Source organism: Nocardia sp. NPDC060259, assembly GCF_042728775.1.
Lineage (GTDB): Bacteria > Actinomycetota > Actinomycetes > Mycobacteriales > Mycobacteriaceae > Nocardia.
The window spans coordinates 56474-111580 of sequence record NZ_JBHXAY010000007.1 but is presented as its reverse complement, the minus strand read 5'-3'; the positions used below and the strand labels follow the sequence as shown (position 1 = coordinate 111580).

61 protein-coding genes and 1 tRNA gene (2 of these 62 only partly in view) are annotated in these 55107 nt (G+C 68.5%); 34 read left to right on the top strand and 28 right to left on the bottom strand.

Annotated elements, in window-relative coordinates; genetic code table 11:
- The 4 genes from ACFWF2_RS05645 to ACFWF2_RS05630 form a co-directional block, all read left to right on the top strand.
- Positions 1 to 984, top strand: partial view of an ethanolamine ammonia-lyase subunit EutB gene (locus ACFWF2_RS05645; RefSeq protein ID WP_379304930.1) — the 3' portion only. Its footprint begins 429 nt before the window's first position; 984 of the gene's 1413 nt are visible here — the last part of the coding sequence; its start codon lies off the left edge, out of view; its stop codon occupies positions 982 to 984.
- A 65-nt stretch (positions 985 to 1049) separates the two neighbouring features.
- Entirely contained in the window at positions 1050 to 1862 is an 813-nt protein-coding gene (gene eutC, locus ACFWF2_RS05640; RefSeq protein WP_379304928.1) for an ethanolamine ammonia-lyase subunit EutC, read from the top strand.
- Between the two features lie 69 nt (positions 1863 to 1931).
- Entirely contained in the window at positions 1932 to 2336 is a 405-nt protein-coding gene (locus ACFWF2_RS05635) for an NUDIX domain-containing protein (RefSeq protein WP_379304926.1), read from the top strand.
- A gap of 88 nt (positions 2337 to 2424) precedes the next feature.
- Positions 2425 to 2631, top strand: a complete 207-nt coding sequence (locus ACFWF2_RS05630) for a hypothetical protein (RefSeq protein ID WP_379304924.1) — start codon at positions 2425 to 2427, stop codon at positions 2629 to 2631.
- On the opposite strand, the gene ACFWF2_RS05625 is transcribed toward ACFWF2_RS05630, so the two are convergent.
- Together ACFWF2_RS05625 and mca are read right to left on the bottom strand one after the other, a co-directional pair.
- Positions 2628 to 2888, bottom strand: a complete 261-nt coding sequence (locus ACFWF2_RS05625; protein WP_379304976.1) for a hypothetical protein — start codon at positions 2886 to 2888, stop codon at positions 2628 to 2630. The two genes, ACFWF2_RS05630 and ACFWF2_RS05625, sit on opposite strands and share 4 nt — an antisense overlap.
- Positions 2888 to 3748: a mycothiol conjugate amidase Mca gene (mca, locus tag ACFWF2_RS05620; protein WP_379304974.1), complete on the bottom strand. Its 861-nt coding sequence runs from the start codon at positions 3746 to 3748 to the stop codon at positions 2888 to 2890. Before mca ends, ACFWF2_RS05625 begins: the two co-directional genes overlap by 1 nt.
- Before the next feature lie 121 nt (positions 3749 to 3869).
- Between mca and ACFWF2_RS05615 the strand changes: the two genes are divergently transcribed.
- A complete protein-coding gene (locus ACFWF2_RS05615; RefSeq protein WP_379304922.1) occupies positions 3870 to 4328 on the top strand; it encodes a DUF4307 domain-containing protein in 459 nt (152 codons plus the stop codon).
- Between the two features lie 241 nt (positions 4329 to 4569).
- Positions 4570 to 5061, top strand: a complete 492-nt coding sequence (gene greA, locus ACFWF2_RS05610; protein WP_110036717.1) for a transcription elongation factor GreA — start codon at positions 4570 to 4572, stop codon at positions 5059 to 5061.
- 95 nt (positions 5062 to 5156) lie between these two features.
- Here greA and ACFWF2_RS05605 read toward each other — a convergent pair whose 3' ends face one another.
- Complete coding sequence (locus ACFWF2_RS05605) at positions 5157 to 6299, bottom strand: cystathionine gamma-synthase (protein ID WP_378856506.1); 1143 nt, start codon at positions 6297 to 6299, stop codon at positions 5157 to 5159.
- A gap of 99 nt (positions 6300 to 6398) precedes the next feature.
- Between ACFWF2_RS05605 and ACFWF2_RS05600 the strand changes: the two genes are divergently transcribed.
- A complete protein-coding gene (locus ACFWF2_RS05600; RefSeq protein WP_379304920.1) occupies positions 6399 to 7580 on the top strand; it encodes an acyl-CoA dehydrogenase family protein in 1182 nt (393 codons plus the stop codon).
- Between the two features lie 113 nt (positions 7581 to 7693).
- Positions 7694 to 8002, top strand: a complete 309-nt coding sequence (locus tag ACFWF2_RS05595) for a hypothetical protein (protein ID WP_379304918.1) — start codon at positions 7694 to 7696, stop codon at positions 8000 to 8002.
- Positions 8003 to 8009: 7 nt separating this feature from the next.
- Here ACFWF2_RS05595 and ACFWF2_RS05590 read toward each other — a convergent pair whose 3' ends face one another.
- Positions 8010 to 9296, bottom strand: coding sequence for an NtaA/DmoA family FMN-dependent monooxygenase (locus tag ACFWF2_RS05590; protein ID WP_379304972.1), 1287 nt, complete (start codon positions 9294 to 9296; stop codon positions 8010 to 8012).
- 173 nt (positions 9297 to 9469) lie between these two features.
- Between ACFWF2_RS05590 and ACFWF2_RS05585 the strand changes: the two genes are divergently transcribed.
- From ACFWF2_RS05585 to erm, 3 genes are all read left to right on the top strand, one after another.
- Positions 9470 to 10120, top strand: a complete 651-nt coding sequence (locus tag ACFWF2_RS05585) for a TetR/AcrR family transcriptional regulator (RefSeq protein ID WP_379304916.1) — start codon at positions 9470 to 9472, stop codon at positions 10118 to 10120.
- A complete protein-coding gene (locus ACFWF2_RS05580; RefSeq protein WP_379304914.1) occupies positions 10117 to 11301 on the top strand; it encodes an NAD(P)-binding protein in 1185 nt (394 codons plus the stop codon). Before ACFWF2_RS05585 ends, ACFWF2_RS05580 begins: the two co-directional genes overlap by 4 nt.
- 362 nt (positions 11302 to 11663) lie before the next feature.
- Complete coding sequence (gene erm / locus ACFWF2_RS05575) at positions 11664 to 12404, top strand: 23S ribosomal RNA methyltransferase Erm (RefSeq protein ID WP_379304970.1); 741 nt, start codon at positions 11664 to 11666, stop codon at positions 12402 to 12404.
- A gap of 42 nt (positions 12405 to 12446) precedes the next feature.
- Here the strand turns inward: erm and ACFWF2_RS05570 are convergent, their stop codons facing one another.
- A complete protein-coding gene (locus tag ACFWF2_RS05570) occupies positions 12447 to 13835 on the bottom strand; it encodes a cystathionine beta-synthase (RefSeq protein ID WP_379304912.1) in 1389 nt (462 codons plus the stop codon).
- Positions 13836 to 13972: 137 nt separating this feature from the next.
- Here ACFWF2_RS05570 and ACFWF2_RS05565 point away from each other — a divergent pair, with 137 nt between their 5' ends.
- Both ACFWF2_RS05565 and ACFWF2_RS05560 read left to right on the top strand, forming a co-directional pair.
- The gene (locus ACFWF2_RS05565; RefSeq protein WP_379304910.1) at positions 13973 to 14842 is read left to right on the top strand and encodes an SGNH/GDSL hydrolase family protein; all 870 of its coding nucleotides are present in this window, start codon (positions 13973 to 13975) and stop codon (positions 14840 to 14842) included.
- 60 nt (positions 14843 to 14902) lie between these two features.
- The gene (locus ACFWF2_RS05560; RefSeq protein WP_379028333.1) at positions 14903 to 16123 is read left to right on the top strand and encodes an acetyl-CoA C-acetyltransferase; all 1221 of its coding nucleotides are present in this window, start codon (positions 14903 to 14905) and stop codon (positions 16121 to 16123) included.
- A 58-nt stretch (positions 16124 to 16181) separates the two neighbouring features.
- On the opposite strand, the gene ACFWF2_RS05555 is transcribed toward ACFWF2_RS05560, so the two are convergent.
- Both ACFWF2_RS05555 and ACFWF2_RS05550 read right to left on the bottom strand, forming a co-directional pair.
- Positions 16182 to 17054, bottom strand: a complete 873-nt coding sequence (locus tag ACFWF2_RS05555; RefSeq protein ID WP_379304908.1) for a Bax inhibitor-1/YccA family protein — start codon at positions 17052 to 17054, stop codon at positions 16182 to 16184.
- 148 nt (positions 17055 to 17202) lie between these two features.
- Positions 17203 to 18351 (bottom strand): class I SAM-dependent methyltransferase, encoded by a 1149-nt coding sequence (locus tag ACFWF2_RS05550; protein ID WP_379304906.1) that lies wholly within the window; start codon positions 18349 to 18351, stop codon positions 17203 to 17205.
- A 402-nt stretch (positions 18352 to 18753) separates the two neighbouring features.
- On the opposite strand from ACFWF2_RS05550, the gene ACFWF2_RS05545 reads away from it, so the two are divergent.
- From ACFWF2_RS05545 to ACFWF2_RS05510, 8 genes are all read left to right on the top strand, one after another.
- Positions 18754 to 19332 carry a hypothetical protein gene (locus tag ACFWF2_RS05545; protein ID WP_379304904.1) on the top strand — a complete coding sequence of 193 codons (579 nt, stop codon included), beginning with the start codon at positions 18754 to 18756 and terminating at the stop codon, positions 19330 to 19332.
- Between the two features lie 60 nt (positions 19333 to 19392).
- Positions 19393 to 20058 carry a hypothetical protein gene (locus ACFWF2_RS05540; RefSeq protein ID WP_379304902.1) on the top strand — a complete coding sequence of 222 codons (666 nt, stop codon included), beginning with the start codon at positions 19393 to 19395 and terminating at the stop codon, positions 20056 to 20058.
- 77 nt (positions 20059 to 20135) lie between these two features.
- Positions 20136 to 20756 (top strand): DUF305 domain-containing protein, encoded by a 621-nt coding sequence (locus ACFWF2_RS05535; RefSeq protein ID WP_379304900.1) that lies wholly within the window; start codon positions 20136 to 20138, stop codon positions 20754 to 20756.
- 171 nt (positions 20757 to 20927) lie between these two features.
- A complete protein-coding gene (locus ACFWF2_RS05530) occupies positions 20928 to 21443 on the top strand; it encodes a hypothetical protein (RefSeq protein WP_379304898.1) in 516 nt (171 codons plus the stop codon).
- A gap of 64 nt (positions 21444 to 21507) precedes the next feature.
- Positions 21508 to 22839 carry a serine hydrolase domain-containing protein gene (locus ACFWF2_RS05525; RefSeq protein ID WP_379304896.1) on the top strand — a complete coding sequence of 444 codons (1332 nt, stop codon included), beginning with the start codon at positions 21508 to 21510 and terminating at the stop codon, positions 22837 to 22839.
- Positions 22840 to 23024: 185 nt separating this feature from the next.
- Positions 23025 to 23399: an SHOCT domain-containing protein gene (locus tag ACFWF2_RS05520; RefSeq protein ID WP_379304894.1), complete on the top strand. Its 375-nt coding sequence runs from the start codon at positions 23025 to 23027 to the stop codon at positions 23397 to 23399.
- A gap of 165 nt (positions 23400 to 23564) precedes the next feature.
- Positions 23565 to 24296, top strand: a complete 732-nt coding sequence (locus tag ACFWF2_RS05515; protein ID WP_379304892.1) for a GntR family transcriptional regulator — start codon at positions 23565 to 23567, stop codon at positions 24294 to 24296.
- Positions 24297 to 24359: 63 nt separating this feature from the next.
- A complete protein-coding gene (locus ACFWF2_RS05510) occupies positions 24360 to 24647 on the top strand; it encodes a hypothetical protein (RefSeq protein WP_379304890.1) in 288 nt (95 codons plus the stop codon).
- Positions 24648 to 24691: 44 nt separating this feature from the next.
- Here the strand turns inward: ACFWF2_RS05510 and ACFWF2_RS05505 are convergent, their stop codons facing one another.
- Genes ACFWF2_RS05505 through ACFWF2_RS05495 form a run of 3 tightly spaced genes read right to left on the bottom strand, consistent with a single transcriptional unit; the run spans position 24692 to position 28495 of the window.
- Positions 24692 to 26287, bottom strand: a complete 1596-nt coding sequence (locus ACFWF2_RS05505) for a GMC oxidoreductase (RefSeq protein ID WP_379304888.1) — start codon at positions 26285 to 26287, stop codon at positions 24692 to 24694.
- A 49-nt stretch (positions 26288 to 26336) separates the two neighbouring features.
- Entirely contained in the window at positions 26337 to 26966 is a 630-nt protein-coding gene (locus tag ACFWF2_RS05500) for a DUF305 domain-containing protein (RefSeq protein WP_379304886.1), read from the bottom strand.
- On the bottom strand, positions 26963 to 28495 hold the full coding sequence (locus ACFWF2_RS05495) for an LVIVD repeat-containing protein (protein ID WP_379304884.1): 1533 nt from the start codon (positions 28493 to 28495) through the stop codon (positions 26963 to 26965). The genes ACFWF2_RS05500 and ACFWF2_RS05495 overlap by 4 nt, the downstream gene beginning before the upstream one ends.
- Before the next feature lie 179 nt (positions 28496 to 28674).
- Here ACFWF2_RS05495 and ACFWF2_RS05490 point away from each other — a divergent pair, with 179 nt between their 5' ends.
- The 3 genes from ACFWF2_RS05490 (at position 28675) to ACFWF2_RS05480 (ending at position 29801) form a co-directional block, all read left to right on the top strand.
- On the top strand, positions 28675 to 29265 hold the full coding sequence (locus ACFWF2_RS05490) for a TetR family transcriptional regulator (RefSeq protein ID WP_379304882.1): 591 nt from the start codon (positions 28675 to 28677) through the stop codon (positions 29263 to 29265).
- Between the two features lie 139 nt (positions 29266 to 29404).
- Positions 29405 to 29560: a DUF6131 family protein gene (locus tag ACFWF2_RS05485; protein WP_378851436.1), complete on the top strand. Its 156-nt coding sequence runs from the start codon at positions 29405 to 29407 to the stop codon at positions 29558 to 29560.
- Positions 29561 to 29591: 31 nt separating this feature from the next.
- A complete protein-coding gene (locus ACFWF2_RS05480) occupies positions 29592 to 29801 on the top strand; it encodes a hypothetical protein (protein ID WP_379304880.1) in 210 nt (69 codons plus the stop codon).
- Between the two features lie 10 nt (positions 29802 to 29811).
- On the opposite strand, the gene ACFWF2_RS05475 is transcribed toward ACFWF2_RS05480, so the two are convergent.
- A complete protein-coding gene (locus ACFWF2_RS05475) occupies positions 29812 to 30468 on the bottom strand; it encodes an MHYT domain-containing protein (RefSeq protein ID WP_379304878.1) in 657 nt (218 codons plus the stop codon).
- Between ACFWF2_RS05475 and ACFWF2_RS05470 the strand changes: the two genes are divergently transcribed.
- Positions 30467 to 30649, top strand: a complete 183-nt coding sequence (locus tag ACFWF2_RS05470) for a hypothetical protein (RefSeq protein WP_379304876.1) — start codon at positions 30467 to 30469, stop codon at positions 30647 to 30649. The genes ACFWF2_RS05475 and ACFWF2_RS05470 overlap by 2 nt on opposite strands.
- A gap of 233 nt (positions 30650 to 30882) precedes the next feature.
- Here ACFWF2_RS05470 and ACFWF2_RS05465 read toward each other — a convergent pair whose 3' ends face one another.
- On the bottom strand, positions 30883 to 31329 hold the full coding sequence (locus tag ACFWF2_RS05465) for an SRPBCC family protein (protein WP_379304874.1): 447 nt from the start codon (positions 31327 to 31329) through the stop codon (positions 30883 to 30885).
- Between the two features lie 163 nt (positions 31330 to 31492).
- On the opposite strand from ACFWF2_RS05465, the gene ACFWF2_RS05460 reads away from it, so the two are divergent.
- The 3 genes from ACFWF2_RS05460 (at position 31493) to ACFWF2_RS05450 (ending at position 34730) form a co-directional block, all read left to right on the top strand.
- Positions 31493 to 32980 (top strand): peptide MFS transporter, encoded by a 1488-nt coding sequence (locus ACFWF2_RS05460; protein WP_379304872.1) that lies wholly within the window; start codon positions 31493 to 31495, stop codon positions 32978 to 32980.
- Between the two features lie 49 nt (positions 32981 to 33029).
- Positions 33030 to 34541: an amino acid permease gene (locus ACFWF2_RS05455; RefSeq protein WP_379304870.1), complete on the top strand. Its 1512-nt coding sequence runs from the start codon at positions 33030 to 33032 to the stop codon at positions 34539 to 34541.
- A 115-nt stretch (positions 34542 to 34656) separates the two neighbouring features.
- Positions 34657 to 34730, top strand: a tRNA-Leu gene (locus ACFWF2_RS05450).
- 102 nt (positions 34731 to 34832) lie between these two features.
- On the opposite strand, the gene ACFWF2_RS05445 is transcribed toward ACFWF2_RS05450, so the two are convergent.
- From ACFWF2_RS05445 to ACFWF2_RS05435, 3 genes are all read right to left on the bottom strand, one after another.
- Complete coding sequence (locus ACFWF2_RS05445; RefSeq protein ID WP_379304868.1) at positions 34833 to 35447, bottom strand: hypothetical protein; 615 nt, start codon at positions 35445 to 35447, stop codon at positions 34833 to 34835.
- A gap of 340 nt (positions 35448 to 35787) precedes the next feature.
- Positions 35788 to 36189, bottom strand: a complete 402-nt coding sequence (locus ACFWF2_RS05440) for a hypothetical protein (RefSeq protein ID WP_379304866.1) — start codon at positions 36187 to 36189, stop codon at positions 35788 to 35790.
- Positions 36176 to 36553 (bottom strand): hypothetical protein, encoded by a 378-nt coding sequence (locus ACFWF2_RS05435; RefSeq protein WP_379304864.1) that lies wholly within the window; start codon positions 36551 to 36553, stop codon positions 36176 to 36178. Before ACFWF2_RS05435 ends, ACFWF2_RS05440 begins: the two co-directional genes overlap by 14 nt.
- Before the next feature lie 79 nt (positions 36554 to 36632).
- On the opposite strand from ACFWF2_RS05435, the gene ACFWF2_RS05430 reads away from it, so the two are divergent.
- The 3 genes from ACFWF2_RS05430 (at position 36633) to ACFWF2_RS05420 (ending at position 39958) form a co-directional block, all read left to right on the top strand.
- Entirely contained in the window at positions 36633 to 37793 is a 1161-nt protein-coding gene (locus ACFWF2_RS05430; RefSeq protein ID WP_379304862.1) for a helix-turn-helix domain-containing protein, read from the top strand.
- A gap of 205 nt (positions 37794 to 37998) precedes the next feature.
- Positions 37999 to 38565: a choice-of-anchor K domain-containing protein gene (locus ACFWF2_RS05425; RefSeq protein WP_379304860.1), complete on the top strand. Its 567-nt coding sequence runs from the start codon at positions 37999 to 38001 to the stop codon at positions 38563 to 38565.
- 157 nt (positions 38566 to 38722) lie between these two features.
- Positions 38723 to 39958 carry a hypothetical protein gene (locus tag ACFWF2_RS05420; protein ID WP_379304968.1) on the top strand — a complete coding sequence of 412 codons (1236 nt, stop codon included), beginning with the start codon at positions 38723 to 38725 and terminating at the stop codon, positions 39956 to 39958.
- Between the two features lie 41 nt (positions 39959 to 39999).
- Here ACFWF2_RS05420 and ACFWF2_RS05415 read toward each other — a convergent pair whose 3' ends face one another.
- Positions 40000 to 40449: a cupin domain-containing protein gene (locus ACFWF2_RS05415; RefSeq protein ID WP_379304858.1), complete on the bottom strand. Its 450-nt coding sequence runs from the start codon at positions 40447 to 40449 to the stop codon at positions 40000 to 40002.
- A gap of 46 nt (positions 40450 to 40495) precedes the next feature.
- Positions 40496 to 41722 carry an acyl-CoA dehydrogenase family protein gene (locus ACFWF2_RS05410; protein ID WP_379304856.1) on the bottom strand — a complete coding sequence of 409 codons (1227 nt, stop codon included), beginning with the start codon at positions 41720 to 41722 and terminating at the stop codon, positions 40496 to 40498.
- A gap of 176 nt (positions 41723 to 41898) precedes the next feature.
- On the opposite strand from ACFWF2_RS05410, the gene ACFWF2_RS05405 reads away from it, so the two are divergent.
- Positions 41899 to 42486: a carboxymuconolactone decarboxylase family protein gene (locus ACFWF2_RS05405; RefSeq protein WP_379304854.1), complete on the top strand. Its 588-nt coding sequence runs from the start codon at positions 41899 to 41901 to the stop codon at positions 42484 to 42486.
- A gap of 15 nt (positions 42487 to 42501) precedes the next feature.
- On the opposite strand, the gene ACFWF2_RS05400 is transcribed toward ACFWF2_RS05405, so the two are convergent.
- The 4 genes from ACFWF2_RS05400 to ACFWF2_RS05385 all read right to left on the bottom strand — a co-directional run bounded on the left by ACFWF2_RS05400 (position 42502) and on the right by ACFWF2_RS05385 (position 46746).
- Positions 42502 to 43086: a TetR/AcrR family transcriptional regulator gene (locus tag ACFWF2_RS05400; RefSeq protein WP_379304852.1), complete on the bottom strand. Its 585-nt coding sequence runs from the start codon at positions 43084 to 43086 to the stop codon at positions 42502 to 42504.
- Positions 43083 to 44321, bottom strand: coding sequence for a cytochrome P450 (locus ACFWF2_RS05395; protein WP_379304850.1), 1239 nt, complete (start codon positions 44319 to 44321; stop codon positions 43083 to 43085). Before ACFWF2_RS05395 ends, ACFWF2_RS05400 begins: the two co-directional genes overlap by 4 nt.
- A 179-nt stretch (positions 44322 to 44500) precedes the next feature.
- Positions 44501 to 45118 (bottom strand): nucleotidyltransferase family protein, encoded by a 618-nt coding sequence (locus ACFWF2_RS05390; RefSeq protein ID WP_379304848.1) that lies wholly within the window; start codon positions 45116 to 45118, stop codon positions 44501 to 44503.
- A 38-nt stretch (positions 45119 to 45156) separates the two neighbouring features.
- Positions 45157 to 46746 carry an MFS transporter gene (locus tag ACFWF2_RS05385; RefSeq protein ID WP_379304846.1) on the bottom strand — a complete coding sequence of 530 codons (1590 nt, stop codon included), beginning with the start codon at positions 46744 to 46746 and terminating at the stop codon, positions 45157 to 45159.
- Positions 46747 to 47189: 443 nt separating this feature from the next.
- Between ACFWF2_RS05385 and ACFWF2_RS05380 the strand changes: the two genes are divergently transcribed.
- Entirely contained in the window at positions 47190 to 48083 is an 894-nt protein-coding gene (locus ACFWF2_RS05380; protein WP_379304844.1) for a TfoX/Sxy family DNA transformation protein, read from the top strand.
- 131 nt (positions 48084 to 48214) lie between these two features.
- Positions 48215 to 48865: a hypothetical protein gene (locus tag ACFWF2_RS05375; RefSeq protein ID WP_379304842.1), complete on the top strand. Its 651-nt coding sequence runs from the start codon at positions 48215 to 48217 to the stop codon at positions 48863 to 48865.
- Positions 48866 to 48976: 111 nt separating this feature from the next.
- Here ACFWF2_RS05375 and ACFWF2_RS05370 read toward each other — a convergent pair whose 3' ends face one another.
- The 7 genes from ACFWF2_RS05370 to ACFWF2_RS05340 all read right to left on the bottom strand — a co-directional run.
- Complete coding sequence (locus tag ACFWF2_RS05370) at positions 48977 to 49927, bottom strand: exopolyphosphatase (protein ID WP_379304840.1); 951 nt, start codon at positions 49925 to 49927, stop codon at positions 48977 to 48979.
- Positions 49928 to 49991: 64 nt separating this feature from the next.
- The gene (locus ACFWF2_RS05365; RefSeq protein WP_378854842.1) at positions 49992 to 50513 is read right to left on the bottom strand and encodes a DUF501 domain-containing protein; all 522 of its coding nucleotides are present in this window, start codon (positions 50511 to 50513) and stop codon (positions 49992 to 49994) included.
- The gene (locus ACFWF2_RS05360; RefSeq protein ID WP_379304838.1) at positions 50510 to 51103 is read right to left on the bottom strand and encodes a septum formation initiator family protein; all 594 of its coding nucleotides are present in this window, start codon (positions 51101 to 51103) and stop codon (positions 50510 to 50512) included. Before ACFWF2_RS05360 ends, ACFWF2_RS05365 begins: the two co-directional genes overlap by 4 nt.
- 46 nt (positions 51104 to 51149) lie before the next feature.
- On the bottom strand, positions 51150 to 52436 hold the full coding sequence (eno, locus tag ACFWF2_RS05355) for a phosphopyruvate hydratase (RefSeq protein ID WP_378854841.1): 1287 nt from the start codon (positions 52434 to 52436) through the stop codon (positions 51150 to 51152).
- A gap of 114 nt (positions 52437 to 52550) precedes the next feature.
- Positions 52551 to 53228, bottom strand: coding sequence for a lytic transglycosylase domain-containing protein (locus ACFWF2_RS05350; RefSeq protein ID WP_379304966.1), 678 nt, complete (start codon positions 53226 to 53228; stop codon positions 52551 to 52553).
- Positions 53229 to 53319: 91 nt separating this feature from the next.
- On the bottom strand, positions 53320 to 54432 hold the full coding sequence (locus ACFWF2_RS05345) for a hypothetical protein (protein WP_379304836.1): 1113 nt from the start codon (positions 54430 to 54432) through the stop codon (positions 53320 to 53322).
- 111 nt (positions 54433 to 54543) lie between these two features.
- A protein-coding gene (locus ACFWF2_RS05340) for an ATP-binding cassette domain-containing protein (RefSeq protein WP_379304834.1) crosses the window boundary here: on the bottom strand, positions 54544 to 55107 show its 3' portion. The gene runs 1890 nt beyond the window's last position; the window shows 564 of its 2454 coding nt (coding positions 1891-2454); the start codon falls outside the window, past its right edge; the stop codon is at positions 54544 to 54546.

The following is a 55107-nucleotide window of genomic DNA, read 5'->3' as shown; positions in this document are numbered from 1 at the left end:
GCGACCGTGGTGACAGCGGGGTTCCGCACCACCATCGGGCTGCCAGGCCGGTTGAGTACGCGACTGCAACCCAATCACCCGACCGATGATCCGCGCGGGATCGCGGCCGCCACCCTCGACGGACTCCTGCTCGGCTGTGGTGACGCGGTGATCGGCATCAACCCGGCCACCGATTCGCCCCACGCCACCGCCGATCTGCTGCACCTGCTCGACGAGGTCCGCCTGCGCTTCGACATCCCGACCCAGTCGTGCGTGCTCTCCCACGTCACCACGACCATCGGGCTGATCGAGGCGGGCGCGCCGGTGGACCTGGTGTTCCAGTCGGTGGCGGGTACCGAGGGCGCCAATTCCGGCTTCGGCGTGAATATCTCGCTGCTGCGCGAGGGCAACGAGGCGGGGCGCTCGCTGGGGCGCGGCACCGTCGGTGACAACGTGATGTATCTCGAGACCGGACAGGGTTCGGCGTTGAGCGCGAATGCCCATCTGGGCGTAGGTGATCGGCCGGTGGACCAGCAGACGCTCGAAGCGCGCGCCTATGCGGTCGCGCGGGATCTGCGACCGCTGCTGGTGAATACGGTGGTCGGGTTCATCGGTCCCGAGTACCTCTACGACGGTAAGCAGATCATCCGGGCCGGGCTCGAGGACCATTTCTGCGGCAAGCTGCTCGGCCTTCCGATGGGTGTTGACGTCTGCTACACCAACCACGCCGAGGCCGATCAGGACGACATGGACTCCCTGCTCACGCTGCTCGGCGCGGCGGGCTGCGCGTTCGTCATCGCGGTGCCCGGCGCCGACGATGTGATGCTGGGCTATCAGAGCTCGAGTTTCCATGACGCGCTCTATGTGCGGCAGGTCCTGAACCTGCGTCCCGCACCGGAATTCGAGGCGTGGTTGTCCGGGCTCGGCATGCTCGACACCAACGGACGGATACGACAGGTGCAACCGCTGTCGTCCCCGCTGCGCGCGTTGGCGGCGAACCGATGAAACCCGCTGCGACGAAGCCGATTCCGCGCATCGTGGGATCGAACACCGAGCCGAGAGGAAGTGCAGTGGGCGAGCGTGCGGCGGCGAATTCCGACGAGGCTGTGGCGCAGGAGTTCTGGCGAGACCTGCGGCGCAACACCCAGGCCAGGATCGGACTCGGGCGCACCGGTGACGCCCTGCCGACCACCGAAGTCCTCGCGCTGCGGGCCGCGCATGCCGCCGCCAGGGACGCGGTGCACGTCCCGCTGGACGTCGACATCTTCGCCGAACAGATCGCGAGCATGGGCCTCGGCGACCCGGTCACGGTGACGAGCATGGCCGCCGACCGCTCGGAGTACCTACGCCGCCCCGATCTCGGCAGGCAGCCGGCCGACCTGTCCGCCATCGAAAACCACGGTGCCGATATCGGTTTCGTGCTCGCCGACGGGCTGTCCCCCCGCGCGCTCACCGACCACGGCGCGGGCCTGCTCGCCGCACTGGCCGGCGAACTCACCGACCGCTACACCCTGGCCCCACCGGTGATCGCCACCCAGGCACGCGTCGCCCTCGGCGACCACATCGCCGAGGCCATGGGCGTGCGCACCGTCCTGGTGATCATCGGCGAGCGCCCCGGCCTCTCGGTCGCCGACAGCCTCGGCATCTACCTCACCCACGCCCCGCGTCCCGGCCGCGCCGACGCCGAACGCAACTGCATCTCCAACATCCACCCACCCGACGGCCTCACCTACGCCGACGCCGCCCGCGTGGTCGCCGGCCTGGTCGCGGGCGCGCGCAAACTCGGCCGCTCGGGCGTCGACCTCAAAGACACCTCCCGCATCGACGCGCTCACCGGCTCCGAAACCCGCACCATCACACCGCGGGAGGCGCCGACACCCTGAGCTGACCCAGACACCAGGGCGACGCGGAGCCCGTTCGATGTGAACCGGAGCCGATCGCTCCATAGAGTGATGCCCATGATCCGCACCGCCGCCCTCGCCCATGTCCGCGACCGCAGGCTGATCCAGACGCGCCCGGAAGGCAAAGACGTCTTCTACATGGCGGGCGGCAAGATCGATCCGGGCGAAACACCCTTAGAGGCACTACACCGCGAGATCGAGGAAGAACTCGGCGTCGGACTGTCCGGCGTCGCCGAACTCGGCATCTTCGAGGCCGAGGCCTTCGGCCACGGTAAGAACACCGGCCTGCACATGACCTGTTTCCTCGCCGACTTCACCGGCGAACCCCACGCCACCGGCGAAATCGCCGAATTCCGCTACTTCACCGTCAGCGAATACGCCGCCATGGACCACGTGGCCCCCGGCTCCATGATGGTCTTCCGCCGCCTCCACGAACTCGACCTCATCGACTGGTAGATACTCAGCCCGCGGGCAGCTCGGTACGTAGTCCCACGTCAACTGGTTTCCGCGAAACGTTGTGGGGCGGTGGGCCGATCACTCTCCTGTGACGGGGACAGAGTCGAACCACAGTGCCGAGCTTTCCGCGGCCGAGCGCCGGGCCGCACTACGCAGGCTCGTGGTCATCTTCGGGTTGATGAACAAGATGATCGAGCTGAGCGCGACCGGGGCGCCCCGGCAGCTGGCCGAGCACGCGGCCGCCGCCAGGGATCTGGTCGGCGAGCTGGTGACCGATATCGCCCGGTTGCCCTAGTCGGTTTTCGGGGCCTTCGGGGTGCCGTCGCCGGGGTCCGGCTCGATGGCGCCCGGCTCGGTGCCCTCGTCGGCCTTCTGGTCCGGCTCCGGGTGCTCGGGCTCGAATGTCTCGGGCAGGCCCTTGAGATGCTTGTTCATCGAGCGCACGAGCAGCACGGTGCCTGCCAGCAGGATCAGGATGACCAGCAGGCCGAGCGGGGACGCCTTGCCGAACTCGGGTCCGGTGGGGGTGTTCTGAGCGAGGTAGACCAACATCACCGGTCGGTGTCCTCGATGCCGGCGAACAGGTCGGTCTCCGGGATGGCGGTACTCACCCTCGTCTTGGCCAATTCGAACTCCTCGGTCGGCCAGAGCCGCTGCTGCATCTCCAACGGGATCGCGAAGAACGCCCCGTTCGGATCGATCTGGGTCGCGTGCGCGCGCAGGGCGTCGTCACGCTGGGGGAAGTATTTCGAGCATTCGATCTGGGTGGTGACCCGGCTCCACGTGGCACCGCGCTTGAACTGATGCATCCGATCCAGCCACTCCTGGAGCGGGAACGGCTGGCCGATGCGCTCGTACTCCTCGGCGAAGGCCTCCAGCCGCTTCGTGCTGAAGCCGTGGTCGTAGTACAGCTTGAGCGGCGTCCACGGTTCGCCGGCGTCCGGGAACTTGTCCGGATCGCCCGCCGTCTCATAGGCCGCCATCGACACCTCATGGCACCGGATGTGATCCGGGTGCGGGTAGCCGCCGTTCTCGTCGTAGGTGGTGATCACGTGCGGCTTGAAATCGCGCACGAGCCGCACCAGCGCCTCGGTGGACTCCTCCAGCGGCACCAACGCGAAGCAGCCCTCGGGCAGCGGCGGCAGCGGGTCGCCCTCGGGCAGACCGGAGTCGACGAAGCCGAGCCAGTGCTGGCGCACGCCGAGCGCGTGGGCGGCCGCGGCCATCTCCTCACGCCGGACCTCGTCGATCCGGTCGAGGACACCGGGGGTGTCCATGGCCGGGTTGAGGATGCTGCCGCGTTCACCACCGGTCAACGTCACGACCAGGACGTCGACGCCCTCGGCCGCGTACCTGGCCGTGGTCGCGGCGCCCTTGCTCGATTCGTCGTCGGGGTGGGCGTGCACCGCCATGAGGCGAAGGCCACTCACGTCTCGTTCACCATCGCTCTCGCTCGCGGGTGTCAGAACTTCGTTCCCTATAGTTCCATCCGACCCCCCGTTTGTTCCGACCACCCCCGGGAGCGAGAAACCGATGACCGAGCCCGCACCGGACTCCGCGGCGACCTCGGCCGCCGCAGCAGCGCGACACGCCGATAGATACGGCAGAAAACCCCCGGCGCGTCGAGCGTGGCTGCTGGTGGTACTCGGCGTTGGTGTGCTGGTCGCGGGCCTCGGCGTCGCCTATCTCGGGTTCCAGAAGTACGGCCCTAAGGCGATCGAGACCGAGCAGCTGGGCTACGTGGTCGACGACGACTCGACGCTCACGGTGCGGATGAAAGTGACCAGAGACTCACCCGAGCAGGCCGTCGTCTGCTTCGTCCGGGCGATGGACCGCGACGGCGCCGAGGTCGGCAGGCGCGAGGTCCTGGTCCCCGGATCGGACTCCACCAGCGTCCAGGTGACCACCACAGTCAAGTCCTCGGCGCGCGCGTCGGCGGGCGATATCTACGGGTGCACCGAGGAAGTGCCGGGCTATCTGCGCGTGGAATAACGCCCTCCGCCTAGCCTGACCTGCATATTTATGAGACATGCTAAAATGGCCTGATACACGGTTCCGGGGCTCGGAGCCGTGTTTGCTGCATTGGCGGCCAGCGGTGCTGTTAGCGGGTTATGGGTTCACCCCCCAGGATCGCTCCAGCCGTCGGGCTGGTGCATGCCCTCCTGCGGGAGGGCACCGTGCTGGTTTCAGGGAATCCCGGTGCGCCGGGAACAACTACTAGGGAGTGATCGAGATGACCGAGAATGTGACCTGGCTTACCCAGGAGTCGCACGACAGGCTCAAGGGCGAGTTGGACTCGCTCATTGCCAACCGTCCGGTCATTGCCGCCGAGATCAACGAGCGCCGCGAAGAGGGCGATCTCAAGGAGAACGGCGGCTACCACGCCGCGCGCGAGGAGCAGGGCCAGCAGGAGGCGCGCATCCGCCAGCTGCAGGAGCTGCTCAACAACGCGAAGGTCGGCGTCGCCCCCACCAAGTCCGGTGTGGCGCTCCCGGGCTCGGTCGTCACCGTCTACTACGACGGCGACTCCGACGACACCGAGACCTTCCTCATCGCGACCCGCGAAGAGGGCCTCGGCGCGACCAACCTCGAGACCTACTCGCCGAACTCCCCGCTCGGCGGCGCGCTGATCGACGCCAAGGTGGGCGAGACCCGCGAGTACACGCTGCCCAACGGCAACACCATGAAGGTGACCCTGGTCAGCGCGGAGCCGTACCACGGCTGAGCGCGGCCCCGCCGAGCCCAGATAGCCTGAACCCGAACGCAAGCGGCCGCACCCGAACATCGGATGCGGCCGCTTCGTCATCTATGGGGTCCCTGTCAGCTCAGCGCCTGCTCGACATCGGCGAGGAGATCGCTGATGTCTTCGATGCCGACCGACAGCCGGACCAGGTCGGCGGGCACCTCCAGCGCCGAACCCTCGGTGCTGGCGTGGGTCATCGCGCCCGGGTGCTCGATCAGCGACTCGATCCCGCCCAGCGACTCGGCCAGGGTGAAGATCCGGGTGCGCGAGCAGAACTTCAGCGCCGCCTCCCGGCCGCCGGCAAGGCGCACCGAGATCATGCCGCCGCTGCGCCGCATCTGCTTCTGCGCGATCTCGTACCCGGGATGAGTGGGCAGGCCCGGGTAGATGACCTGCGAGATGGCCGGGTGGTTGGTGAGGAACTCTGCGATCACCTCGGCGTTGTCGCAGTGCTTCTCCATCCGCACGGCCAGCGTCTTGATGCCGCGCAGGGTGAGGAAGGCGTCGAACGGGCCGGGCACAGCGCCTGCGCCGTTCTGCAGGAACGCGAACGCGGTGTCGAGTTCCTTGCTGTTGGTGATCAGCGCGCCACCGACGACGTCGGAGTGACCGCCCAGGTACTTGGTGGTCGAGTGCACGACGATGTCGGCGCCGAGCAGCAGCGGCTGCTGCAGGTACGGGGTGGCGAAGGTGTTGTCGACGACCAGCTTGGCGTCGGCCGCGTGCGCGATGTCGGCCAGCCCGGGGATGTCACCGATGCTCAGCAGCGGGTTGGTCGGGGTCTCGACCCACACCAGCTTGGTGTTGGGGCGGATGGCCGCGCGCACCTCGTCGAGGTTCGCGATGTGGGCGGGCGAGTGCTCGATCCCCCACTGGCTGAAGACCTTGTCGATGAGCCGGAAGGTGCCGCCGTAGGCGTCGTCGGGAATGACGATGTGGTCGCCGGGGCGCAGGGTGGCGCGCAGCGCGCAGTCGGTGGCCGCCATGCCGGAGGCGAAGGCCCGCGCGAAGCTGCCCGATTCGAGGGCGGCGAGGTTGGCTTCCAGTGCCGTGCGGGTCGGGTTGCCGGTACGCGCGTATTCGTAGCCGCCACGCATGCCGCCGACGCCGTCCTGGGCGAAGGTCGAGCTCGCGTAGATGGGCACATTGACCGCACCGGTCTGAGGATCGGGTTCATATCCGGCGTGGATGGCCCTGGTCGAGAATCCCAGCTCACTCATGAGCCCAGGCTAGTAGACCGGATTCGGGTCGAAGCGCTGGGGTATTGGCCGTGCACGAAGTGCCGGATTCGCCGTGGACCGCACGGTTAGGCTGAAGCCATGGTGACTGTGGAAGAGTTGTTCGCGATCGACCCGTTGCTGTCGCAGGAGGAGCGCGAAATCCGCGACACCGTGGCCCGATTCGGCGAGCGCAGGCTGCGCCCGCATATCGCGGACTGGTTCGAGGACGGCACCTTCCCTGCCAGGGAGATCGCCCCCGAACTCGGCAAGCTCGGCCTGCTCGGCATGCACCTGGAGGGCTACGGCTGCGCCGGGTCGTCGGCCACCGCCTACGGGCTGGCGTGCCAGGAACTCGAGGCCGTCGACTCCGGCGTGCGCAGCATGGTGTCGGTGCAGGGCTCGCTGGCGATGTCGGCGATCCATTTCTTCGGCTCCGAAGAACAGAAGCAGCAGTACCTGCCCGCGATGGCGGCCGGTGAGGTGATCGGCTGCTTCGGTCTCACCGAACCCGATTTCGGCTCCAACCCCGGCGGGATGCGCACCAGGGCCAAGCGCGACGGCGACGACTGGGTGCTCAACGGGTCCAAGATGTGGATCACCAACGGCTCGGTCGCCGATATCGCCGTCGTCTGGGCCTTTGCCGAGGAACCCGGCCAGGACAAGCCGCGGGTGCGCGGCTTCCTGGTGCCCGCCGGCACCCCGGGCTTCACCACCAGGGAGATCCACCGCAAGCTCTCGCTTCGCGCATCCCTCACCGCCGCATTGGATTTCGACGACGTGCGGCTGCCCGCCGACGCCGTGCTGCCCGAGTCGGGCGGCCTGAGCTCACCGCTGGCCTGCCTCAGCGAGGCCCGCTTCGGCATCGTCTTCGGCGCGCTCGGCGCGGCCCGTGACTGCCTGGCCGCCGCGATCGACTACGCCCGCACCCGCGAGGTGTTCGACAAGCCGCTGGCCGCCTACCAGCTCACCCAGGCCAAGCTCGCCGATATGGCGCTGGAACTGGGCAAGGGTCAGTTGCTGGCGCTGCACCTGGGCCGGCTGAAGGACCGGCACGAGATCACCGGCGAGCAGATCAGCGCGGGCAAGCTGAACAGCACCCGCGAGGCCATCGCCATCGCCCGCGAGTGCCGAACCATCCTCGGCGCCAACGGAATCACCCTCGACTACCCGGTGTTGCGGCACGCGAACAACCTGGAGTCGGTGCTCACCTACGAGGGCACCGCCGAGGTGCATCAGCTGGTGCTCGGCAAGGCGCTCACCGACGCCAACGCGTTCCGGTAGTTCGAGGCGCGCCGGTCGGTTCAGCCGCCGACCGGCACACCCGCCCTGGCGTCGGCGACGGGTGCGGGCCGAATCAGGCCGCAGGCGAGGGCGATTGCCAGGGTCAGCGCACGGTGCTCCTGACCGAAGTGATCCTCACCCGCGACCCGTGGATGCACCGGATCGACCTGAGCCAGGCGACCGGGCGGCCACTGGAACTCACCGCCGACCACGACGGGCGCATCGTCGACGATGTGGTCCGCGAATGGGCACAGCGCCACGGCAAGCCGTACCGGCTGACGCTGCACGGTCCCGCGGGCGGCACGTGGACCAGCGGTGACGCGGACGCGCCCGCGATCGAGCTCGACGCGATCGAGTTCTGCCGCATCCTGTCCAGCCGGGCGGGCGGTACCGGATTGCTCAGCACCGAAGTGCCGTTCTGACCGGAATTCACCCGAGCGGCGGCAGTTCCAGATTCTCCCGGTAGGTACCGCCCAGGTAGTCGGTGTCGACCAGCCCGCGCCCGCGCAGCTCGGGCAGCAGTCCGTTGACGACGAAATCGGCGGTGCGTTCGTCGGCCAGGCCACCGAGCGAGATCACGTCGAGCACGTTCGCCCGGTAGCGCTCCTCGATGGCGTCGGCGAGTTGTTCCGGCGTGCCGGCGGCGGCCCAGTGGCCGGTGTCCTTGGCGGCGACGACGAGCTCGCGCAGGGTGGCGCCCGAGGCGGCCAGCTTGCGGAAGATCTCGACCCGGCCGCGCCTGCGGTGTACCGAATCCAGCTGTGGGAGCAGCGTTTCCGGAATCGGCTTGTCCAGCGGCAACTCGGACAGGTCGATTCCGCCGCCGAGCATGTCGGCCAGCTGGCGGCGGCCCGCGTCGAAGTCGGTGGACTCGGCCGCCTCGCGGACCAGCCTGCGGGCCTCGGCTTCGGTCGCGCCGTAGGTCGCGTGGAAGGAGCTGAAGATCAGCGGCAGCCCGTCGGCCCTGCCCCACTCCGCGGCGCTGCTCCGGATCTTCTTCGTGTAGGAGACGGCGGCTTCGGGCGTGGGCAGCGAGGTGAACACCACCTCGGCAAAGCGCGCGCCGAGTTCGATGCCGCCCGCCGACTGACCGGCCTGGAACTGCACCGGCCTGCCCTGCGGCAGGGGCGGGATGTTCAGCGGACCGCGCACCGAGAAGTGCCGTCCCGCATGGTCGATCGGCTGTACGAGCGTTTCGTCGAGCGCCACGTCACCGTTGCCGCCGGACCGCAGCGCACCCGGCCGCCAGCTGTCGAACAGCGCGTTGACCACGGTGAGCGCCTCGGTGGCGCGGTCGTACCGCTGCTCCGGACTCGGCAGCTCCCGGTCGCCGTAATTCTCCTCGCCGAGCGAGGAGGTCACCGCGTTCCAGGCCGCGCGGCCGTTGCTGACGTGGTCGAGGGTGCCGAACAGCCGGGCCAGGTTGTACGGGTGGTGGAACGTGGTGGTGACAGTGGCGATGAGCCCGACATGGGTGGTCACCGCACTCAGCGCGGCCAGCTGGATGAGGGGTTCCTGCGCGCCGATCGCACCCTGGGCGCCGAAGGCGAGCAGGTCGGCGGCGAACAGCGCGCCGATCTTGTTGTCCTCGGCGATCCTGGCGATGCGCACCGCCTCGTCCAGGGTCGAGCGGGCCGGATCGAGTGCGGCGGCGTACACATCGCGCGACCCGCTCACGCCCGTGACGGTCTTCAACTTGCGGCGTTCGGTGCCCATGCTCGCCAGTCCAGCAGTGCGATGGGCCACTCGACCATGGTTGCGCTCAACACAATTCGAGCGGAATACGCGGGTGGCGATGGGACCGTAGGACAGTCCGCCGGACCAGGGTCTTGCGCATCGCGGCGGCCTCGGTCATCGTGTAAGTAAGTGGTTACTTTCATGGAGGTGACGTGGCGTCCACATCGCGCGACCGGATCATGACCGAGGCCCTGCGCCTGTTCGGGGAACAGGGCTTCGCCAAGACCTCGGTCGCCCAGATCGAGCAGGCGGCCGGGCTGTCGGGCGGGTCGGGGGCACTGTATCGGCACTTCAAGTCCAAGGACGAACTGCTGGTGCGGGCCGTGGCGAGCAGGCTCGATGACCGAGCCGAGTGGGACCAGTTCCTGTCGCCGGAGTTCGCCCTCACTGCCGCGCTGGACTCGGTCACCGGCGGGGGATCCACCGTCGACATGATCGTCGCGCTGTGCCGGATCGGCCTCGCGCGCCTGGACCACGATCGGGACGTGACCCGGATTCTGTTGCGGGACAATTCGATCCCCGCCGAACTGCTCGAAGTGTTCCGGCAGCGGGAGTACGCGGTGGTGATGGCGGCGGTCACCCGCGGACTGAGGGAACTCGCCGGTGACCGGGTGCGCGATCAGGACTGGGACGCCACCGCCGCCGTACTCGTCGGCGCGCTCGCCCACTTCTGGATGATGGGCGACATTTTCGACGGCGGTCATCCGGCGAACATCGGCGAAGACCGCTACCTGCGAGCCACCGCAGAAATGATCGCCGCCCGGCTCGACTGGGCGGGTACCGAGGGAGAGGACCGAGGATGAACACACCCATCACCGTGGTCGGGGGCGGACTGGCAGGCCTCACTGCCGCGATCGCCGTTGCGGAAACCGGCGTGCCGGTGCGGCTGCACGAGGCGCACCAGACGCTGGGCGGGCGCGGGCGGGCGACCCCGCCACCGCACGTCGCCCACGAGGGCGCGCACGTCTTCTACGCCGACGGCCCGCATTACACCTGGCTGAAGAAGCGTGGCTTCGTGGCGGGGCTCGGCTGGCCGGGCATCACCGACGCGATGAAGGTCGGCTTCCGCGCCGACGACCGGATCCGGCACGTGCCGCCGCTCGGGATGCTGCGCGCCCAGTCCCGCAAGTGGTTGCAGGCACCGGTCGACGTCGACTTCCACAGCTGGGCGACGGACCGCTGGGACGAGCGCACCGCCACCCAGGTCGCCAACGCGATCAGCGTGGTCACCTACGACGCCAACACCGGCAGGCTCTCGGCCGCCTTCGTCTGGGACCTCTTCCAGCGCGCGCTCGGCGCGAATATCCCCGGCGTCCGGTGGATACGTGGCGGCTGGCAACAGGTGATCGACCGGATGATCACGCGGGCAACAGAACTCGGGGTCGTCGTCGAGACCGGATCGCGGGTGGACGCGCTACCGACCGACGGGCCGGTCATCGTCGCCACCGAACTCGACTCCGCGCGCCGCCTCCTCGGCGACGAAACACTGCACGGCACCGGCGGTTTCACCGCGCTGCTCGACCTCGGCGTGACGAAGGACCGCCGCGACCGATTCGTCTGCTTCGATCTGGACGAGGGCGGCTTCCACGAGTGCTACTCGGCGCAGGACGACACGATCGCACCGAAGGGTGAATCCCTGTACCAGCTCCAGATGCCGGTGCGCGACAACGAATCCCGCGACGAAGCCCACCGGCGCCTCGAGCGTTTCGCCGATGCCACCGTCCCGGACCGGCGCTCCCGCACCACCTTCCACCGGACCTCGACCGCGAAGGGCCGCACCGGCGCGCTGGACCTGCCGGGCACCACCTGGCGGGACCGGCACGCCATCGATCGCGGGAACGGGGTGTATCTGGCCGGGGACATGGTCGCGGCGCCGGGGATGCGCGGCGAGATCTCCATCAACAGCGCCCTCACCGCCGCCGCGTCGGCGGTCGCCGTGGCACGAAGGGGGTCCGGCGTCCGGCCGAGCATCGAACCCGCCTGAACGACCCCCGCCCGATCCGATCGACGCCGATTCCGCGCGGCGCCGATCGGATCGGCCCGTGCGTCGACAGCCGCCGAGCCGCGCAGGCGCCGAAATTCGGTTGCGCCGCCGATCTCCCGATTCCTAAGGTGAACCGCATGTCGTGCCACATGTTCATTCGCATCCGCCACGCCCGGGCTCTGGCCCGCTAGCGGACGCGGATACTGCATCGGCGTCCACCGGCGCGCCCAGGGCCCATCGAGATTCAGACGACTCGATGACCCGAAGGGGCAACTGCCGTGGCGCAGGATTTTGCACACCGAAACTACTCACACACTCAGCGCAAGGTCACCGGTCGCAGCGGCGGCCGGACAACGCGTGACCTGGCGAGAAGGACACTCTCACAGAACTTCCTGGTGGACCGGTCTGCCGTCGACCTGATGATGACGGTCGCCGATCCGGCGGGTTCCGTGCTCGAGCCGGGCGCGGGCGAGGGCGTGCTGACGCAGGCGCTGGCCGGGCATGGCGCGCAGGTCACCGCCTACGAGATCGATCCGCTACTGGCGGCCAAGCTCTCGGCGCAGACCCGCGCCCAGCGCGGAATCCGCGTGGTGCGTGGCGATTTCACCAAGGCCAAGGCGCCGCGCACCCCGTTCGCCGTGGTCGGCAACATTCCGTTCTCCGTCACCGCCGAGATCGTCGATTGGTGCCTGGCCGCACCGGCACTCACCTCGGCGACCCTGCTCACGCAGCGGGAATACGCCCGCAAACGCACCGGCGACTACGGCCGGTGGAGTCTGCTGACCGCGACGAGCTGGCCGTGGTTCGGCTGGAGCCTGCGCGGACAGGTGCACCGGACCAGCTTCCGGCCGGTCCCCGCCGTCGACTCCGCGATCCTGCGGATCGACCGGCGTCCGGAACCGCTTGTCACACACCGGGATTCCTACACCGAACTGGTGCGCGCCGGATTCTCGGGGATCGGCGGCACGGTGCGCGCGTCGCTGCACACCCGCTACCAGGGAGTGGACGCGGCCATGGCCGAAGCGGGCATCGCCCGCGACACCGTGGTCGCCTACGTCCACCCGGAGCAGTGGGTGGCGCTGCATTCGGCACTCACCCTATAGCCGGATTCGATGCCGCCCCGACAGCACGGGGCGGCATCGGGCTCAGTTGCTCTTGGTGCCGGTGCTGAGGAAGCCGAGCAGGTCGTGGCGGGTGATGACACCGACCGGCTTGCCGTCTTCGACGACCATCAGGGCGTCGGTGTCCGACAGCGCCTTGGTGGCGGTCGAGAGCGGCTCGCCGGAACCGATCAGCGGGAACGACGGGCTCATGTGCTGGGCCACCGAATCGGTGAGCTGGGCGCGGCCCTCGAAGACGGCCGAGAGCAGGTCGCGCTCGGTGACGCTGCCCGCGACCTCGCCCGCCATCACCGGCGGCTCGGCGCCGACGACCGGCATCTGCGAGACGCCGTACTCGCGCAGGATCTCGATGGCATCGCGCAGGGTCTCCGACGGGTGGGTGTGCACCAGGTCGGGCAGCTCGCCGGACTTGCCGCGCAGCACGTCACCGACGAGCGGTTCGGGACCGGCCTCCAGCGGGGTGGCGAGGAAGCCGTAGGAGCTCATCCACTTGTCGTTGAAGATCTTCGACAGGTAGCCGCGACCACCGTCGGGCAGCAGCACCACGACGACGGCGTCGGGATCGCGCCGGGCCACCTCGATCGCGGCGACCACGGCCATGCCGCAGGAGCCACCGACCAGCAGGCCCTCCTCGCGGGCCAGGCGACGGGTCATCTCGAAGGAGTCGGCGTCGGAGACGGCGATGATCTCGTCGGGGACGCTCGGGTCGTAGGCCGAGGGCCAGAAGTCCTCGCCGACACCCTCGACCAGGTACGGGCGGCCGGTGCCGCCGGAGTACACCGAACCCTCCGGATCGGCGCCGATGATCTTCACCTTCCCGCCCGAGACCTCCTTGAGGTAGCGGCCGGTGCCGGTGATGGTGCCGCCGGTGCCGACGCCCGCGACGAAGTGGGTGATCTTGCCTTCGGTGTCGGCCCAGATCTCGGGACCGGTGGTCTCGTAGTGGCTGTCCGGGCCGCCCGGGTTGGCGTACTGGTTGGGCTTCCAGGCGCCCTCGATCTCGCGGACCAGGCGATCGGAGACGTTGTAGTAGCTGTCCGGGTGCTCCGGCGGCACGGCGGTCGGGCAGACCACGACCTCGGCGCCGTAGGCACGCAGCACGTTGCGCTTGTCCTCGCTGACCTTGTCCGGGCAGACGAACACGCACTTGTAGCCGCGCTGCTGGGCGACCAGCGCGAGACCGACACCGGTGTTACCCGAGGTGGGCTCGACGATGGTGCCGCCCGGCTTCAGCAGCCCGTCCTCCTCGGCGGCATCGATCATCTTGACCGCGATCCGGTCCTTGGAGCTGCCGCCCGGGTTGAGGTATTCGATCTTGGCGGCGACCAGGCCCGCGTTCGGGCCGACCACCGAGTTCAGCCGAACCAGGGGGGTGTTGCCGATGAGGTCGACGACATGATCCGCAATACGCATGCCTCCATCGTTGCAGAACCGTAGCTCGGCGTCGCGACCTGGTCGGATCCTGTGAGCAGCGGCACCACCGGCGCGGCCGCGCCGACGCCGGTTCGGCAGCTGCACCCGCGCCGATTCGCGTCGTAGAATTTTCGGATGTGAGCGCACCTCGAATCAGCTGGCGTACCGCTGTCGTCACGGGGGCGACCACCGTGCTCGCCGGGTCGGGCGCAGGCACCGTCTCCTGGGCTACCTATCGGTTGCTGATGACGCAGGCCGGGGCGGCGCGCGCGGTCATCGGGCGCGACACCTCCAAGCCGCCGGAGGCCGACGGGGTCTACGCGCCGGGTGCGCAACTGCCCGAACCGTGGCGCAAGGGCGTGCCGAGCGACCTGCATCTGATGGTCTTCGGTGACTCCACCGCCGCCGGGCTCGGCTGCCTCGGCGCCGCCGACGTACCGGGGGTGCGGCTGGCGCGCGGGCTGGCCGAGGCCACCGGGCTGCGGATCAGGCTGAGCACCAAGGCGATCTCCGGCGCCACCTCCAAGGGTCTGGCCGGACAGGTGGACGCGATGTTCGTGGCCGGGCCGCCGCCGGACGCCGCGGTCATCCTGGTCGGCGCCAACGACATCACCAAGAAGCACTCCATCCGGGCCTCGGCGCGCAGGCTGGCCGCCGCGGTGTCACGGCTGCGCGAGGCCGACGCGCTGGTCGTCGTCGGCACCTGTCCGAACCTGGGCACCGTCACCGCGATCCAGCAGCCGCTGCGCACAGTGGTGGCCAACTGGAGCGTGCGCCTGGCCAAGGCGCAGACGGTGGCGACCACGGTGGCAGGTGGAACGCCGGTGGCGATGGGTTCACCGCTGGTCGCCTCCGAGTTCCGCGCCGCCCCGGAAATCCTGTTCGCCACCGACGGATTTCACCCCTCCGCGGCGGGGTACGAATTGGCCGCAGCTCAGCTGCTTCCCGTCCTGATCGAGGCGGTGCGCGCGCGCCCTGCTCTTCCCGTCGCGCACGGCGAGAGTTAGATTCACGAAAGACCGGCAAGGTAAACAGCCGTTCACGCCAGCATCCGAAAAGGAGTCCTCATGCCCGAGGCCGTTATCGTCTCCACCGCCCGCTCCCCCATCGGCCGTGCCGTCAAGGGGTCCCTGGCGGGTATGCGTCCGGACGACCTGACCGCGCAGATGGTCCAGGCCGCGCTGGCCAAGGTGCCCTCGCTCGACCCGACGCAGATCGACGACATCATCCTGGGCACCGGCTCCCCCGCCGGTGAGGGTGGCTTCGGTATGGGCCGCATCGTCGCCATCAAGCTCGGCCTCGATGTCGTCCCCGGCACCACCGTGCAGCGCTACTGTGCGTCCTCGCTGCAGACCACCCGGATGGCCTTCCACGCGATCAAGGCGGGCGAGGGTGACGTGTTCATCTCCGCCGGTGTGGAGACCGTCTCGCGCTACGCCCGCGGCTCGGCCGACAGCTCGCCCGACACCAAGAACCCCGAGTTCGCCGAGGCCGAGGCGCGCACCGCCAAGACCGCCGAGGGTGGCGCAGGCGCGTGGCACGACCCGCGCCAGGACGGCCTGCTCCCCGACGCCTACATCGCGATGGGCCAGACCGCCGAGAACGTGGCCTCGCTGACCGGCATCACCCGCGAGGACCAGGACCGCTGGGGCGTGCGCTCGCAGAACCGCGCCGAAGAGGCCATCAAGGCCGGCTTCTTCGAGCGGGAGATCACCCCGGTGACCCTGCCCGACGGCACCGTGATCAGCAAGGACGACGGCCCGCGCGCCGGCGTCACCTACGAGGCGGTCAGCGGGCTCAAGCCGGTCTTCCGTCCCGACGGCACCGTCACCGCCGGTAACTGCTGCGCGCTCAACGACGGCGCCGCCGCGCTGGTCATCATGAGCGACACCAAGGCCAAGGAGCTTGGCCTGACCCCGCTGGCTCGCATCGTCTCCACCGGCGTCTCCGGCCTGTCCCCCGAGATCATGGGCCTCGGCCCGGTCGAGGCGGTCAAGCGGGCGCTGGCGCTGGCGGGCAAGTCGGTCTCCGACATCGACCTGTTCGAGATCAACGAGGCCTTCGCCGTGCAGGTGCTCGGCTCGGCCCGTGAGCTGAAGATCGACGAGGACAAGCTCAATGTCTCCGGTGGCGCGATCGCGCTCGGCCACCCGTTCGGCATGACCGGTGCCCGCATCACCACCACCCTGCTGAACAACCTGCAGACCTACGACAAGCAGTTCGGCGTCGAGACCATGTGCGTCGGCGGCGGCCAGGGCATGGCTCTGGTCATCGAGCGCCTGAGCTGAGATAGAACGAAAAGAGCGGCCCACCGAATTCGGTGGGCCGCTCTTTTATGTCTTGTGATCAGTCGCGCTGGAAGTAGCTCAGCAGGCGCAGGATCTCGACGTAGAGCCAGACCAGGGTGACGGTCAGGCCGAGGGCGACACCCCAGGCGGCCTTCGCGGGGGCCTGGGCGCGGATCAGCTGATCGGCGGCGTCGAAGTCCAGCAGGAAGCTGAACGCGGCGATGGCGATGCAGACCAGGCTGAACACGATCGCCAGCGCGCCACCGTCACGCAGGCCGAAGCCGCCGTCGGTGAAGAAGCTCGCGATCAGGTTGCCGACCATCAGGACCAGCACACCGACCATGGCGCCGAGCAGCATGCGGGTGAAACGCGGGGTGACCCGGATCGCGCCCGTCTTGTAGACGACGAGCATGCCGAAGAACACGCCGAACGTGCCGAGCACCGCCTGGCCGATCAGGGCGCTACCGCCGACACCGCCGAAGGTGACGTCGGTGAACATCAGCGACAGCGCGCCGAGGAACAGACCCTCGAACGCCGCGTAGGACAGCACGATGGCCGGGTTGTCCATCTTGTTGCCGAAGCTCGCCACCAGGACCAGCACCAGGCCGATCACGGCGCCGCCGCCGACGAGCAGCGGAGCCAGCGAGGGGTTCGCCGAGGACAGCGCGAAGGAGATGATCGCCGTGACGGTCAGCACCGCGAGGGTGATGCCGGTCTTGGTGACCACGTCGTCGATGGTCATCGCGCGGGTGGCGGGGGCCTGCTGGAACTGCTGGCCGTACTGCTGCCCGTACTCGCCGTACTGCTGCTGTCCGTACGGCTGGTTGCCCAGCTGGCCCGCGCCGGCGACGCCCGAACCGAAGTTCGCGTAACCGCCGACACCCTCCTGGCGAGGTAAGTTCTTGAACACCGGATTCGATGAGGTACGCACCGTGCGCCTTTCTTGGAGTGATTAGTCGCTGTACAGCTCCAACTGCCCTGTTCAACGCGCCACGATCGGACAAAGTTCCCGGCGGCGCGACCGTCGACCGCACCCCCGTCCGTTCGGACAAATCGGACTCTACCGCGTCCGACCGGCTCTATCGTTGTACGTCGCGCAGGCCACGAACAGACCGCGTCACCGTGAACTTCTGGTTCCGCCCGATCACATCGGTGCGCCCGACCATCCGTTCGACCACTCCCCGATAGTTCAAGTGCGAGTTGTAGACCGTCCACAGCTCGCCGCCCGGCCGCAGCACCCGGCCGGTCTCGGCGAACATCTTGATCGCCGAGCCGGTGTGCACAGCCGCGCCGACGTGGAACGGCGGATTGCACAGCACCAGGTCGGCGCTGTTGTCGGCGGCCGAGGACATGGCGTCGTCACGCACCACCGTCACCCGGTCGGCCACGCCGTTGGCGGCCGCGGTGGCTCTCGCCGAGGCGACCGCGGCGGCGGACTGGTCGGTCCCGACGACCCGGATGTGCGGACGCGACTTGGCCAGCGCCACCGCGAGGATGCCGGTGCCGCAGCCGAGGTCGATGGCCTCGCGGGCGTCGGGCTTCATCCGGTCCAGGTGCTCGAGCAGGAAGCGGGTGCCGATGTCGAGGCGCGGCCCGGAGAACGCGGCGCCGTAGGCGAGGACGGCGCCGTCGATCTCGGCGATGTGCTCGGCCACCGGGAACCGGGACGCACCGACCGGCAGCGGCTCGCTCACGACCAGCACCCGTGACTTCTGCCTGCCCCGGCCCGCGCGCACCTGCCCGAACGATTCGGCGAGCACCTCGTTCATGGCCGGGGTCAGGTACTTGTCGCGGCCGCCCGCGTAGACGACGACATCCTCCGTGGCGTAGCGGGCGATGACTTCGGCGATCTCGGCCAGGCCGGACAGCATCCGCGGCAGGCGCATCAGGACGACCCGCGCGCCGGTCAGCAACCCGGCGTCGAGGCCGTGCGCGGTGTAGCGGTCGGTCAGCCCGAGATTCTTGGCATTGGCAGCCAGCGCGAGTTCCCCGGTGAGCAGGTCCTGATGCACGCGCAGGCCGGTCAGATCGTGCCGGGTCGCCGCGCCGACGGTGAGCGCGCCGTAGGTGTCGCCGATCACCGCAACCTCGCCGCTACCCGCCGCCGCCAGGGCGTCCGCGGCGGTGTCGAGGAGTAACCGGTCGGCGGCGTCGACGGCATAGAGGTTCGGCGCCTCCACATCCGGATACCGGCGCAGCCGGGTGAATACGTCCTCGACTCTGTCCACGCGACAAGTGTGCTAGATCGTTGCCCCACCGTCACATCCGGCCCTGATATCCGCCGGTGGTCTTGCTCACAGTGCGGTGTCGTGGCACGTACTCCGGTGGGCACGAACAGCTTCCATCGATTTGCGACACCCTTGCAGATCGGCTCGAGCTGGGTGATCTCACGAATCCCGTTGTTCCCCACTGTTTCGGCCGCTGCTTGTGGACCAGACCGACCGCGTCTGATCCGCGTCGAACGCCTTGCGCTCCGCGTCGAGCTCGCCGCCGCCGCCGATCACCGGCAGCCCTCGCGTAAACCGGGCCGATCGGTCCGCTCTCCCGTTCCCCAGCAAACTTGCCGTAGCCCGAACACACCCCGCGTTTCTTCGCCCACCGCCCCACCTGCGCTGAGTACCATCGGCCTCATGCGTATCGCTCTCGTGTTCGGCATGGTCGCCATCGCGGCGCTGACGGTGTCCGGCTGCGGCACCGACACCGCGCCGGTCGCCACCTCCGCGCCGACGAGCACCACCAGCACCTTCACCGACGCCACCGGCGAGGTGCCGACCGACAACGAACCCAAATCCGGCGAGGCCTCCACCGGCGCCGCGCTGACCGTCACCGATATCCGGGTCGGCCGCCAGGAGGGCTTCGACCGGGTGGTCTTCGCCCTCGGTGGCACCGGCACACCGGGCTGGCGGGTCGCGTACACCGACCGCGCGGTGCAGGACGGCAGCGGCAAGACCGTCGACGTGGCGGGCAGTTCGATCCTGGAGGTACGCATCCTCGGATCCGTCTACCCGTTCGACTCGACCGTCCCGGCGTATTCGGGGCCCGACCCGGTGACCGATCCCGGCGTCCCCGGGATCACCGGCGTCTACAAGACCCTGGTCTACGAAGGCGTAACCCAGTCCTTCGTCGGCGTCGACGCGGATCGACCGCCGTTCGCCGTCACCGCGCTGACGAACCCGCCGCGGCTGGTCGTCGACATCGCCACCCAGTAATTACCCCTACCATGTCGGGGTATTTCCGACGTCCCGATCGCGCTGGTTAGACTAGGTTCCGTGATCGAGCAGCATCGGCTCCAGCGCGCACCCGGCATCGCCAGGGTGCTCGCCATGCTGATGCTGCTGGCCGGGATCGTCGCCATGCACTCCGCGGTCTTCGGCACCGCGCACGCCACCACCGCCGAGCCGTCACATACGGACGCCACACCGGCATCGCACGCAGGGACCGCAGCGGGACAACAGACCCGCAGCGCCTGGCCCGTCCACGCCGGGCCCGTCGAGGCGACACCAGCAAGCACCTCCCGGTCCGCGCACGACGGGACCGCCGAGGCGACGCACACCGGCACCGCGGAAATTTCGCGCACCGGCACCACCGAGGCGACGCCAGCGAGCTCGATGCTCCTGGGAGTCGGCGATTTCCAGCCGATCGAGCGCACCCACGCGGCCGCCGACATCGCACAGGGCACGGCCCCCGCCGACGACGGGCACCCGACCGGCTCCGGCTGCGGGGCCGCCGGCTGCGGCGAACACGCCGCCGTCCACTCCTGCGTCTTCGTGCTCGCCGCACTCGCCGTCGCCCTGACACTCGTGCTGCTCTACCGGCTCGCCGGCGACACCGCGGCGACCGGCCACGCCGCCACCCGGCCGTGGCGTGGCAGGCGCGAACGCCCACCGCTATGGACCGTTCTCTCCCTCTCCCAACTGGCGATTCTGCGGATCTGACAGGTCAACCGCCACCGGTGTGCCCGGCGGCGGTCCAACCCCTCTCACCGTCACCAGAATCCCCAGGAGGATCACCCATGTTCATCACCCGTACCCGCGCCACCGTCCTCGCCGTCTCCGCCGCGAGCGTTCTGCTGCTCGCCGCCTGCGGCGACGACACCGAGTCCGCGACGCACGACACCCACTCGTCGACCAGCTCGACCAGCGCGACCAGCGCGACGGCCGCGGCCCGCACCGACTTCAACGACGCCGACGTCACCTTCCTGCAGATGATGTACCCGCACCACGCGCAGGCCGTCGAGATGGCGAAGATGGTGCCGAGCCACACCCAGAACCAGCAGCTGATCGCGCTGGCGGCGGAGGTCGAGAAGGCGCAGGCGCCGGAGATGCAGCAGATCACCGATCTGCTGGCGTCCTTCGGTAAGCCCGCACCGAGTGCGAGTGCGGGCCACGGCGGTCACGCCATGCCCGGCATGATGACCGACGCCCAGATGACCGCATTGCAGTCCGCCGCGGGCGCCGAGTTCGACAAGCAGTGGCTGGAGATGATGATCGACCACCACGAGGGCGCGGTCGACATGGCGCGTACCGAGCTCGCCGGCGGCGTCAACCCGGAATCCAGGCAGCTCGCGACGGCCATCGTGGCCACTCAGGAGACTGAGATCACCACGATGCGCGGCATGCTCGGCCAGGGCTGATCAGGGGCGGTGCCGGGGCCTGCGGTCCCGGCACCGCGACCGGCCCGACGTCTCGGTTGGTCATCGAAATCCCCACCGCGAGCTGACGTCACCCGCTCACAGCCAGTACGGTCGATATGTTCGGCTCCGGCGCGATCCGGGGCCGGCGGTCCCGAGGGAGGAGAGGGAGACATGAGACAACGGGAACGACTGGGGGTCACAACGGCACTCGTGGCCGTCACGACCGGAATGGTCCTGGTGGCCTGCACCAAGCAGGTGCCGGGCGACGCCCAGGCCAACCAGACCGACCTCGCCTCCTACACCTCCGAGGTGGCCGCCTCCTCCGTGGCACGGGTGAAAAAGGCCAACGACACGGCTTGCGACGGACTGCGCGCGGCCAACAAGAGCTCGGTGACCGCGTTCAACGCCTACATCGACGCCAGCAACACCAGGGCGCCCGACACCGACACCAAGGCCAACGACGCGGTCGCCACCCTGCGCAACAACGCCAAGGACCTCGGCCGCAAGATCACCAACGATGTGATCCCGACGCTGGCCGAACCGCTGCGCTCCTACCGCGACAACACCAATACCCTCGCCGACACCCTCGAACGCCGCGCGCCCACCGACGAACTCAACGGTGTGATCGACACGTTCAACGCGGCGAAGGACACCGCGATCGAGGTCTGCAAGCCCTACGGAAGCTGAGCCGACGTAACGAGAACGTGATCGTTCACGATTCCCTCCCGGTATCTCTTTTCTGGAGGGTTGAGTGCACGGCTATCTGAAATATGTTGTGGCAGCGGCGGTCACCGCGCTGGCGCTCACCTCGGGAGCGCTGCTGCCCGCCACCGCGCAGGCCGACGCGGTCACCGCCAAGCAGTGCGAGGTCAGCTCAGGCCGCACACCGCAGACCGCGACGCCCGCCGAGGCAGCCCTCGATCCGGAGCGCGTCGCCGCCGCCATGAACCTGGCGATCGACACCACCCGATTCAACATCCAGCTCTACCGCAACAACTGCCTGGTGGCCGGTGGCCCGCGCAATGCCGAATCCGGTGGGGTGCCCTGGAATCTGTGGAGCGGAACCAAGAGCGTCGTCGCGCTGGTCGCTGGCCTGGCGGTGGATGAGGGTCGCCTGCTCATCGACGAGCCGATCGACCGCTATCTGCCCGCGGGTCTCGGCGACGAGGCGCACCGGGCGATCACCGTGCGCAACCTGCTCACCGAGTCCTCCGGGATGGAGGTCGCCGTCGCCGCCGAGGGCGCGACGGGGCTGGCCGCGCTCGACCCGAATGTCGTCGCCCAGGCGCTGGCGATGCCGATCGAGCGCCCGCAGGGCACCATGTTCCGCTACAGCCAGCGCGCGGTCGACCTGCTCGTCTATGTCATCCAGCAGGCCGTCGGCGAGGACTTCCAGACCTTCGCGCAGCGAAAGCTGTTCGACCCGTTGGGCATCGCGCGCGGCGACTACTTCTGGGCCCGCGACCGCGCCGGAAACACCTACGGCCACGCGCATCTCATCCTGCCGCCGGACGACTTCGCGAAACTCGGTCTGCTGGTGGGCAATCGGGGACGCTGGAACGATCTGCAGGTGATCTCCGACGACTACATGCGCGCCGCGCTGTCCCCCTCGGCGAGCATGCCCTGCTACGGCTTCCTGTTCGTGATCAACGGCGCACCGTGCCGCCTCGAGTTCCCCGGCCTGCCCTACGACGCGGTGAAGATGTCGGGCATGCTGCGCAACGACAGCTACATCGTCCCGAGCCTGGGTTTGATGCTCAACTGGACCGGTGTCGCGACGCCGGGCGCCTCCTCGACCTACACCCACAATGTGATGCGCACGCTGGTCTCGGCCTTCGTCGACAAGCAGCTGCCTGATCCGGGCCCGTACCAGGAGCGCCCTGACGTGAGCGTCACCGATCCGATGATCGCCCGCCCCGACGCGTTCTTCGGCACCCTCGGCATCGGCCCGTACGCCTACCCGGGCTGCAGTTTCGTCGACTGCCTCGGCGAGACGCCGAAGCCGCCGTTCTCCGACTGGCCGCCCGGCTGCGTCGTGCTCGGCTGCGTCGGCAGCAACCCCGCCACGCCCGGAATCCGCTGACCTCGCCGCGCAGGTGGTGATCGCCGACCACCTGCGACGAGGCACCGCGCGCGCGTACGCTGACGGGGACCAACTCTGCACAGGGTCAGTACAATGCTCCACGACCGGCAATCTTCCAGCAAAAAGCGTGCTTCAATCGATCGCCCGCAACCGACGATCGATCCCTCTTCTACCCGAGGTGTGCCATGTCATTCTGGGAAGTTATCTGGCTCATCGTTGTGAGCTTCGCCTTTGTCGCCTACCTGCTGATGTTGTTCATGATCATCGGGGACCTGTTCCGGGATCACAACACATCGGGCTGGATGAAGGCGATCTGGATCATCTGCTTAGTCTTCCTCCCGTTCCTGACCGCGCTGGCGTACCTGATCGTCCGTGGCCAGGGCATGGCCGAGCGCTCGAGCAAGGAGGCCGCGCAGATCAAGCAGGCCCAGGACTCCTACATCAGGGAGACCGCGGGTACCAGTCCCGCGGCGCAGATCGCCGACGCCAAGAAGCTGCTCGACGAAGGCTCGATCACCCAGGCCGAATTCGAACGGCTGAAGGCCAGAGCGCTTTCCTGAACCGGGTTCCACCGAAAGCCTTGTGCGCCGTCCCCCGGCGCGCGAGGCTTTCGTCGCTTCCGGCGGGAATTGACACTGGGCCGATGGGTCGCGGTCGCGTATTCTCGAACCACCGGACAGGACCAGTAGGGACCGGTGCACCGCTCGCGAGAAGGAGCCGCCCTCATGCCCGCACCGCTGCGCGACAGCGCAGTGCCCAAACACGAACAGCTGCGCGCGATCCTGTTGCAGAAATGCACGCGCGAGCTGCAGCCGGGCGACCTGATGACCAGCGAACGCAATCTCATGCAGGATTACGGCGTCAGCCGGATCACCGTACGCGAGGCGATCGGCCAGCTGGTCAACGAGGGCTACCTGGTGCGGGTGCGCGGCAAGGGCACCTTCGTCGCGCACCGGCCGGTGCAGTCGCGATTGCACCTCGCCTCGTTCACCGAGGAGATGCGCGCGCTCGGGCATCAGCCGACCACCCTGGTACTGGTCGCCGAGGAAGCGGTGCCGCCGGAGGCCACCGCCCGCGCACTGCGGCTGCCCCAGGTCGCGCGCGCCTATCACGTGCGCAGGCTGCGGCTGGCCGACGAGGAGCCGGTCAGCGTCGACGACGCCTGGTTCAATCCCGAACTGCTGCCCGGCCTGATCTCGCACGATCTCACCGGCTCGATCTACCGGACCACCGCCGACCGCTACGGCCGCCCCATCGAGCGGGCCGTGCAGACCGTCGACGCCCAGGCCGTGGAGTCCGGTGTCGCGATGCTGCTCGGGGTCAAGAAGGGCGCTCCCGTCCTGCATTTCGACCGGGTGTCGTTCAGTGCCGAGGTGCCGATCGAGCACACCCAGAGCTGGTACCGCGCCGACCGCTATCGCGTGCAGATGGAAGTCGGCCGGCCATCGCAGGTATGAAACTGCGTTATTTCAGATACTGTATGAGCGCTATCACAGCGAAGTGCTCGGAGGTATCACCCCATGTCCATCCGTAAGTCCACCACCCGGGCAGGCCTGCTGGCCGTGCTCGCCGCGGGAGCCGTGCTCGGCACCGGCGGCACCGCCAACGCCGTCGGCGGCATCGATTGGGACCTGCTCCCCTCCGGTTCGGTCGAGATCGGCCCGCCCACCGGCAGCTCGCTTGGCTCGGTCGACGCCGACTTCGGCAGCGGCACCGGCTCCTTCGATGCCGACCTCGGCTCCAGCGGCCCGCGCCCGCCGTCGACCGGCTCGGCCGTCCTGCCCGGAATCCCCGGCTCCGCAGGCTGATTCGCGTTCGGCGCGCCCCATTCCGGCGGCGCGCCGAACCCCGCTCAGATGAGTGTTCCCACGTCGGTGCGGACCAGATTCTCCAGCGCGCGTTCGGCGACCGCGGCGATGGTCATCGACGGATTGCAGGCCGCGGTGTTGCCCGGCATCAGCGCACCGTCGATGACGTAGAGGCCGCGCTGGCCGAGCACCCGGCCGTCGAGGTCGCAGACCGAGCCCATATTGGCGCCGCCGAGCGGATGCCAGGTGGACGGGAACAGCGCGTTCGTGTCGATGAGCGCGCTGTCGGGGCCCGCGATGCGCTGTACCGCGGGGCCGATGTGTCCCTCCTGGATCGCCCGGTCACCGTCGCCGGGCCAGCGCAGGGTCGCTGTGTCGGCGCCTGATTCGTAGACGAATTCGCCACGACCGGTGCTGACGCCGTAGCCGACGAGCATGGTGGCGCCCGGGTCGACCGGCAGCGACGGGATCGACGCCTGGATGACGGTGAACGCGGACTTCGGGTCGTCCCAGTTCTTGCTGCCGTACACGACCGGACCGCCCTGCGCCGCACCGAATCCGGCGGACGCGTTGCGCCACACATAGATCCGGTCGGCATTGGTGCCCCAGCCACGACCGAGCTCGTCGGGCAGATCGGGAATGTGCCCCAATGCCGCCGCGCGCACGAGCATCCGGGTGGTATTGAGGCTGCCCGCCGAGAGCACCAGCGCGCCGGTGGTGATGACCTTGTTCTCCAGCACCGTGCCGGCGAGGTCGACCCGGTCGACGCGCACCACCCAGCGGCCGTCGGCGGCGCGCTCGATCTCGGTGACCTCGTGCAGGGTCTGCACGTCGAGCAGACCGGTCGCCTCGGCCGCCGCGACATAGGTGACGTCGACGGAATGCTTGCCGCCGTTGTTCACCCCCATCGCGCCGTCGCCGTTGGTGTAGGACGGCGTCATCTCCCCGCGCAGTTCGGCCAGGGCGTAGTTCCAGTCGATCGGCATCGGGATCTTCGACAGCGGCATTCCCGCGCCACGGACCCGGTCGGCGAAAACCCGTGCCGCGGTGTAGTTCCGGTGGGCGATCAGTTCGTCGGGCGCGGTGGCGAGCCCGAGCATCCTGGCCACCTTCGGGTAGTGCACCCGGTCCATCCGGTCCCAGTCCATCCCGGCCGGGAAGTGGGTCTCGAACACCTCGCGTTCCGGTTGCAGCGACATGCCCTGGTAGATCAGCGAGCCGCCGCCGAGGCCCGCCGCGCACAGCGCGGTCATCCCGGCGCCCGGCACCGCCTCCACCAGACCGGCGTACCGCTCGAACAGCAGCGGCTGCCCGAACACCACCGGATCGGAGCGGTACCAGAGCAGGCGCTTGTCGGGGCGGGTGGCCAGCGGGAAGGTCTGGGCGTTCGGGCCGGTCGCCCAGCGCCTGCCCCGCTCCAGCAGCAGGACCGGAACGCCCGCCTCGGCCAGGCGCAGCGCGGTCACCCCGCCGCCGAAGCCGGAGCCGATCACGACGACCCTGCGGTCCTCGTGGGTGAGCGGGATGCCGCCGGTGCGGAGGGCGATACCGGGCCGCGCCGCGGCGGTGCCTGCCGTGGCGAGGGTGAGTCCTGCGGCGGCGGCACCGGTCAGCAGGGTACGGCGGGTGAACTTCGACATTCGGGAAACCTTCATCGGGGGTGGGGAATCGGTATTTCGAGCCGAACGCTCAGGCGCGGCTGTCGAGCAGCAGGCCGAGCAGACCGGCTTCACGGCCTTGGCCGGTGATCATGTCGCGGGCCGCTCGCTCGACTTCTCCCCCGTCGAGCAGCGCGTCGGCCGCCGCGGCCATCTCGATGCCGCCGTAGTGGTGTCGCTGCATGAGCCGCAGGAACAGGACTTCGGCCCGGCCGCCACGCGCGGTGGCGAGTTCGTCGAGTTCGGCGGTCGTCGCCATCCCCGGCATCGTCGAATGATGGTGGGCGAGATCGACTCCGGCGTGCCGATGGGCCCCACGGGGCCGCATCCACGCCATCGTCTCGGTGACGGTGACGGGCGCGCCTGCCAAGCGCAACCAGCCGAGCAGCATGCCCAGCTCGGTGCGCTGGGTGTCGGCGATCTGCCCGGCCAGCGCGACGACCGACGGGTCGGCGCCCCGATCGAGACGCTGGACCAGCACGATGGCCTGGCTGTGGTGCGCCACCATGTCCTGGACGAAGCCGATCTCGGTGGCGGTCAGTACCGGCGCCGCGGCGACCGTGCCCACGGGCAGCCATGGGCGCAGCGCGGCGCCCATGGCCAGCAGCAGCGCTATCAGTCCGGCCACGGCGGCCGCGCGGAATCCGCTGTACCTGTTCATGATCCGGTGGTCGATGACTGATCGGCGGGCGGGGTGTACACCTCGGGCGCCAGTTCCAGCGCGAGGAAGCCGTTGTCCGCACAGGTGGTCCACAGCTGATTGCCACGCCATTCCGGCGGCGAGAAGCACCAGTCGGTCGACAGATCACCGAAAGCCAGTGTGCCGGTGCGTGAGCTGAGCGCCTGCGCGGGATCGAAGGCGCCCCGCAGCATCGACTGGACCAGCGTCGGCGCCGCCAGCAGCGGCGGGCCGATGATCGAGGCGAGCGCGTGCGGCGAGTTCCACAGCCCGGCGTTCTCGCCGGTGCGAGCGGGTGGGTTGAAGTAGCCGATCTCGCGGATGGCGCCGGGGTCGCGGACATCGAAGACCCGGATGCCCGAGGAGGTCCAGCTACAGGCCAGCGCGGTCGGATCAACCGGACGGTCGGCCGCGCAGTAGTGCGCGTCGTAGGCGAACAGCGAACCGCCCGACGCCGAGGCGACCATGCTGTCCTGGTTTTCGGGCAGGTTGATCGCGAGCTTGATCGACTGCGCGAGCCGGGGGCGACGTTCGTCGGAGACGTCGATGAGCTTCACCCCGCCCGAACCGGCCTCGTCGACGGCGAACACATAGGGCGTCCCGCGATAGGTCACCGGGACGGCATGCTGGGTGGCCCAGCCGTCGGTCCACGGCATGTCGGCGAGTTCCGGGACGCGCGGTTCGGGATCGCGGCGCTGCACCGCGGCGACGTCGAGGATCTTCAGCCCGCCCATATTGTTGGCCAGATACATCCGATTGCCGTCAGGCGAGAACCCGAAACCGTGCATGGACAGACCCGGCAGGCCCTGCCAGATCACCCTGGGGTTGGCGGGATCGGTGAGATCGACCGCGCTGAGCAGGCCAGGCGCCGTGCCCGAGGCCCAGTAGGTGCGGCCGTCCGGGGAGAAACCGCCCTCGTGCGCGGTGATCGGCACCGGCAGCGCGAGATCGGTGCCGGTGCCCGGATTGAGCAGCCGGGGATGTGCGCAGTCGGAGATGTCGTAGACCGAGAGCAGGCCGGCGCCGGTCAGCGCCGGAACACCCGCGCCGACAAGCAGTTTCCGCGCGGCATTGACCTTCAGGCTCTCCCAGGTCCCCGCCAGCATCGCGGGCTCGGTGAGGGTGGTGGTGTGCACCGGCGCGGACGGATCGGCGACGTCGAGGACCCTGACCCCCTCGTCGGGACCGAGCAGGTTGCCGGGGAAGAAGGTACCGATATAGGCGCAGTGGTCGAAGGTGACCGAGGTGATGCCGCCGCCGCGGCCCGCGGAACTGCCGAGCATCCGCATATTGCAACGGAATCCGTCGCGGGAGCGCCCGCTGTCGCGGTCGGCGGCGGGGACGTCGCCCTGCAGGCCGGTTTCGGGCAGGGAGCCGGGAAGGCAGTCGGCGGTGTGCGCGGCGGGTGCACCGGCCGCTGGTGGCACGGCGGCGATGCCGAGTGGCATCAGCAGCACCGCCACCGCGGCGAGGCCGTAGCGGCGGGCCGTTGGAGTGAACAGACGAGTCATGGAATTGTCGCCGGCCCCGAAACGGGGCCGCCTTTCTTTCGCCTGCGAGTTGTTCCGCCGCCGCGCGGCAGCGCCGGAAGACCTCGCCAGTGGTCGGGTGTCGATTCGTTCAGACAAGGCGTGCACCGACCTCATCCAGCGGTAACTGTGTTACCGCTGCGCGACGCTACCATTCAACGGTGAGCAGTGGACCGGAATTGGATGCATCCGCGAAGATCATCGCGGTGGTGCTGGACCTGCTGACCACCGAGGGTTACGACGCCGTCCAGCTGCGTACCGTCGCCGCGCAGGCCCATGTCTCGCTGGCCAAGATCTACCGGCTCTTCCATACCAGGGACGAGCTGATTATCGCCGCGCTGCAGCAGTGGATGGACGCCAACGCCTACGCGGACGTGACCCCACCCGAACCCGGCGAATCCGTCCGCGACAGCCTGACTCGGCTGCTGCGCACCGTTTTCGAGCCGTGGGAGCGCAATCCCAAGATGCTCGAGGCCTACCACCACGCCCGCACCGGCCCCGGCGGCGAACGCCTCGACAGCCAGGGCCTGATCGCGGTGCTGCCCGTCGCCGAGGTCGCCCTGCGTGACCTCGACCCCGGCTACCTCGACGATCTCGGCCTGATCCTGGGCAATATGGCACTGGCCCTGATCGGCCGTTTCGCCGCGGGCACCCTGCCGATCACCGGGATCCTGGCGACCATGGAACGCACGGTCTACCGGATGACGGCCGACAACGAGGCGGCGTCCCGGCGTGGCGCCACGACTCGCTGACCGCACCAGGGCGACTTCGGCAGATCCGTTCCCGCGCAAGCGATACCTGTTTCCGATCGGCATAACGGGGCATACGCCCGATGTGGCGGCCTATCCCGGCACATCCCGACGTAGATCCCATACCGAACAGGTGAGCTCAATGATCATTCTCGGCGCAATTCTCCTCATCCTCGGACTCGTCCTCGGCATCTCGCTGCTGACCACCATCGGCGTGATCCTGCTGGTGATCGGTGTCGTCCTCGCCCTGGTCGGCGGCATGGGCCGTCCGATCGGCGGCCGGCGCCACTGGTACTGATCCCCGGCCTGCCATCCTCGGAGGAGACATCATGTATCTGTCCCGCATCGTTCCGATTCTGGTGCTGGTGTGGCTGGTGATCGGCGTTATCGCCGCAGGTCAGCGCGGCTATCTCACCGATCGTGAGCAGAACTGCGCGTCGCTGGGCACCATCGCGGTGACGATGATCGCCGGTCCGTTGAACTACATGGGGGTCAACCCCAAGGTCGACGACTGCCAGCTGCCCGAACCCAGCCAGTAGTCCATGGCGGTCAGTTCCGCCGCGGCCACTGCCCGCCGCCGTCGGACCGGTTGGCCGGGTCGGTGCTTCGCCAGTCGCCGCCGGACGCGCGCCCGAGCGGTGCGCGTCCGGCCCGGTTCTCGGCGTCGACGTCCAGCTCGGCCAGCCCGACCACGATCACCAGACCGGTGACGACCAGCGAGACCGTCGCGATCAACGGCAGCACCAACTGCACCGGCGCCACCCCGTCGACCGCGTGCACTCCGGCACTGTGGCGCGCCCGCATCGCCGCCATCGCGGTGTAGTGCATGCCGCACACCGCGACACTCATGACCAGCGCCGCGCCCGCGGTCTTGATTAATCCGCGCACATGCAGCAGGAACCACAGCGCCGCCGTGGCCGCGACCACCGCGATCACGATCGACAACATCACCAGCTCCGGCCGGTAGGCGATCTCGGCCCCGGTGCGCATGGCCCGCATGCCCAGGTAGTGCATGGCGGCCACCCCCAAGCCGGTGATCGCGCCGCCCAGCGGCAGCGACACCGACTGCCGCCGTCCCCGCGTCACGATGGTCAGCCCGATCAGGACGACGCCGATCGCGATGACCGCGCTCAGCAACGTCATCGGCACGTCGTAGCGGATCGGCGCCCCGGCGATGCCGACCCCGAGCATGGCCGTGAAATGCATGACCCAGATCGCGGCCCCGCCGATCGCGACCGCCGCCGCGATCAACCACCCGATCGGCGCGGCCGATGTTTTGGCGTGCACCGCGCAGCGCAATCCCAATACCGAGCCGATGAAAGACAGGCAAAAGGCGAGGACCGGATTCAGCCAGCCATTGCCGAAGTGCTCGATGTGCAGCACGTAGTCCCCCGGAGTTCGATCATTTCCGCATTTCCGATGGCTAGAGAGTAGTCCACCAGGTCCGCATACACCCGCTATAGCGGAAGACGGATAAACATGATTCGAATTCCGTTCCAGCACATTCGAATTCGGCTTTTCATTCCGTATCCCACACGGTGCGTATCTCCAGAATCAGCACTCCGGGAATTGAGGGCATATATTTCGAACCGACCGGTTGCAATTATCCGATCGAGGCTCTCATGGTTTCTGCGCGCGAGCCCGGATCAAATTCGCCAGCCGCTCCAGCGATTCCTGGTTGCGGGCGGCGAAGACGAGGTCCTGGGCCAGTCCGGGGATCAGCTGCGCCGGACCGCCGGAAGCCCGCTCGGTCATCCGGATGGTGGTGTGGCCCGGTTCCTCCTCGGCCAGCGTCAGCCGGATCCACGCCGACCCCACCGACCACAGCCGCGCCTCCAGCTCCAGCCGATGCGGCGGGTCGACGGCCCGCACCACCGTGGTGTCGCTGATCAGCACCGGCCACAGCCCGAATCGGTAGTGGATGCGGCTGCCGACAGCGGGCCAGTCCGGGTCGACCCGGCCGATATGCGAGGCGCCGACCACCCAGCTCGCGTACAGCCAGCCGTCGCACAGGGTCGCGAAGGCCGCGCCGCGGTCCACCGGCACTGTGACTTCGGCAGTCAGCATGTCTGATTTCCTCGTCCGTCGCGGGAGTCGGGCCACTCCAGCGTAATTGGCGCGCGAGCCCGCCGCGCGCCGAGCTCTGCCGAGGTGAGACGGCACGGCGCGCCGGACCCGCGACGATGCGGGAAAATTGCTGTACACCGTTTGGACGTGGGATCGTTCCCCTATGTCCACCGAAGAAACGCGGCTCGGCGACCCGCCAGGCCCCGCCGACGAGGCTGCCGAACGCACCCTGTTCGGTCATCCGATCGGTTTGACCAACCTGTTCGGCGTCGAGCTGTGGGAGCGTTTCTCCTTCTACGGCATGCTCACGATCCTGGGCTACTACCTCTACTACTCGACCGCCGAGGGCGGGCTCGGCCTCGACCAGAGCACGGCGCTCGGCATCGTCGGCGCGTACGGCGGCCTGGTGTATCTGTCCACCGTGCTCGGCGGCTGGATTGCCGACCGGGTGCTGGGCATGGAGCGCACCGTCTTCTACGGCGGCGTCGTGGTGATGGCCGGCCATATCGCGCTGGCGGTGTTGCCGGGGCTGACCGGTGTCGGTGTCGGCCTCGTGCTCGTCGCGCTCGGCAGCGGCGCGCTGAAGGCGAACGCGTCGTCGCTGCTCGGCACCCTGTACGCGCCCTCGGATGCCCGCGTCGACGGTGGCTTTACGCTGTTCTATCTGGGCATCAATATCGGTGCGTTCACCGGACCGCTGCTCACCGGCCTGCTACAGCGCGAGTGGGGCTTCCACGTCGGCTTCGCCGCCGCCGCGGTCGGTATGGCGCTCGGCCTGACCCAGTACGTGATCTTCCGGCGCAACCTGGGCACCCACGGCCGTGACGTGCCCAACCCGGTCACCCGCCCTGAGCTGACCCCGGTGCTGATCGGCGTCGCCGTCGCCGCGGCCGTGGTGGCGGTGGCCGTCGCGGCCGGGCTGATCACGCTGGACAATCTCTCCGACGTCACCACCGGCGTCATCGTGCTGGCCTCGATCGCCTACTTCTGGGTGCTGCTCACCAGCGCCAAGGTAACCCCGGTCGAGCGCACCAGGGTGCTCGCCTTCATCCCGCTGTTCATCGCCAACGCGGTGTTCTGGTCACTGTTCCAGCAGATGTTCACCATGCTCGCGGTGTACTCCGACGAGCGCGTCGACTGGCGGATCTTCGGCTGGGAAGCGCCGGCGAGCTGGATCGGCTCGGTCGAGCCGGTGTGGATCATCGCGCTCTCGCCGCTGTTCGCGCTCATGTGGACCAAGCTCGGCAACCGGGCGCCGAGCACCCCGATCAAGTTCGCGCTCGGCGTCATCGGCATGGGCATCGCGTTCTGGCTGTTCGCGCTGCTGAGCGGATTCGAGGGCAAGACCGTCCCGGTGCTCGCGGTGTTCGTCATCCTCGGCGGCTTCGCCGTCTCCGAACTGCTGCTCTCGCCGATCGGTCTCGCGGTGACCACCCATCTCGCGCCCGCCGCGTTCCGCTCCCAGATGATGGCCCTGTACTTCTTCTCGGTCGGTATCGGCACCTCGATGGCGGGCACCCTGGCCCGCTACTACAGCCCCGACAGCGAGACCGCCTACTTCGGGATCAGCGGCGCCGCCGCCATCGCGGCAGGCCTCGTCGTGGTCGCCTGCGCCCCCTGGATCAAGCGCCACATGCAGGGCGTGCACTGACCTGCCTCCGGGTACTCCCCGAAGACGTTCGCACAGAAGGAGAAAGACCGTGCCGACACCGGAAGCCACACCAGAGGCAGGCCGAACATCCGGCCGCAGCAGCGGATTGTTTCGCACCAAATCCGTCGAGCAGTCGATTCTCGATACCGACGAACCGGATTCCAAACTCCGCAAAGACCTGACGGCGTGGGATCTCACGATCTTCGGTGTCGCCGTGGTCGTCGGCGCCGGCATCTTCACGCTCACCGCGCGCACCGCGGGCAATGTGGCCGGCCCGTCGGTCTCGCTGGCTTTCGTGTTCGCCGCGATCGCCTGTGGTCTCACCGCGTTCTGCTACGCCGAATTCGCCTCGACGGTGCCGGTCGCCGGTAGCGCCTACACCTATTCCTATGCCACCTTCGGTGAATTGGTCGCCTGGATCATCGGCTGGGACCTCATTCTCGAATTCGCGCTCGCCGCGTCGGTCGTCGCCAAGGGCTGGTCGCAGTATCTGGGCACGGTCTTCGGATTCGAGTCCGCCACCGTGCAACTCGGCTCGGTCACCTTCGACTGGGGTGCGGTCACGCTGATCGCGGTTCTCGGCGTGCTGCTGGCCATCGGCACCAAGGTGTCCTCGCGGGTGTCGGCGATCGCGGTCGCGATCAAGCTCGGCGTCATCGCGCTGGTGCTCGTCCTCGGCATCACCTACTTCAAGGCGTCCAACCTGAGCCCCTACATCCCGCCGTCGCAGCCGGCCGAAGAAGGCGCGAGCGGACTGCACCAGTCGCTGTTCTCGTTCCTCACCGGCGCGGGCGACAGCAACTTCGGCTGGTACGGCCTGCTCGCCGCGGCCAGCCTGGTGTTCTTCGCGTTCATCGGCTTCGATGTCGTCGCCACCGCCGCCGAGGAGACCAAGAACCCGCAAAAGGCGGTGCCGCGCGGCATCCTCGGTTCGCTGCTCATCGTGACCGTGCTCTATGTCGCGGTGTCGCTGGTGCTCACCGGCATGGTGCCCTACACCGATCTGGCCGGTGAGAACGCCACGCTGGCGACGGCCTTCGCGATCCACGGCGTCGACTGGGCCAAGAACGTCATCTCCATCGGCGCGCTGGCAGGCCTGACCACCGTGGTGATGGTGCTGTTCCTCGGCCAGACCCGCGTGCTGTTCGCGATGGCGCGCGACGGGCTGCTACCGCGCTGGCTGGCCCACACCGGTTCGCGCGGCACCCCGGTCCGCCTGACCGTCATCGTCGGCATCGTCTGCTGCGTGCTGGCCGGCTTCGTCGACTTCGGCACCCTGGAAGAAATGGTGAACATCGGCACGCTGTTCGCCTTCGTCCTGGTCTCGGTCGGCGTCATCATCCTGCGCCGCACCCGCCCCGACCTACCCCGCGGCTTCCGCGTCCCCCTGGTCCCCCTCGTCCCCATCCTGGCCGTCCTGTCCTGCCTGTGGCTGATGGTCAACCTCTCGGTGGACACCTGGATCCGCTTCCTCGTCTGGATGGTCCTCGGCTTCGTCGTCTACTTCGCCTACAGCCGCCGCCACTCGATCCTCGGCAAGAAGTCCCCGACAACCGACTGACCGGCACCGTCGGCGATAAGGTCGGACCGGCGCGGTCATCGGCGACACGCCGGGCCGACCTTGTCTACCGACACGATTCCGGTACACCCGTACGAGTCGCTAGGCTGTCCGGGACGCCCCTATAGCCCAATTGGCAGAGGCAGCGGACTTAAAATCCGCGCAGTCTGGGTTCGAGTCCCAGTGGGGGCACTTCCAAGGCGCAGGTACGCGGCCTGCCGCGAAGGCTTCGCTGATCACCGGCCCGCTCAGTCCGCAGTAGGTCCGCAGCAGCTCGCGCATGCGATGCCCCTGTCAGTGTTCCGCTGCGCGCTCAGCTGTCAGATCGGCGATCGCCTCCAGCCGGCGTTCCTCGTTCGGCATCGACAGTCCGAGATAGAGGCCGAACACTCCTCGCCGTTTGTGGCGCATCTGTCGCGATAGCTGCACGCTCGTTGTCACCCACGGAACACCCAGCACCTCGGCAACCTTTCGATCAGCCTGAAAGATGATCCGGCGAGACCAAACGAACGCGCACGCCAGGTACAGGCAGGTCCACAGAGCTATGAACAGAGCGAAAACCAGATTTACCCCTAAGCCCTCGGGTACATCCAGTGCGGCCGCAGCAATGCCTGTCAGGCCCCCGAGGGCCAAACAAACCACCGTGGCGATACCAACGAACTTCGGCATACCAGATTCGGTCAGGTCCGAAATCACGACCGCCTGGGCCAACTCGCTGTCCCGCTCCGGCTCGGAGAAGTTGTCGAACGGAGGGGTCAGCGTGATGTACGGGCGGAAGACCAGCGTCCTTACCAAGATCCCGTCGGGCAGAAGCTCTTCCGACAGCTTGCCTCGTTTGACGCGAGGTTTCCGAGCTCCAAGTGTCACAGCCAGTTCCTGGGCGCGCCTGGTATGCGCATCTAAATCCACTCGCACATGTTCTACCGCGTAAGACCAAAACGCGTCGAGATGTCCGAATCTCACAGTGTCGACCAGCTGCTATCACAGCAGGCCTCCGCCGAGGTTGGAGCGACCCGCGGCCGCTCGGCCCTGTGCTCCGGTGATCCGACGGCCCAGCAGGAAACCCTGTCGGCAGTTCATGTCTGGCCGATCAGCCGATGTCGAACGTCTCCATCGCCCACTCGGCGGTGTGATCCATCGGCGGCTGCGCCAGCCGCGGTCCGGGCGGATTGTCCACACGCCGAACTCGCGGCGCAGCGGATACGCGGGCACGTCACTGTGGTGTCGACGTGCAGCCAGCAGGAGTAGATCACGTGGTGTCCCCTTCGGTTCGACGCCGGTCGAGTGCGATCGCGACGTGTGCGACGTCGACAGATGTGGCACCGCTGTCGCGAGCGATGCGCTCGGCGACTTCCAGCAAGCCCTGCAGCGCAGGTGAATACAGCGCGTCGACGTCAGTCACTACCGGGCATGGCTCAGCTGGTTCAGCGATCGCGGCCAACGCTCCCGCGATGTCGGCGTACAGGTCGTCGTCGGCGTGAGGCCCGACAGCGAAGACCGGTCCGACGTGGCCGGTCTCGTCGACCGGTGCCCAGGTGTTCAGCCAGCCCGCGACTCTGGGCTGGTCGGCTTGGACGACATCGCGCATCGCGTCGATGACCGCCGACCGCGCTGCCGGGAGCGTGCCCGGCTCGTGCTCAGTATCCGACACGACGATCCAGACTCATCAGGCCGGCGCCGACCAACACATTGATCGCGGCCATCTTGCGAGGGCAGATGGTTCGGTCGCAGCCGCGATGGGCCTGAACCGTCTTGCGCGCCTGGTCGATCGAGAATCGCTTCAGTGGTGCCGAGTGCACGATCACTGTGGTCCGGCCGGTCTGCTCGTCGTCCTCAGCGATCGCAGCCTGGGCCGCTTCGTGGGCGATCCGCGCCTGGATCGCATCGACCGTCAGCGCGCGCTTTCCGGCCTTAGTTCGTCCCCACACCCTGGCTCCCCTCGTCGGTGACTGGCTCCCGCCGCCGGGGATTGCTCGACCCGACGGCGGGGCTGGAATCAGATTCGCCGCAGCCAAGAGCTTCGAAGGACAGTGAAGGGACAGCGCCGGTGACAATGCGCGACACAGTGGCGGACCTGCCCGTACGCTCGAATACATGGGGACGCATGTAGGGCAGGCCATAGCGTCGGAACGGAAGATCGCGGGCCTGAGTCAACGACAGCTGGCGGCCCGTGCCGCGTACAGCCTGAGCATGGTCAAGGCCGTGGAGCAGGGCCGCGAACTGGCCTCCCCCGGATTCGTTTCCGCCGCCGCACGCGCGCTGCGCATCACCCCTGAGCAGTTGACCGGCGCCCCCTTCAACGACGGCAAGCCCTTGGCCGACGCGGTGAACGGCCTCTCGATACTGCTGACCGAGGGCCGATACGCCCGCGCCGAGGAACCGGGCAGCCTAGCCCAGCTCGACGCTGACCTCACCGCCGCACAGGACCTTTACCGTCGCGACCGCACCCGCCAGACAATCGAGGTACTCCCCGCAATCATCCGTCGCCTGCACGGCGCGGTGCGCGCGCTCAACGGCGACGACCAAGCCCGCGCGTATTCGCTGCTCGCGTCGGCATACATCCTGGCCGAGTGGTCCGCCCGCCGCACTGGGCATCTCATGCTGGCGTTGCCCGCGCTCGACCTCGCCGACAGCTATGCACCGCATGGCGACGACCCGAACTACCAGGCCTTTTCCGCGCTTGCCCGGGCCCGGATCCTCACCCACTACGGGGAATCCGAGGTCGCTGCACAGCTTATCGACCAGTCGATCGGCGTGGCTGACGACACCAGGCACGGCATGGTCCTGGCCGGATACTCGCATTTGGCCGGCGCGATCAACGATGCCCGGAAGCTCGATTACTCCGGTGCCGTCGCCCACGTCGATGCCGCGCGGGAGCTCTCGGCGCACACCGGCGAGACTGATCTGTATATGACCGCATTCGGACCGCTGAACGTCGATATCCACGCCCACGCAATCGAGCTCGAGGCAGGCGACCCGAACCGCGCAGCGATCGGCGGTGACGGCCTGGCCTATAGCGCCGATGCTCCGCCGACCCGCGTCGCGCACCACTGGCAGGACAACGCCCGCGCCTGGCTCATGAGCGGCAAGCCCGATCGTGCGCTGGCCGCGCTGAACAAGGCCCGCGCCGCTGCCCCCCAACAGACCCGGTTGCACCCGTCTGTGCGGGAAACCATGTACGGGATCGCCGCCGCCCAGCGGCGGCAGTCCGAGAGCTTGCTCGGGTTCGCGCACTGGCTCGGCGCGACCCTGTGACCGCGGGTCCACGCGTCGCCGACGGTGGACAGACAGGTCCTTGCTGGAATTCGGATGCCACGACCGATTAGACGCTTCGCGTCCTCTGCGGCGTGTTTTCCTCTGTTGCACAAGCGATTTCGTCGACAGACTGCGAGACAGAAGGGATGATCGATACGCGGATCGACAGGTCGTCGACGCGCACACAGCAAGGGGGCTAGCTGTTATGGGGAAGGTCGATACCAAGGGCGTGTGGACGCGCGTCAGTGTGGACGAATCGCAGTTTCAGGGTCTGCGGGAACCCGGCACCGCATCGAGCAGCGGTGTCAGGGTCGGCATCAGATGGGGCACCGGCGGGGACGGCGAGCCGAGCGGCTACGACTTCACCGGCCTCACCGGCGTCGATGCGCGCCTCGACGGCAAGAACTTCAACCTGGGCATCTTCACCCACTACAACCACCGAGTCGTGGTGCAGCACAGTCAGTTCTGGGTGTATTTGCGGGTGACGGTGGACTTCCTGGACGAAGGGTTCGACCACACGTTCATCCTGCGTTTCCGCCACGACGAGACACCCAACGTCCCCGGGGACGTGGACGATCGGGTCAAGCTGCCGATCGTCGACGAGCACGATATCGTCCGCGTCGACGGTGCCGAGTATCAGGTGACCATCAGCGGTTTCCGGGATCACGGAGGCGAGGGAGAGGTGCAACCGAGCTTCCCCAACCCCGAAGGCTCGATCAAGCGGGTGTGGCTCGTTGCCCGATTCGAGCCGATTGTCGAGCCTGGTTCCTGAACCTCGGCACATCGTCGAATCTGCGCAGTCCGGGTTCGAGTCCCAGCGGGGCACTGTCCGCTAAGGTGTCCCGACGGCCGGGCAGATCTTCGGGCTCGGCCGCGGTGACCTGTACGCGTGGATTCTTCGACAGCTCGAAGGGATCGGCATGCATTCGGTGGTGGCCTTGATCGTCCGCATGGGTTGTGTGCTGGCCATGGTCTCGGGTGCGGTGGGGTTCGCCGCGCCCGCGTCCGCGGATCAACCCGACTCGCCGCTGTGCGCGTGGCGGTTCATGTCCAACAGCACCATGCTGAATGTGGCGTTCCCCGACGCCAACTCGACGTACTGGCTGATGCCCTACGCGCTGGGGCCTGGCGATTCGATCGAGTTGTCCGGTTCCTATCCGGCCGCCCGGTATTTCTCGCTGAACACCTACGGGACCGACCTCGACACGGTGGACACGTTGCGCGACAACCAGATCGTCGCCGACCCGGGTAGCGCCAACCCGTACATCGATGCCGCCGCCGCATCGCTGCCCGCGTCGCAACAGCGCTGGCACGCGAGGTTGGTCAACGGACCGGCCGATCACAGCCGCAACGAGCTCCAGGCCGTGGCGAGTGGGCAGAGCACGCCGATCGGGTTCGCCATCGTCCGCGTCTATGTTCCCGACGACCCTGCCTCGCTCACCGGCGGCGTCGCGCTGCCGGAGGTGAAGCTCTCGGTCGCGGGCGCCGAGGTGCCGAGCCAGCCGTGCGCGCAGCCCTTCAACCCGGCCGACTACACCGGTCCGGTCGCCGATGTCGCCAAGGACGCCTTCGATCGGGCGATCGCCGCTGCGGCGTCGGGCGCGTTCCCCGGCAACAGGCCGGAGGCTACGTTCGGAAACCCGGCGAGCACCGCCGGGCTGTTCCCGAACGGCGACAACAAATACATCGGAACGCGCATCAGCTATCAGCCGGGGCGGCTGCTGGTGGTGCGCGGCAAGGCGCCGATCTTCCCGGATACCCGGGCGGGGCAATCGCCTACCGATCCGAGCCAGCAGGTGCGGTATTGGTCGATGTGTCAGAACGACCTACTCTCGCCCTATCCCGTTGTCGCCTGCGCGGCCGACTTCCAGACCGCGCTCGACGAGTCCGGCTACTACACCTATGTGGTAGCCGCGCCCGCGGACCTGCCTGCGAACCTCGACCCGGACGTGACGGTGATCCCCTGGGGCAGCACCGACGTGGACAAGGTGCTGTTCCTGCGGAACATGACCCCGAGCGCGGAGTTCTATCCGTATTCGGTCCAGGCGTCCCAGGACTCCGGCAGCGACCCGGCCACCACGATGGGCCCGTATTACCCGAAGGCCGCCTATTGCAGCGCCGAAACTCTCGCCGCAGGCGGCGCCGGAGCGTGCCTCGGCGCCTGAGCCGCCCGAACCGTTCGGGTCGCACAGGTGGCGTGATGCGGCTACGGACAGTCCGGGGCCGGGGCGTCGACGAAGAGCGGTTCGTTCGCGCGGTTGACGTACGCGACATACAGTTCGGCAGGCTCGGTGCCGAGGTTGTTTCCGGTATGTACGTGGTCCGGGCCGACGGTCTCGGACAGACCCTGGCCCGCGGCGTACGTCGTCGGCACGCAGTCCGCCTCGTAGCGCGTCACCTGGCCCGCGGTCACGACAGCGAAGACATTGCTGTCGTGGTAATGCCAGCCGAGTGACCCCCCGGGCGCGATGGTGATGCGCCGGAAGGTGACCTTACTCGGCAACCAGGTAAAGGGGCTGAATCCGCTCGCATCGACCTGCGCCAGCGGCTCGACGGTCACGCCGGAGGACGGCGTGGCCGAAGCCGAGGGCGCCAGGGCGACGACCACGACGGCGACCACGACGGCGCCGGCGATGGCATCCCGGTGGATTCGCATCTTCCGAGTATACGAGCGGACTACCAGCCCGAACCGCCGAAAATGACTACCCGGCGATCAGCCCCTTGGCGATATGCGTGACCTGGATTTCGTTGCTGCCCGCGTAGATCATCAGGGACTTGGCGTCGCGGGCGAGTTGTTCGACCTTGTACTCGGCCATATAGCCGTTGCCGCCGAACAGCTGGACGGCTTCCATCGCCACCTCGGTGGCGGCACGGGAGGAGTAGAGCTTCATGGCCGAGGCCTCGGCGAGGGTCACCTTGTCGCCGGCGGCGGTGCGCTCGATGGCGTTGAAGACCATGTTCTGCACGTTGATCCGGGCGATCTCCATCTCGGCCAGCTTGAGCTGGATGAGCTGGAACTGCGCGATCTCCTTGCCCCACAGCTTGCGCGACTTGGCGTAATCGATGCACAGGCGGTGGCATTCGTTGATGATGCCGAGCGCCAGCGAGGCGATGCCGATGCGCTCGGCCGCGAAAGACTCCTTGGCACTGTCTTTTCCGTCGCCCTTGGCCGGGTTCTCGGTTTCGCCGAGCAGCCGGTCGGGGGTGATGCGGACGTTCTCGAAGAACAGTTCGCCGGTGGGCGAGGAGTTCATGCCCATCTTCTTGAACGCGGGGCTCTGGACGAAACCGGGCATGCCCTTGTCCAGCACGAACGTCAGCACCTTGCGGTCGCGGCGGTCGGTGCCGTCTTCCTCGTCCAGCTTGGCGTAGACGACGGTGACGTCGGCATACGGACCGTTGGTGATGAACGTCTTGCGGCCGTTGAGGATGTAGTCCTCGCCGTCGCGACGGACGTAGGACTTCATGCCGCCGAACGCGTCCGACCCCGAATCGGGTTCGGTGATGGCCCAGGCACCGACCTTCGCCATGGTGACCAGTTCGGGCAGCCAGCGCTTCTTCTGCGCGAGGGTGCCGCGGCTGCGGATGGTGCCCGCGGTGAGGCCGAGGCTCACGCCCATCGAGGCAACCAGGCCCAGGCTGACGCCGGCGAGCTCACTGTTGAGGATGACGCCCATGCTGCCCGCACCGCTGAACCCGCCACCCGACTTGCCCGACCCGGTGGTGCCCGCTTCTTCGCGAGCGATGGCCTTGTCGAGCCCTTCCCGCGCCATCTCGTCCAGGCCGAAGGTGGCGTAGAGCTTGCGGATGATGTCGAACGGCGGCAGCGCGCCGCTCTCCAGCTGGTCGACGTGCGGGGTGACCTCCTTGGCGATGAAGCCGCGCACAGCGTCGCGGAACATCAGGTCTTCGTCGGACCACTGGTACATATCTGGACTCCCGAGGGATCGCCGGAACTTTGCCTCAAATATAGAACACGTTCTAGTTGGCCGGGTCGGGCCCCGGCCTTCGCCGAGGAAAGGCGACGCGGTTCACCCTGGGGTTCGGCGACCTACCGGCGTAGGTTCGTAGATGAGCGAATCGTCGACACGAAGGGGTGTTATCGATGCGGGTTGTCAAGCGAATCAGGGGATACGCCAAGGTCATTGGGCAAGCCCGACGCAATCGCGGCGATCTTGCCGGATGGCTCGGGCGGCGGCCGCAGATCGGGGTCGCGACCATGACTTATGAGACAGCGTTGTTGTTCAGCAACAAGCTCGATCCCCGGCTCAAAGAGCTTGCCGAGCTCAAGACGGCGGGGCTGGTGGCGTGTCAGTTCTGTCTCGACATCGGATCGGCGATGGCGCATACCAGCGGACTGACCCGGCAGCAGATCACCGACCTGCACCGGTACCGGACCAGCGAGGCCTATACCGAGCTGGAGAAGCTGGTGATCGCGTTCGCCGAGGCGATGACGACGACTCCGGCGGTCGAGATCGACGAGTTGCGCGACACCCTGCTCACCCACCTGTCGAAGGCCCAGCTGACCGAGCTGGCCGCGACCATCGCCTGGGAGAACCAGCGGGCCCGGCTCAACCAAGGCCTGGGTGTGCAGCCGACCGGAATGTCCGACGGGATGGTGTGCGCGATGCCGGAGCCACGCGCATTCTCCGGCGCCGAGCACATCGGTGGGCAGACGCGACCCGGATCCTGACGCTCGACCGATCGATCAGCGGTCCGCCCAGGTGGGGGCGGTGCGCGTGATGATCGGCGCGACGAATTCCCGGAGCATGGCGCGTTCGTCGGCGTCGTCGCGGCCGGGGGTGGCCAGGAACGAGACGATGACGCGGGTCAGCCAGCGGGCCAGGCGGCTGCGTTCGGGGTCGCTGAGGTCGGTGTCAGCGAACATGGCGGCGGCGAGGGACTCGATGACGTCGGAGTCCTGGCTGATGCGGCCCGCCGTGCCCGAATCGCCGGGGCGGAACCAGGCGATGAGCAGCGGGTCGGCGCGGACCGCCGCGATGGCGCCGAGCATCGCGGCGATGATGCGCTCGCCGGGGTCGGCGATGTCGCGGACCTGTTCGGCGAGGTCGGCGACGATGCGACGGGTCTCGCGGTGCACGAAGGCGATGCGCACGGCGTGGCGGTTGTCGAAGTAGCGGTACAGGGTCGCCCTGGAGCACCCGGCCGCGGCGGCGATATCGCGCATCCCCACCGCGGCCACCCCGTGTTCGGCGAACAGTTCGGCGGCCGCGTCGAGGATGCGCTCGGCGGCCAGATCGGCCCGGTCGGTGGCCAGCCAGTCGCCACTCACGCGCCCACCGCCTGGAACGGCACGGAGACGGGCCAGCGCACGTAGTTGCCCTGCGACCACCGCACCGCATCGAGGTCGACGGTGAAGTCGGGGCAGCGGGCGAGCAGTTCCTCGAGTGCGACGCGCGCCTGCATGCGGGCGGCGGCAGCGCCGAGGCAGTGGTGATGGCCGTGGCTGAAGGTGAGAATGCGCTTGGGGTTGCGCCGGATGTCGAGTTCGCTCGCGGTAGGGCCGAACTCACGCTCGTCCCGGTTCGCCGAGCCGTAGAGCAGCAGCACGCGCCTGCCTGCGGGGATCGTCGTGTCGTGCAGTTCGACATCGCGGGTGGCGGTGCGGGCCAGACCCTGCACCGGCGAGGTCATGCGAAGGAACTCTTCGATGGAGTCGGGAATGAGCGACGGGTCATCGATGAGCAGCCCGCGCTGGCCGGGATTGGCGGTGAGGAGCTGGACCGCGCCGCCCAGATTGCCGGTGGTGGTGTCGTTGCCGCCGGTGATCATCGTGAACGCGAAGCCGAGGATCGCGATCAGGCCCTCGTTGTCGCCGTCTTCACCGAGACCGGAGGCCAGCAGGTGCGAGATGGTGTCGTCGCCCGGTTCGACGCGGCGGCGGGCGATCAGCTCGGTGAAGTAGCCGACCAGCTCGCCGACCGCGGTGAAGGCGTTCTGGTCGCCGGCGGCCAGGCCCGCGCCCGCGACCGCGCCGCCGACGATGTTCTCGGTCCACTCGTCGAACTTGCCGTGATCGCGTTCCGGCACCCCGAGATAGTGGGCGACCACCATCGTCGGCAGCGGCTTGAACAGCTGCTCGACGATGTCGCCCCCGCCCGCTGCGCGCAGCCGCTCGATGCGCTCGACGACGAACCTGCGCACCGCGGGTTCCACCGAATTCACCTGGCGTGGCGTGAATCCCGGTGCCACCCGGCGCCGGAAATCGGTGTGTTCGGGCGGGTCCATGAAGACGAACGGCTTGACCGCGCCGAAGCCGGCTGCCGCCAGGTCGACATAGTCCACGGTCAGCCCCGATGCGGAGGAGAAGGTCTCAGGATCCCTGGCCGCCGCCCACACATCGGCGTGGCGGGACAGCACGTAGAAATCATCGGCTTCCTGCCCCGCGGGGATCACCCGATGGACCGGATCATGGTCGCGCAGTGCGGAGTACATGGACCAGGGGTCACGCCAGGTTTCCCCGGAGCGAAGCTCAAACCCTACCGCATGAGACGTCGTTGAACTCATGACTCCAATGTAAGACAAATGGCGAGTTATGTCTAACATTGGCCCTCGCGGCGGCGCAGGTTTTCTGTCGGTCGCTCTCGCGCTCCGCGCCCAAGCGGACGGATTGGCTCAGCTGAGCCGCGCCGACGAGGCAGCCGCGCTGCGCGCAGGCCGGCACCGTCGCACCACCCGCCCAGCCGCTACCCGGACGGGTTCGCCGGTGTCGGCCAGGGCAGGACCGTCAACTCGGGCCACTGGCGGACCCAGCGGCTCGCCTTGGCCTCGTAGACGGCGCGCGGCACCAAGACCGGATTGGGGCGCACGATGAGGTTGAATACGTCGGACAGCCCGTGCGGGGCGTAGACGCGCCAACGCCCGCCGGGTTGCTCGAGGCGAATCCCCAGGCAGCACGTGGTCGCGGCGAAGGAGTCGATCGCGTCCTCGGTCGACGTGTGCGCGGGACATGGCGTCCCGAACTTCTCCTCGTACCAGAGATGCACACGCGCCTCGTTGCGGATCTCCACTTCAGCTGGGACGCCGGCGAAAACATGCTTCGCCGACTGGATCACCGCGTCCTCCGCCTCCCAGGACAGATCGGTGGCATCGAAGTAGAACAGGTCGTAGTCCTTGATGCCCTCGCCGGGAGCCCGGCCGGTGACTGTGTTCCACACGGTCTGGAACAGACAACCCGCCGTCAGATACCAGCCGGGCAGTCCCAGCGACGCCGACCGGGACAGCACCTCCGTCAGCACCTCGTTGCGCGAGAGCGCCTCTCGAAAGGCATCGAGTTGTTCGTCGACAGGCAGTTGACCGATCACCGCCTATGCCTACCACCCGCCGTGTCACAGCAGGGAGGTCAGAGCAGCCCGGGTGTGGTGCCCGGTGCGTCGGGTTCGCGCACCATCCGGAACGAATTGAGCAGCCCGAGCAGTCCGGCCAGGATCGGCACGAGCAGCGCCGCTTGCAGCGCGAGTGGCCGTGCGTCGGTGTTGATCCGGACGATCTCCTCGCGGATCGCCGGTGGCTGACCAGCTAGCAGCGACTCGAGTTCGGTATTGCTCATGACCTGCGCGTCGTCCTCGAGGACCTGTGCGACGTGCTCCTGGTCTGCGGGTGGGAGCACCTCGCTCGACTTCGCCATAGCGGTGAAAGTGAGCGATAGCGTGGCCAGCATGACCGCGCCGGCGAACGCCAGCCCGAACGAGAGCCCGAACGACCCGGCGGCGGAGTTGGTGCCCGAGGCTTCGCTGACCCGTTCCTCCGAGATCGGCGCGAGCGTGTAGTTGTTCAGCTGCGAGACGAGCAGGCCCAAGCCCGCGCCGGCGACGACGAGCGGCGGCAGCAGCGCCCACCCGAACTCCGCGCGGGGCACCAGCGGGAGGAGCACCGCGATACCGACGGTGACCAGGACGAAACCCCACCGGATGATCGGCGCCGAACGCCGAGCCCCCGCCTCCTTCCCCGCGAGCAGCGCGACGGCGAACATGCTCAGTGACAACGGAGCCAGCGACAGGCCCGCCTGCATCGCGTTGTACTCGAGCACCATCTGCAGGTAGATCGGCAGCGCGATCATCGTGCCGCCCAACGCGATCTGCTGGAGCATCTGCCCGGTGATTCCGAGCCGGAACGCCTTGGACCGGAACAGGTCCGGATCCATCAGAGTGGGTTCGCCCCGCCGCTTCCTGCGGATCAGCCAGTACGCGAGCCCGATCAACGCCGCCGCACCGGCCACCAGGAAGACCGCGACGGCCTCGCCACCTTCCTGCCACACCAGGATCCCCAGCACAATGCCGCCCATGCCGACGACCGACAGCGCGGCACCGACCACATCGACTCCTCGCGACCCGGTGTAGGGCACGTCGCGAACCAGCCCGATACCGGACAGGACGGCGGCGATGATCACCACCTCGAGCGCGAACCCGACGCGCCACGACAGGTAGGTGGTGACGAAGCCGCCGAGCAGTGGTCCCACGGCGGCGGCGATCGCGGCCGCCGCGCCGACGAGTGCGTACACCTTCTTCTGCGCGGCCCCGTGGAAATTGCCGTGCACCAGGGACTGCATGGCGGGCAACAGCAGGGACGCGCCGATACCACCGACCACGGCCCACAGCACGATCACCGCGGTCAGACTCTGCGCGAAGGTCATCGCGGTCGCCCCGGTCGCGTAGCCGAGCAGGCCGAGCACGTAGGCGCGTCTGCGGCCGATCAGGTCGCCGACTTTGCTGCCGATCAGGATGAAGGCCGCCGACACCAACGCCTCGAGAGCGATCGCGGACTGTACACCGCTGACGGTGGTGTCGAGGTCGCGCACCACCGCCGAGATCGACACGTTCATCAGCGACGTGTCCACGACCAGGACGAACATCGCCATCGCCAGCAGGACCGCCAGCAGCCGTCGGCTACCCGAGAACTGATCAGCTCCCCCGGAAATCGCCCCGTCGACCATGCAGGTACCACCTCGCTCGTCGTGAACCGGCGGCAACCCGGTTCGGGCCATCCCACTGCTGCAACAGAGCGTAGGCCGCTCGAGACCCCGACACCCGCAACCAGCCACCAACCGTTACGACGAGCCCACTACGGCGCCGACAAGCCCGCCCGGGCCGGAAAAGCGATTGCCCGGGTGCTGAGCGATGTGGCCTCCTTGGGTGGATGAGAAGACAGCGGCCGGGGAATGCCCGGGATATCGCAGACGGGTTGAAACTGCATCGGTATACGGTGCGGGGAGTTCGTGGTGTGCGAACGGTGATCGTGCCGCGGCCGGGGACGCGGGCTCGGTTCAGTACGAATCGGTTCCATGACACGTGGCACGTGCTGTCGGACGACCACGGGGCACAGTTGCTGGCCCGGTTGTTGTGGGGGCTTTCGTATCAGGCTCGGCCTGGGACGGTAGTGCTTATCGATCGGGAGTTTCTGCTACCGACGCCGTTCGATGCCGATCCCGCCGATCCCATCGCGCTGGTGCCGGGATGGTTCACCCGGTTCGACGATCAGGCCGCTGCGGCATCGAGCCACCGGGTACGGAGGGGGAATCCGGAGGGGACGGTGCGGTGGCGGTCCTTCGGACTGGACCGAACGCTGGAACCCGGGGCGTTCGACAGCTGGGCGACCCGGCAGCACTATCGACGAACACAGGGCGACATCGCTCGCCGACGCGGAATGCTTGTGCTCACCCCACGGACGCCCGACGACTGCCGCGCGTGGGCGATCGGCGCGGCGCGACTCGATTCCGCGGGCTATGGGTCCGATCACGTATATCTGGACGAATGGAATCGCGGCCACGACGGCGAAATCCAGATCTTTCGCGCATTTCGCCCAATGGTCGGCGTCGCCCGGCAGGCGCGGGCCCGCGTCCTCGCCCGCGATGAAATACCGTCGTCTCCGGACGGCTTGCGTGCCGCCGTCTGGAACGAGGCGGAATCCGTTCGGGGCGACGCGCACTTGCGAATTCGCGCATACTACGGATGCGGTGCCGAACTCGGCCACGCCGCCGCGGCGATGCTCGCCCATGCCGATGTGCGTTCGCTGGACGATCTCAGCGAACTCGGCGCCGTCGAAACCTACCGGCGGCTGCGCGCGGCCGAGGTGAAAGGCCTGAACCTGGAGATGCTCTGGGCGCTCGAGGGCGCGCTCACCTATCGCGATCGCCGACTGATCGGGCCGGAGCGGCGCCGGGAGCTGGTCGCCGCGCTCGGGCCTGCGCCTGTACCCGAGCGGATCGCCCTGCGCCGCTACCGCGCTCCGATCCGGCCCGCTGCGAGGGCCTCCGCGACTCGCCCGAGGTGAATAGGGCGGGCAAGGGTATCCATCCAACGTGGCGGGCGGTCCGAATAGGTTGTGTTCATCGACCACGAAATGTCGAATTCACCCGGGGGGTCGAATTCTTCGGGCGAATTCGGAGAGGGAGTTTCTCCGATATGTTCCAGAACTCGAGTTCCAGCGTGGGACGCCGGATGCTCGCTGCCGTGTTGCCGGTAGCGGTGGCTGTCACGTTCGCCGGTGTGGCCTCGGCCGAGGTCGATGCCGATCAGCAGGCGCGCTTCGCCCAGGGCTTGTCCTCGGTGGGTAATGCCGAAGGGATCGGCTACAGCACCGCGGTGACGCCGGACCTGCGCACCGTCACGGCGACCGTCGACGACGGGCGCTTCGTCCTCGGGCCGGACGGCACACTGACGGTCGAATCCGCGGCCGGCAGCCCGATCGCCCAGGTACCGACCAGCTTCGGCACGGTCGGTGGCAACACCATCACCGTGGCCACCGAGATCTCCGCCGACGGGCGCACTCTCGAGGCGACGCCGCAGGTCACCCAGGCCGGGGCCGCCGAACTGAAGACGATCGCCACCAATCCGGCCGCGCAGAACTCCGACCCGGTCCAGAACGCCGCCGCCCTCGGCGCCGGGGTCGGCATGGTGTTCGCCGCGATCGTGTGTGTGCCCGCGATCACCGCCGTCATCCTGTACCTGCCGTGTGTCGGGATGGTCGGCCTGCCCAATGCCCTCATCGGCGCGCTCATCGGCGCGGCGGTCGGCGTCGCGGCACCCCAGATCATCCCGCAGGTGCTCCCCTGATCCTGCACGCCCCGATCGCCGCGCACCGAAGCATCACGGTGCGCGGCGATGTCGTTTCAGGGGTGCGGGACCACCGCCGCACGCAGTGACCTGGCCCGTGGGCCGGGCGGCTCAGCCGACGACAGACATCGCGATGCCGTCGAGGATGTCGTGCTCGCTCACGACGAGTTCGGAGATCCCCGCGCGCTGGGCCAGTTCGTCGGCCAGCACCTCGGTGATGACAGCGCCGCCGCCGATCACGTCGACCCGGCCCGGGTGCATGGGTCCGAGGGCAGCGCGCTGGTCGTGGTCCATGCCGATCAGGCGGTCGCACACCTCGTGCACCTCGGCCAGGCTCAGCCGGGTGAGATGGACTCGGGTGGAGTCGTATTCGGGCAGGTCGAGGGCAACGGCGGTGATCGTGGTCATGGTGCCCGCGACGCCGACCCAGGTGTGCACCTTGTCGACCGGAACCTTGGCGAAGGCCTCGTCCAGCTTGCTCTGCGCGAATTCCCGTGCGGCGTCGACCTGTTCGGCGGTCGGCGGGTTACCGGGCAGACAGCGCTCGGTGACGCGCACGCAGCCGATGTCGGCGGAAAACGCCGCCTGGACGCCGTCACCGTCGCCGACGACCAGTTCGGTGGACCCACCGCCCAGATCGACAACGACGAAAGGCCCTGCGTCAGCGGACAGTTCGCCGACCGCGCCGGCGAAGGACAGTCGCGCTTCTTCGTCGCCGGTGATCACCTCGGCGACGGCGCCGTCGACGACCCTGCCGAGTTCGGCGCGGGTCATCTCGAAGAAGTCGTCCCGGTTGGCGGCATCGCGGGTGGCCGAGGTGGCGACCATCCGGACCCGCGAAACATCCTGCGCGAGCATCAGATCGACGTAGTCGGCCAGCGCGACACGCGTCCGCTCGATCGCCTCCGGCGCGAGCCGGCCGGTGGCGTCGACACCCTGGCCGAGCCGCACGATCCGCATCTCGCGGTGCACATCGGTGAGACCACCGTCGGCGCCGACCTCGGCGATCAGCAGACGGATCGAATTGGTGCCGCAGTCCACCGCGGCGATGCGCTCAGTCATGATGTTCCTCCTGGTCGGCCCGGGCGCCGTGCGAGGTGGTGCAGGCGTCGCGTGCTGTCCGCGATTATGCCGGTTCGCCGGACTCGCGGGCGGCGGGCCAGTCGGCGGGGATCGCGGTACCGCGCAGTCCGGCGTCGGCCGCCAGTGCCACGGCTTCGTCACCGAACGGGTTGACGCCAGGTCCCTTGGCCAGCGAATGCGCGATCAGCACGTGCAGGCACTTGACCCGGTCGGGCATGCCGCCGCCGGTGAAATCGGTGCCGAGCGACTCGATCTCGTCGCGCTCGGCCAGGTAGCTCTCGTGCGCGGCGCGGTAGGCCGCGGCCAGCTCGGGGTCGGCGGCGAGACGTTCGGTCATCTCGCGCATCACCCCGGCCGACTCCTGCCTGCTCGCCTCGGCGGTCAGCCGGGGGTCGGTCAGGTAGTAGAGGGTGGGGAACGGCGTGCCGTCAGGCAGGCGCGGCGCGGTCTTCACCACGGCGGGCAGGCCGTCGGGGGTGCGGTAGGCGACGGCGAGGACACCGCGCGGCTCGCGGCCCAGCTGCTGGGCGATGATCTCGAGGTCGCGCTCGTTCGGTGCGGTCACCTTGGTCCTTCCGGGGCCGGTTCGGAGATGCTGCGCCACAGGTCGGTGTACCAGGGGTCGGGCGCCGCTGTTCGGGTGCTCATCGGCGGCGGCGCCGGTGCTTCGATGCCGGGTATCTGCACGATGTAGGGGGTTTCGCCGGGCATCACCAGGCGCAACCGGTCGCGGGCCTCGGAGCGGATGTAGGCCGGATCCTGCTGCTGGGCCCGGCGGTCACGCAGGACGGCCAGGTCGGCGTCCAGTTCCGCCCGCTGCTGGGCCAGCGCGGCCGCTTCGGCGCGCTGACTGAAGTAGGTGCGGGTCGGCACGGCCAGGGTCAGCGCCAGGCCGCACAGCACGGCAGCGAGGATCACCGCCTTGCCGGTCGAGAGACCGAGGATGGTGTGTTCGCTGCGCTCGAGCTTGCCGCTCGGCTTGCGCTTGCTCGTGGTCGCGCCGGTGGCGGATTCGGGGCGGCGCCGGGTGGTGCGTTTGGCCGCGGCGGGGCGGCCGGGGGCGTCGAGATGACTGGGGCGGGAGCGTGCGGCGCGCGACGTGCGGCGGTCACCGCGTCCACCCGGACTGGTTCCACGCGCACGTCGCTCGGTCATTCGCTACCGCCCCGTCATCTCAACCTGTACTGCGGTACTGCTGATCTCAGAATTCGCCGGTGAAACGCGGGAAGGCCACGTCACCCGCGTAGCGTGCCGAGTCACCGAGGGCATCCTCGATGCGCAGCAGCTGGTTGTACTTGGCGACCCGCTCGGAACGCGCGGGGGCGCCGGTCTTGATCTGACCCGAACCGACGGCGACCGCGAGGTCGGCGATGGTGGTGTCCTCGGTCTCGCCCGAACGGTGCGACATCATGGTCTTGTAGCCGTTGCGGTGCGCGAGCTCGACGGCGTCGAGGGTCTCGGTCAGGGTGCCGATCTGGTTGACCTTCACCAGCAGCGCGTTGGCGGCGCCCTTGGCGATGCCCTCTTCGAGGCGCTCGGGGTTGGTGACGAACAGGTCGTCGCCGACCAGCTGCACCTTGTCGCCGATGGCGTCGGTCAGCGCGACCCAGCCGTCCCAGTCGTCTTCCGACAGCGGGTCCTCGATGGAGACCAGCGGGTACCGGGTGAGCAGGTCGGCGTAGAACTCGCCCATCTCGGCGGCCGTGCGGACCTGGCCCTCGAACTTGTAGCCCTCACCGGGGGTGTAGAACTCGGTGGCGGCGACATCGAGCGCGAGCGCGACATCGGTGCCGAGCTTGTAGCCCGCGCGCTCGATGGCGACGCTGATCAGGTCCAGGGCCTCCACGGTGCCCGCGACGTCGGGGGCGAAGCCACCCTCGTCACCGAGACCGGTGGACAGGCCCTTCTCCTTGAGCACCGACTTCAGCGAGTGGTACACCTCGGTGCCCCAGCGCAGCGCCTCACGGAAGGTGGGGGCGCCGATCGGGGCGACCATGAATTCCTGGACATCGACGCCGGTGTCGGCGTGCGCGCCACCGTTGAGGATGTTCATCATGGGCACGGGCAGCACGTGCGCGTTCGGGCCGCCCAGGTAGCGGAACAGCTCGAGGCCCGAGGACTCGGCCGCGCCGCGCGCCACGGCCAGCGAGACGCCGAGCAGGGCGTTCGCGCCGAGGCGGGACTTGTCGGGGGTGCCGTCCAGATCCAGCAGGACCTGGTCGACGGTGCGCTGCTCGACGGCGTCGAGGCCGATGATGGCGGGCGCGATCTCGTCGAGGACACCCTCGACGGCCTTGGTGACACCCTTGCCGTTGTAGCGGTCGCCACCGTCACGCAGCTCGACGGCCTCGTGCTCGCCGGTGGACGCGCCGGACGGAACGTCCGCCCTGGTCAGGGTGCCGTCGTCGAGGGCGATCTCGACCTCGACAGTGGGATTGCCGCGCGAATCCAGAATCTCGCGCGCTCCGACCTGTTCGATGATGGCCACGAAAACGACTCCTTACGACTGAAGGCACGGTAGGTCTCACGGCTTGGTCCGTGCGGGTGCGAGCCTATCGCCTCGACGTGACGTCGAGTAACCGGCACTCCGGGCCGGAGCCGACTACACGCGGCGGCCGATGCTGTAGGTGGCCGCCCTGTCCCGCACGACCCGCATGTACTTGTTCGACTGGTTGTAGGCGAACAGGGCGCGCTGCCAGCCGTCGGCCGAGGTCAGGTCGCCGCCGCGGATGCACAGATACCGGGCGGCGGTGAGGGCGGCGTCGTCGATGTTCTGCGGGTCGAGCACGCCGTCGCCGTTGGCGTCGACCGCCCAGCGGCGCCAGGTCTCCGGGATGAACTGCAACGGCCCGACCGCGCGGTCGTAGGTGGTGTCACCGTCGAGGCTGCCGCCGTCGGTGTCGCGGATGTCGGCATTGCCCTTGGTGCCGTCGAGGGCGACGCCGATGATCGCAGGGCGCACCGTCCCGTCGGCGTCGACGCCGGCGCCGCGATGGGTGCCGTGTCCGCTCTCCACACTCGCGATCCCGGCCAGCGTGGTCCAGGCGATCCCGCATTCGGGCTTGGACCGCGCGAGCACCGCCGCCGCGTAGCCGTAGGCCTCCAGCGCGACCGGTTCGATGCCGACCGCCCCCGACTGCTCGTCGGCCCAGCCGCGTAACTGCTCGGCCGCGCGACCCGGCGCGTCCACATCGATCGCGGGTAACGCGGCACCCGGACCCGGCGGCATGTCGCCGGGGATCGACGCGAGCGAACTACACCCCGCGAGCAGCGCGGTCATCGCCACGGCGGCGAGGACGCCGACTTTCTGCACAGACACTCAACCCATCATCCAGGTCTGTGGCACCGACGGCACCTCTCACAGCGACTTCTCAGAGTGGGCCGAGGCAGATCGTCGTGCCCTCGCTCATCGATTGCTTGCGCGTCATCCGTGCCTCGCCGGGTGAACATGCCACGCCGTCGGAGTCGTATACCGAGGTCACCTGGCCGTCGGCGGTCGGTGCGGCGCAGTCGACCAGGGTGGGCATGTCACTCGAGGTGGCGAAACCGGTAACGCAGTCACCAGGTTTCGCGTAGCCGAGTTGCGCGGGGCTGACCGGGCCGAGGCAGACGACGACGATCAGATCGGTCTTCTCGTTACTGGTGACCGACACCGAGGTGGTGTTGGTGACGCCGAGGCATTCCGGCTTCGCGGGCGCCACGTACTGGGTCCGCACGGACAGCACCCGCGACGACGCGCCGGCACCGTCGCACGCGACTTTCGCCATCGGCTGCTCGGAGTAGCAGTCGCCGACCTGTGCCGCCGAGGCCGTCGTGGCGAACCCGTTCGGCTTCGTGCACACGACGACGGCGCGGCCGCCGAGCGAGGTCTGCGCGAAGGCCATGCGCGTGTCCTGGTATGCCCTGCAGGCATTGTCGGTGACCGGGACCTTCGTGTGCAGTTCGATCGCGATCACGTCGAGGCTCGCGCGCGAGGTGCCGCACGGCAGCCGTTCGATGGTCTCACCCGCCTTCTTGACATCGATGCAGTCACCGGCGACGAGACCGCCTGGGTCGACCGGGTTGTTCGCGGTCGGGGCAAGACACAGGGCGGTCGTCGCGGCGGTTCCCGGGGCGCTGGGCTCGGCAACAGCGCGGGTGGCATCGGGGTACTTCAGGCAGGCCAGCTCGAGCGGCCACTGGATCGGCTCCCTGCCGACGATCTTGTACATGGCAGTCGGTGCGGTGCAACCGTATTCGATCGGCTGCGGGCTGTTGCTCACGCAGTCGCCCACCGCCATCGTCGGCGGTTCGGGGCGGGTGAGCGCGTAGACGGTCACCCCGCCCGCCACCGCGACGATCGTCGCCAGGGCGACGAGGAGCCAAGGGAGGAGGCGCTTGCGGGCCGACCGGGTGGGTTCTGTCAGCGGTTCAGGAGGCACCGGAGTCGGGAACTCGACCGGCCTCCACTGGGCGGCAGGCTGCTGCGGTGACGGGTGCGCCATCGGGGTAGATCTCCTGAAAACAGTGGGGGGACAACCCGATGACATCGGGGGTGTCGCGCCATCCGTTACGGATATCCGTAGAGGAGGTTTCCCGGGTCTCCGGCCGGGTCGTCAGCCCATCAGATCCGCTGTCGCCTGATGAGTCGGCGCGGCGAGAACCATTGCCGGACAGCCTGATTCGACTACGCGACCGTGATCCAGCACGAGGAGCTGGGTGCAGTGCCTGGTGACCAGGGCCATGTCGTGGCTGATCAGCAGGACGGTGGTGCCGCGGTCGTTGCGGAGGTGGTCGAGCAGGGTCATGATCGCGGCGGCGGTGCCGGTGTCGAGGGCAGTGGTGATCTCGTCGCAGATCAGGACGGCGGGGTCGGCGGCGAGGGCTCTGGCCAGGGCGACGCGCTGGCGTTGGCCGCCGGACAGTTCGCGGGGATGGCGGGTCGCGAGGTCGGCGGGGAGTTCGACCGCGGTGAGCAGGGATTCGACGTGCGCCCGCACGTCGGTCTTCGGTACCCGGGCGATGCGGCGGAGCGGGCGCGCGAGGGTCTGCTCGACGGTGCGGCGGGGATTCAGTGCCGCGAGAGGGTTCTGGGTGACCAGCTGGATGCCGTTGACACCGGCCGTGATTCGGCGCCGACGGCCGATCGGGATACGAGCGCCCCGCAAGTCGAGCGAACC

Coding starts and splice junctions, on each gene's coding strand:
- ACFWF2_RS05495 (WP_379304884.1), bottom strand. CDS start 28,495: ATGACTCGTCTGTTCACTCCAACGGCCCGCCGCTACGGCCTCGCCGCG.
- ACFWF2_RS05460 (WP_379304872.1), top strand. CDS start 31,493: ATGTCCACCGAAGAAACGCGGCTCGGCGACCCGCCAGGCCCCGCCGAC.
- ACFWF2_RS05360 (WP_379304838.1), bottom strand. CDS start 51,103: ATGACCGAGCGACGTGCGCGTGGAACCAGTCCGGGTGGACGCGGTGAC.
- ACFWF2_RS05475 (WP_379304878.1), bottom strand. CDS start 30,468: ATGCATTTCACGGCCATGCTCGGGGTCGGCATCGCCGGGGCGCCGATC.
- ACFWF2_RS05425 (WP_379304860.1), top strand. CDS start 37,999: ATGGGGAAGGTCGATACCAAGGGCGTGTGGACGCGCGTCAGTGTGGAC.
- ACFWF2_RS05545 (WP_379304904.1), top strand. CDS start 18,754: ATGCGTATCGCTCTCGTGTTCGGCATGGTCGCCATCGCGGCGCTGACG.
- ACFWF2_RS05625 (WP_379304976.1), bottom strand. CDS start 2,888: ATGTTGGTCTACCTCGCTCAGAACACCCCCACCGGACCCGAGTTCGGC.
- ACFWF2_RS05375 (WP_379304842.1), top strand. CDS start 48,215: ATGTTCCAGAACTCGAGTTCCAGCGTGGGACGCCGGATGCTCGCTGCC.
- ACFWF2_RS05500 (WP_379304886.1), bottom strand. CDS start 26,966: ATGAACAGGTACAGCGGATTCCGCGCGGCCGCCGTGGCCGGACTGATA.
- ACFWF2_RS05515 (WP_379304892.1), top strand. CDS start 23,565: ATGCCCGCACCGCTGCGCGACAGCGCAGTGCCCAAACACGAACAGCTG.
- ACFWF2_RS05405 (WP_379304854.1), top strand. CDS start 41,899: ATGCGGGTTGTCAAGCGAATCAGGGGATACGCCAAGGTCATTGGGCAA.
- ACFWF2_RS05485 (WP_378851436.1), top strand. CDS start 29,405: ATGATCATTCTCGGCGCAATTCTCCTCATCCTCGGACTCGTCCTCGGC.
- ACFWF2_RS05615 (WP_379304922.1), top strand. CDS start 3,870: ATGACCGAGCCCGCACCGGACTCCGCGGCGACCTCGGCCGCCGCAGCA.
- ACFWF2_RS05370 (WP_379304840.1), bottom strand. CDS start 49,927: ATGACTGAGCGCATCGCCGCGGTGGACTGCGGCACCAATTCGATCCGT.
- ACFWF2_RS05430 (WP_379304862.1), top strand. CDS start 36,633: ATGGGGACGCATGTAGGGCAGGCCATAGCGTCGGAACGGAAGATCGCG.
- ACFWF2_RS05505 (WP_379304888.1), bottom strand. CDS start 26,287: ATGTCGAAGTTCACCCGCCGTACCCTGCTGACCGGTGCCGCCGCCGCA.
- ACFWF2_RS05465 (WP_379304874.1), bottom strand. CDS start 31,329: ATGCTGACTGCCGAAGTCACAGTGCCGGTGGACCGCGGCGCGGCCTTC.
- ACFWF2_RS05395 (WP_379304850.1), bottom strand. CDS start 44,321: ATGAGTTCAACGACGTCTCATGCGGTAGGGTTTGAGCTTCGCTCCGGG.
- ACFWF2_RS05560 (WP_379028333.1), top strand. CDS start 14,903: ATGCCCGAGGCCGTTATCGTCTCCACCGCCCGCTCCCCCATCGGCCGT.
- ACFWF2_RS05410 (WP_379304856.1), bottom strand. CDS start 41,722: ATGTACCAGTGGTCCGACGAAGACCTGATGTTCCGCGACGCTGTGCGC.
- ACFWF2_RS05350 (WP_379304966.1), bottom strand. CDS start 53,228: ATGACCGCGCTGCTCGCGGGGTGTAGTTCGCTCGCGTCGATCCCCGGC.
- ACFWF2_RS05570 (WP_379304912.1), bottom strand. CDS start 13,835: ATGCGTATTGCGGATCATGTCGTCGACCTCATCGGCAACACCCCCCTG.
- ACFWF2_RS05470 (WP_379304876.1), top strand. CDS start 30,467: ATGACCCAGATCGCGGCCCCGCCGATCGCGACCGCCGCCGCGATCAAC.
- ACFWF2_RS05535 (WP_379304900.1), top strand. CDS start 20,136: ATGTTCATCACCCGTACCCGCGCCACCGTCCTCGCCGTCTCCGCCGCG.
- mca (WP_379304974.1), bottom strand. CDS start 3,748: ATGGCGGTGCACGCCCACCCCGACGACGAATCGAGCAAGGGCGCCGCG.
- ACFWF2_RS05480 (WP_379304880.1), top strand. CDS start 29,592: ATGTATCTGTCCCGCATCGTTCCGATTCTGGTGCTGGTGTGGCTGGTG.
- ACFWF2_RS05605 (WP_378856506.1), bottom strand. CDS start 6,299: ATGAGTGAGCTGGGATTCTCGACCAGGGCCATCCACGCCGGATATGAA.
- greA (WP_110036717.1), top strand. CDS start 4,570: ATGACCGAGAATGTGACCTGGCTTACCCAGGAGTCGCACGACAGGCTC.
- ACFWF2_RS05385 (WP_379304846.1), bottom strand. CDS start 46,746: ATGGTCGACGGGGCGATTTCCGGGGGAGCTGATCAGTTCTCGGGTAGC.
- ACFWF2_RS05600 (WP_379304920.1), top strand. CDS start 6,399: ATGGTGACTGTGGAAGAGTTGTTCGCGATCGACCCGTTGCTGTCGCAG.
- ACFWF2_RS05345 (WP_379304836.1), bottom strand. CDS start 54,432: ATGGCGCACCCGTCACCGCAGCAGCCTGCCGCCCAGTGGAGGCCGGTC.
- ACFWF2_RS05415 (WP_379304858.1), bottom strand. CDS start 40,449: ATGCGAATCCACCGGGATGCCATCGCCGGCGCCGTCGTGGTCGCCGTC.
- ACFWF2_RS05520 (WP_379304894.1), top strand. CDS start 23,025: ATGTCATTCTGGGAAGTTATCTGGCTCATCGTTGTGAGCTTCGCCTTT.
- ACFWF2_RS05635 (WP_379304926.1), top strand. CDS start 1,932: ATGCCCATGATCCGCACCGCCGCCCTCGCCCATGTCCGCGACCGCAGG.
- ACFWF2_RS05590 (WP_379304972.1), bottom strand. CDS start 9,296: ATGGGCACCGAACGCCGCAAGTTGAAGACCGTCACGGGCGTGAGCGGG.
- ACFWF2_RS05580 (WP_379304914.1), top strand. CDS start 10,117: ATGAACACACCCATCACCGTGGTCGGGGGCGGACTGGCAGGCCTCACT.
- ACFWF2_RS05530 (WP_379304898.1), top strand. CDS start 20,928: ATGAGACAACGGGAACGACTGGGGGTCACAACGGCACTCGTGGCCGTC.
- ACFWF2_RS05510 (WP_379304890.1), top strand. CDS start 24,360: ATGTCCATCCGTAAGTCCACCACCCGGGCAGGCCTGCTGGCCGTGCTC.